The organism is Shewanella sp. 10N.286.48.B5, from assembly GCF_002874355.2.
In the GTDB taxonomy this organism is placed as follows: Bacteria; Pseudomonadota; Gammaproteobacteria; order Enterobacterales; family Shewanellaceae; genus Shewanella.
The window spans coordinates 402,673-460,343 of record NZ_MCVG02000002.1 but is presented as its reverse complement, the minus strand read 5'-3'; the positions used below and the strand labels follow the sequence as shown (position 1 = coordinate 460,343).

At 42.5% G+C, this 57,671-nt stretch carries 47 protein-coding genes and 1 pseudogene (1 of these 48 running past the window's edge); 23 read left to right on the top strand and 25 right to left on the bottom strand.

Annotated features, from left to right (window positions below; genetic code table 11):
* Window positions 1-37: 37 nt before the first annotated feature.
* Both xerC and BCU57_RS16895 read left to right on the top strand, forming a co-directional pair.
* Entirely contained in the window at window positions 38-958 is a 921-nt protein-coding gene (gene xerC / locus BCU57_RS16900; RefSeq protein WP_102440232.1) for a tyrosine recombinase XerC, read from the top strand.
* Complete coding sequence (locus BCU57_RS16895) at window positions 958-1,671, top strand: HAD-IA family hydrolase (protein ID WP_102440231.1); 714 nt, start codon at window positions 958-960, stop codon at window positions 1,669-1,671. The genes xerC and BCU57_RS16895 overlap by 1 nt, the downstream gene beginning before the upstream one ends.
* Before the next feature lie 224 nt (window positions 1,672-1,895).
* On the opposite strand, the pseudogene BCU57_RS16890 reads toward BCU57_RS16895, so the two are convergent.
* Window positions 1,896-2,384: pseudogene (locus tag BCU57_RS16890) on the bottom strand (hemerythrin domain-containing protein); the annotation flags it as partial.
* A gap of 151 nt (window positions 2,385-2,535) precedes the next feature.
* The gene (locus BCU57_RS16885; protein WP_102440229.1) at window positions 2,536-3,696 is read right to left on the bottom strand and encodes a Kelch repeat-containing protein; all 1,161 of its coding nucleotides are present in this window, start codon (window positions 3,694-3,696) and stop codon (window positions 2,536-2,538) included.
* 322 nt (window positions 3,697-4,018) lie between these two features.
* Here BCU57_RS16885 and BCU57_RS16880 point away from each other — a divergent pair, with 322 nt between their 5' ends.
* Together BCU57_RS16880 and BCU57_RS16875 are read left to right on the top strand one after the other, a co-directional pair.
* Window positions 4,019-4,672 (top strand): peptidase, encoded by a 654-nt coding sequence (locus tag BCU57_RS16880; protein ID WP_102440228.1) that lies wholly within the window; start codon window positions 4,019-4,021, stop codon window positions 4,670-4,672.
* Window positions 4,669-5,466, top strand: coding sequence for a PepSY domain-containing protein (locus BCU57_RS16875; RefSeq protein ID WP_102440227.1), 798 nt, complete (start codon window positions 4,669-4,671; stop codon window positions 5,464-5,466). Before BCU57_RS16880 ends, BCU57_RS16875 begins: the two co-directional genes overlap by 4 nt.
* Window positions 5,467-5,587: 121 nt before the next feature.
* Here the strand turns inward: BCU57_RS16875 and BCU57_RS16870 are convergent, their stop codons facing one another.
* Entirely contained in the window at window positions 5,588-10,564 is a 4,977-nt protein-coding gene (locus BCU57_RS16870; RefSeq protein WP_102440226.1) for a S8 family serine peptidase, read from the bottom strand.
* Window positions 10,565-11,100: 536 nt separating this feature from the next.
* On the opposite strand from BCU57_RS16870, the gene BCU57_RS16865 reads away from it, so the two are divergent.
* From BCU57_RS16865 to BCU57_RS16850, 4 genes are all read left to right on the top strand, one after another.
* Window positions 11,101-12,054: a LysR family transcriptional regulator gene (locus BCU57_RS16865; protein ID WP_102437025.1), complete on the top strand. Its 954-nt coding sequence runs from the start codon at window positions 11,101-11,103 to the stop codon at window positions 12,052-12,054.
* A gap of 164 nt (window positions 12,055-12,218) precedes the next feature.
* Window positions 12,219-13,421: an ABC transporter substrate-binding protein gene (locus BCU57_RS16860; protein WP_102437023.1), complete on the top strand. Its 1,203-nt coding sequence runs from the start codon at window positions 12,219-12,221 to the stop codon at window positions 13,419-13,421.
* A 21-nt stretch (window positions 13,422-13,442) separates the two neighbouring features.
* On the top strand, window positions 13,443-15,842 hold the full coding sequence (locus BCU57_RS16855) for an ATP-binding protein (protein ID WP_102437021.1): 2,400 nt from the start codon (window positions 13,443-13,445) through the stop codon (window positions 15,840-15,842).
* A gap of 198 nt (window positions 15,843-16,040) precedes the next feature.
* Entirely contained in the window at window positions 16,041-19,091 is a 3,051-nt protein-coding gene (locus tag BCU57_RS16850) for a UvrD-helicase domain-containing protein (protein ID WP_102437019.1), read from the top strand.
* Between the two features lie 49 nt (window positions 19,092-19,140).
* On the opposite strand, the gene ftsZ is transcribed toward BCU57_RS16850, so the two are convergent.
* The 5 genes from ftsZ to prmA all read right to left on the bottom strand — a co-directional run bounded on the left by ftsZ (window position 19,141) and on the right by prmA (window position 23,974).
* Window positions 19,141-20,298, bottom strand: coding sequence for a cell division protein FtsZ (gene ftsZ, locus BCU57_RS16845; RefSeq protein WP_102437017.1), 1,158 nt, complete (start codon window positions 20,296-20,298; stop codon window positions 19,141-19,143).
* A gap of 53 nt (window positions 20,299-20,351) precedes the next feature.
* A complete protein-coding gene (locus tag BCU57_RS16840; RefSeq protein WP_102437015.1) occupies window positions 20,352-21,359 on the bottom strand; it encodes a helix-turn-helix transcriptional regulator in 1,008 nt (335 codons plus the stop codon).
* A 267-nt stretch (window positions 21,360-21,626) separates the two neighbouring features.
* Window positions 21,627-21,932 (bottom strand): DNA-binding transcriptional regulator Fis, encoded by a 306-nt coding sequence (fis, locus tag BCU57_RS16835; protein WP_011494902.1) that lies wholly within the window; start codon window positions 21,930-21,932, stop codon window positions 21,627-21,629.
* Window positions 21,933-21,950: 18 nt separating this feature from the next.
* Window positions 21,951-22,919 (bottom strand): tRNA dihydrouridine synthase DusB, encoded by a 969-nt coding sequence (gene dusB / locus BCU57_RS16830; RefSeq protein ID WP_102437013.1) that lies wholly within the window; start codon window positions 22,917-22,919, stop codon window positions 21,951-21,953.
* 173 nt (window positions 22,920-23,092) lie between these two features.
* Window positions 23,093-23,974: a 50S ribosomal protein L11 methyltransferase gene (gene prmA, locus BCU57_RS16825; protein ID WP_102437011.1), complete on the bottom strand. Its 882-nt coding sequence runs from the start codon at window positions 23,972-23,974 to the stop codon at window positions 23,093-23,095.
* Window positions 23,975-24,291: 317 nt separating this feature from the next.
* Between prmA and BCU57_RS16820 the strand changes: the two genes are divergently transcribed.
* The 5 genes from BCU57_RS16820 (at window position 24,292) to rhlP (ending at window position 30,188) form a co-directional block, all read left to right on the top strand.
* The gene (locus BCU57_RS16820; RefSeq protein WP_102437009.1) at window positions 24,292-25,197 is read left to right on the top strand and encodes a LysR family transcriptional regulator; all 906 of its coding nucleotides are present in this window, start codon (window positions 24,292-24,294) and stop codon (window positions 25,195-25,197) included.
* A 212-nt stretch (window positions 25,198-25,409) separates the two neighbouring features.
* Window positions 25,410-26,150, top strand: a complete 741-nt coding sequence (locus BCU57_RS16815; RefSeq protein ID WP_102437007.1) for a fumarate reductase cytochrome b subunit — start codon at window positions 25,410-25,412, stop codon at window positions 26,148-26,150.
* An 84-nt stretch (window positions 26,151-26,234) separates the two neighbouring features.
* A complete protein-coding gene (locus BCU57_RS16810) occupies window positions 26,235-28,226 on the top strand; it encodes a fumarate reductase flavoprotein subunit (RefSeq protein WP_102437005.1) in 1,992 nt (663 codons plus the stop codon).
* Entirely contained in the window at window positions 28,226-28,963 is a 738-nt protein-coding gene (locus tag BCU57_RS16805) for a fumarate reductase iron-sulfur subunit (RefSeq protein WP_102437003.1), read from the top strand. Before BCU57_RS16810 ends, BCU57_RS16805 begins: the two co-directional genes overlap by 1 nt.
* A gap of 346 nt (window positions 28,964-29,309) precedes the next feature.
* Window positions 29,310-30,188, top strand: a complete 879-nt coding sequence (gene rhlP / locus BCU57_RS16800; RefSeq protein ID WP_102437001.1) for a rhombotarget lipoprotein — start codon at window positions 29,310-29,312, stop codon at window positions 30,186-30,188.
* 181 nt (window positions 30,189-30,369) lie between these two features.
* On the opposite strand, the gene BCU57_RS16795 is transcribed toward rhlP, so the two are convergent.
* Complete coding sequence (locus tag BCU57_RS16795; protein ID WP_102436999.1) at window positions 30,370-30,969, bottom strand: response regulator transcription factor; 600 nt, start codon at window positions 30,967-30,969, stop codon at window positions 30,370-30,372.
* A gap of 154 nt (window positions 30,970-31,123) precedes the next feature.
* Here BCU57_RS16795 and BCU57_RS16790 point away from each other — a divergent pair, with 154 nt between their 5' ends.
* The 4 genes from BCU57_RS16790 (at window position 31,124) to nrfD (ending at window position 37,034) form a co-directional block, all read left to right on the top strand.
* Window positions 31,124-32,968 (top strand): sensor histidine kinase, encoded by a 1,845-nt coding sequence (locus tag BCU57_RS16790; RefSeq protein ID WP_241903474.1) that lies wholly within the window; start codon window positions 31,124-31,126, stop codon window positions 32,966-32,968.
* Between the two features lie 260 nt (window positions 32,969-33,228).
* The gene (gene phsA / locus BCU57_RS16785; protein ID WP_102436997.1) at window positions 33,229-35,505 is read left to right on the top strand and encodes a thiosulfate reductase PhsA; all 2,277 of its coding nucleotides are present in this window, start codon (window positions 33,229-33,231) and stop codon (window positions 35,503-35,505) included.
* A gap of 12 nt (window positions 35,506-35,517) precedes the next feature.
* Complete coding sequence (locus tag BCU57_RS16780) at window positions 35,518-36,090, top strand: 4Fe-4S dicluster domain-containing protein (protein ID WP_102436995.1); 573 nt, start codon at window positions 35,518-35,520, stop codon at window positions 36,088-36,090.
* Window positions 36,087-37,034, top strand: a complete 948-nt coding sequence (gene nrfD, locus BCU57_RS16775; protein WP_102436993.1) for an NrfD/PsrC family molybdoenzyme membrane anchor subunit — start codon at window positions 36,087-36,089, stop codon at window positions 37,032-37,034. Before BCU57_RS16780 ends, nrfD begins: the two co-directional genes overlap by 4 nt.
* Before the next feature lie 128 nt (window positions 37,035-37,162).
* On the opposite strand, the gene rho is transcribed toward nrfD, so the two are convergent.
* Window positions 37,163-38,428 carry a transcription termination factor Rho gene (gene rho / locus BCU57_RS16770; protein WP_076539336.1) on the bottom strand — a complete coding sequence of 422 codons (1,266 nt, stop codon included), beginning with the start codon at window positions 38,426-38,428 and terminating at the stop codon, window positions 37,163-37,165.
* A 345-nt stretch (window positions 38,429-38,773) separates the two neighbouring features.
* Window positions 38,774-39,100 carry a thioredoxin TrxA gene (gene trxA / locus BCU57_RS16765; protein ID WP_055023577.1) on the bottom strand — a complete coding sequence of 109 codons (327 nt, stop codon included), beginning with the start codon at window positions 39,098-39,100 and terminating at the stop codon, window positions 38,774-38,776.
* Window positions 39,101-39,253: 153 nt separating this feature from the next.
* Here trxA and rhlB point away from each other — a divergent pair, with 153 nt between their 5' ends.
* A complete protein-coding gene (gene rhlB / locus BCU57_RS16760) occupies window positions 39,254-40,549 on the top strand; it encodes an ATP-dependent RNA helicase RhlB (protein ID WP_102436991.1) in 1,296 nt (431 codons plus the stop codon).
* A complete protein-coding gene (locus BCU57_RS16755) occupies window positions 40,550-41,476 on the top strand; it encodes an exopolyphosphatase (protein WP_241903473.1) in 927 nt (308 codons plus the stop codon).
* Window positions 41,477-41,575: 99 nt separating this feature from the next.
* Here the strand turns inward: BCU57_RS16755 and BCU57_RS16750 are convergent, their stop codons facing one another.
* From BCU57_RS16750 to rraA, 13 genes are all read right to left on the bottom strand, one after another.
* Window positions 41,576-42,127 carry a thioredoxin family protein gene (locus BCU57_RS16750; protein ID WP_102436989.1) on the bottom strand — a complete coding sequence of 184 codons (552 nt, stop codon included), beginning with the start codon at window positions 42,125-42,127 and terminating at the stop codon, window positions 41,576-41,578.
* 306 nt (window positions 42,128-42,433) lie between these two features.
* Complete coding sequence (gene hemB, locus BCU57_RS16745) at window positions 42,434-43,444, bottom strand: porphobilinogen synthase (protein ID WP_102436987.1); 1,011 nt, start codon at window positions 43,442-43,444, stop codon at window positions 42,434-42,436.
* A 26-nt stretch (window positions 43,445-43,470) separates the two neighbouring features.
* Entirely contained in the window at window positions 43,471-45,375 is a 1,905-nt protein-coding gene (locus BCU57_RS16740; RefSeq protein WP_102436985.1) for a diguanylate cyclase, read from the bottom strand.
* Window positions 45,375-46,172: a TatD family hydrolase gene (locus BCU57_RS16735; protein ID WP_102436983.1), complete on the bottom strand. Its 798-nt coding sequence runs from the start codon at window positions 46,170-46,172 to the stop codon at window positions 45,375-45,377. The genes BCU57_RS16740 and BCU57_RS16735 overlap by 1 nt, the downstream gene beginning before the upstream one ends.
* A gap of 3 nt (window positions 46,173-46,175) precedes the next feature.
* Entirely contained in the window at window positions 46,176-46,694 is a 519-nt protein-coding gene (locus BCU57_RS16730; RefSeq protein ID WP_102436981.1) for a hypothetical protein, read from the bottom strand.
* A gap of 52 nt (window positions 46,695-46,746) precedes the next feature.
* Window positions 46,747-47,505 carry a twin-arginine translocase subunit TatC gene (tatC, locus tag BCU57_RS16725; RefSeq protein ID WP_076539321.1) on the bottom strand — a complete coding sequence of 253 codons (759 nt, stop codon included), beginning with the start codon at window positions 47,503-47,505 and terminating at the stop codon, window positions 46,747-46,749.
* A gap of 12 nt (window positions 47,506-47,517) precedes the next feature.
* Window positions 47,518-47,916, bottom strand: a complete 399-nt coding sequence (gene tatB, locus BCU57_RS16720) for a Sec-independent protein translocase protein TatB (protein WP_102436979.1) — start codon at window positions 47,914-47,916, stop codon at window positions 47,518-47,520.
* Window positions 47,917-47,922: 6 nt separating this feature from the next.
* Window positions 47,923-48,156 carry a Sec-independent protein translocase subunit TatA gene (tatA, locus tag BCU57_RS16715; protein WP_076539319.1) on the bottom strand — a complete coding sequence of 78 codons (234 nt, stop codon included), beginning with the start codon at window positions 48,154-48,156 and terminating at the stop codon, window positions 47,923-47,925.
* A gap of 105 nt (window positions 48,157-48,261) precedes the next feature.
* Entirely contained in the window at window positions 48,262-49,911 is a 1,650-nt protein-coding gene (ubiB, locus tag BCU57_RS16710) for a ubiquinone biosynthesis regulatory protein kinase UbiB (protein WP_102436977.1), read from the bottom strand.
* On the bottom strand, window positions 49,908-50,528 hold the full coding sequence (locus tag BCU57_RS16705; RefSeq protein WP_102436975.1) for an SCP2 domain-containing protein: 621 nt from the start codon (window positions 50,526-50,528) through the stop codon (window positions 49,908-49,910). The genes ubiB and BCU57_RS16705 overlap by 4 nt, the downstream gene beginning before the upstream one ends.
* On the bottom strand, window positions 50,528-51,283 hold the full coding sequence (gene ubiE / locus BCU57_RS16700) for a bifunctional demethylmenaquinone methyltransferase/2-methoxy-6-polyprenyl-1,4-benzoquinol methylase UbiE (RefSeq protein WP_102436973.1): 756 nt from the start codon (window positions 51,281-51,283) through the stop codon (window positions 50,528-50,530). Before ubiE ends, BCU57_RS16705 begins: the two co-directional genes overlap by 1 nt.
* 279 nt (window positions 51,284-51,562) lie before the next feature.
* Complete coding sequence (locus BCU57_RS16695) at window positions 51,563-52,594, bottom strand: formimidoylglutamase (RefSeq protein ID WP_102436972.1); 1,032 nt, start codon at window positions 52,592-52,594, stop codon at window positions 51,563-51,565.
* Window positions 52,595-52,765: 171 nt separating this feature from the next.
* Window positions 52,766-53,251: a ribonuclease E activity regulator RraA gene (gene rraA, locus BCU57_RS16690; RefSeq protein WP_076539310.1), complete on the bottom strand. Its 486-nt coding sequence runs from the start codon at window positions 53,249-53,251 to the stop codon at window positions 52,766-52,768.
* 371 nt (window positions 53,252-53,622) lie between these two features.
* On the opposite strand from rraA, the gene BCU57_RS16685 reads away from it, so the two are divergent.
* Both BCU57_RS16685 and BCU57_RS16680 read left to right on the top strand, forming a co-directional pair.
* The gene (locus tag BCU57_RS16685) at window positions 53,623-54,135 is read left to right on the top strand and encodes a phosphatase PAP2 family protein (protein WP_102436970.1); all 513 of its coding nucleotides are present in this window, start codon (window positions 53,623-53,625) and stop codon (window positions 54,133-54,135) included.
* 41 nt (window positions 54,136-54,176) lie between these two features.
* Window positions 54,177-55,220, top strand: coding sequence for an MJ1255/VC2487 family glycosyltransferase (locus tag BCU57_RS16680; RefSeq protein WP_102436968.1), 1,044 nt, complete (start codon window positions 54,177-54,179; stop codon window positions 55,218-55,220).
* Between the two features lie 103 nt (window positions 55,221-55,323).
* On the opposite strand, the gene rsd is transcribed toward BCU57_RS16680, so the two are convergent.
* A complete protein-coding gene (rsd, locus tag BCU57_RS16675) occupies window positions 55,324-55,800 on the bottom strand; it encodes a sigma D regulator (protein ID WP_198589908.1) in 477 nt (158 codons plus the stop codon).
* A gap of 468 nt (window positions 55,801-56,268) precedes the next feature.
* On the opposite strand from rsd, the gene hemE reads away from it, so the two are divergent.
* Window positions 56,269-57,333 carry a uroporphyrinogen decarboxylase gene (hemE, locus tag BCU57_RS16670; protein ID WP_102436964.1) on the top strand — a complete coding sequence of 355 codons (1,065 nt, stop codon included), beginning with the start codon at window positions 56,269-56,271 and terminating at the stop codon, window positions 57,331-57,333.
* Window positions 57,334-57,623: 290 nt separating this feature from the next.
* On the top strand, window positions 57,624-57,671 hold the start of the coding sequence (locus BCU57_RS16665) for a hypothetical protein (RefSeq protein WP_102436962.1). It continues 162 nt past the right edge of the window; 48 of the gene's 210 nt are visible here — the first part of the coding sequence; the start codon lies at window positions 57,624-57,626; its stop codon lies off the right edge, out of view.

Sequence of the window (57,671 nt, the reverse complement as noted above, 5' to 3'; positions counted from 1 at the left end):
GTTTTAGCTTTATCATGATCTGCTTGGAGGTAGTGTTATGAGTCAGCTAAGTTGGTTAGCCTCATTTGAACGCTACCTTATTTCAGAGCGACAATTATCCCCCTATAGTGTGCGCAACTATTTGTATGAAATTAATCGTGCCAGCAAAATAATATTTACTCACAATGAGTTAACCGAGAATGATGATTCATGGTTAGCGGTAAGCCGTGAGCAATTACAAGCCGTTCTCGCCAAACTTCACCGTCAAGGCTTAAGCCCGCGTTCTTTATCACTGTGTTTATCTTCCCTTAAGCAATTTTTTGAATTTTTAGTGCGTGAGCAAGTGATTGATGCCAATCCAGCTAAAAACCTCAATGCCCCCAAGCAAGCTAAGCCTTTACCAAAAAATATGGACCTAGATGCGGTTACGCATTTATTGGATATTGATGCTAGCGACCCCTTAAGTAAACGAGATAAAGCCATTATGGAGCTGTTTTATTCCAGCGGCTTACGTTTAGCAGAGCTTGCGAGTTTAAATATTCACGATATTGATTTTCAGCAACAGGAAGTCAAAGTCATGGGTAAAGGCAGTAAACAGCGGATTGTGCCTGTGGGTAAAATCGCTCTTAGCGCATTACAAACTTGGCTTGATTCGCGGGCTGAAATGCCATCAGCTGACGCGGGTGATGCGCTATTTATCAGCCAACAGGGAAAACGTTTATCACACCGTAGTATTCAACTGCGGATGAATAAATGGGGTCAGGAGCAAGCATTATCTGCAAAAGTTCACCCGCATAAATTGCGCCATTCCTTTGCAACGCATATGCTTGAATCAAGTGCTGATTTAAGAGCGGTGCAAGAATTGCTGGGTCATGCCAATCTGTCAACGACCCAAATCTACACCAGCCTTGATTTTCAGCACTTAGCGAAAGTGTATGATGGCGCTCACCCTAGAGCGAAAAAAGCCAAGGGGAAATAATGAAACAATACCTAAGACTGAAACCGTTTAAAGCCATTAGTTTTGATTTGGATGACACCTTGTACGACAACGTGTCGCACATTATTAAAGCGGAAGCTGAAATATCGCATTTTATGCAAGATAACTTTAAAGCGCCGTTAAATTGGGGGATCTCCCAGTGGCGCTTGTTGAAATCTCAGGTGATTGCAGAGCACCAAGAGTTGGCCCATGACACCACCGCCGCCCGTTATGAAGTGTTACGCCAAGGCTTACTGCAATGGGGTTATAGTGAAGCACAAGCTAGCCAAGGTGCCCAACAAGGGATGCAATGTTTTAGCTTTCATCGTAGCGATTTTAAGGTAACGGAGGAGGTATTGAGTTGCCTTGCCAACTTAGGAAAGCACTTTCCGTTAGTGGGTATTACTAATGGTAATGTGGATGCAACGCGCATTGGTCTTGATGACGTATTGCAATTTGTGCTGCATCCTGGACACGGGGTTAGGATGAAGCCCTACAGTGACTTATTTGATCTCAGTTGCCGCCATTTAGCCATCAAGCCCAGTGAGTTACTGCATATTGGCGATCATACAATCAGTGATGTGTTAGGTGCCAGAAAAGCGGGTTGTCAAAGTGTGTGGTTAAATCATCAAGCGAGTGACAACAGGCAAGCTAAATATATTTTACCCCATATTGAAATCCATCAATTAGATGATCTTACAAGCTTGTTTGGCTAATATTTTTAGCAATATCTATTTGTAAAAGAGTTTATTTTAACTCCCTTACTTTGAACTGTGTTTTTCAAATTATAAGTGCCTTAACGGGCATTTTTTGGCTGCTTTTGGCGAAAAATAGCCAAAAAAAAATGGTTCTGCTGGGGAGCAAGAACCATTAAACATGATGAATGTTAAATTGGAGCGAAAACAATGATGAAACTGGGATAAAACAAATCTGGCTCTATTTACAGTGCTAATGCCGCTGGAAATAACAGGTTATTTTCAATATTAATATGGGTCTGTAAGTCTGCATCAAACTCAGCAAGTGTCTTGTAACACTTCTGCCAAGTACTACAAGCGCCTTCAGGAGCTTGATAGTTTTGGGTTAATTCTCGTAATTGTTGCAAGATGGTGCCAGCATGGTCATGCTCGTGTTCCATGGCATTGATTGGGTTACCGATATGACCAAAACAACCATTTACTTCCAAGCCATCACCTAAACGTCTCATGGCAGGAAACAAAATTTGTTCTTCCTTCATAAGATGTGGCATTAAGTCTGAAACCAAGGCCTGTACAAGGTTAGCTAAAGGCTGAATTTCTGCATGGTCGCTAGCATGTGCTTGCACCATTCTTTGGGTGTATTCCACCAGTAAAGGCGCCGTTTCACGTACATATTGATGATGAGTCACTTCAATATAATCAATGAGTGATGCGAGGGGCAGTGCCTGTAATTGCTCAAAGCTTGAAGCTGTGGTCATGAATATTCCAAAGATGCATATAATTTACATGCATATTATATGCATCTTTAAGTTGCTCAATACAAGCACTATAAAAGTGTTATCTGGATCACGTTTTATGGCGCAATATGTCTCTTTATGAGTACTGCTATTGAGTGCAACCTTGATCAGTTTTTAGCGGTGAGCTCAACACAAGATTACTGACTTTTTGCTCGCTCACCATGCCGCCAATTCTTAGCAGCTTATCTTGATGACAAATGAGGCCGCGATGATCCATTGAGGGTGTTGCAAGCCTTATTGGGGTAAGCCAGCTGTTGCTAGCAAAGTCGAAGCTATATTGATATTGCTGTGGGGTACTGGGAGCGCCGTTATAACCGATACCACTATAATTGTATGGGTTGTCACTGCCACCAATAAAGATGGCGTAGCCTGCTTTGTTATTGTCTCTATCACTGTCTTTATTGCTATTTTTATTAGAGCCTACACCTGTTGCCGCCATTCTATAATGCGCAATAGCAGGCTTGTTCATGTCACTTTTTGCCGTATTAGCAACAGAATAATGTGGCAGTAATTGCCAACTAATTCTTAAATGATTCTCTGGGTTCACTTCACCATATAAACACACGGGTGATGATGCATAGCTGCGACGTTTACCTATATTAGCCTGAACTTTCACACCATCGCACAAGACAATTTTATTGTTAACCATGGCCACCGCTTGACCAAACACCGCCGGGGCAGGTATCGGACTTGCCTGAGACCAAGTATCGGTTTGAGTGTCATACACTTGCACTAAATTAACATTGCCGTCGTTGTGCCAACCACCAAATAAATATACATAGCGTTGTTGGTAAACACTGGCAGCCGTGTCATCAACAGCGACGGGCATGTCGGCAATACGTTGGTACTCATTAGCGCTGATGTCGAAACGGTAATTATCGACAGTGCTAATTTCTTCATGATTTTTAGCCACAGTGTAGCCACCAAAAACATAAGCTTGATCATCAACACCCACAGCGATTGAGGCTAATCTGCCAGCCAAAGGCGCGACAAAAGGAACATCTTTAATGGGCTGCCATTGGTTATTGGGACTCGATAAATCAAGCGCCCACGCTTTATTATGCACCGCGAGATAATCTTTTGCTTCAGCAAGCCCGGTAAAACTCAGTAAATACTGGGCATTATCTGTAGTGACTTTGGCGATGGCATTATTTGAAACTGACTCAGGCAAGGGCGCATAGGTTGCAAAAGCAATCGGTGCAGAAATGATTAATAAGATAGCCGAGTTGAGTTTTAAAGGCAGTTTCATGTAAATCCTTTTGTGGGTTAGCACTGTATTTATTAGTGTAGCGAGCAGTGTAATTATTCGTATGGTAAGCAGTATTTTTTTCGGTATATGCAAGCATACTTTACACAAAATAAAGTATCGAGCGAAGCCTTGATAAGAAACTATCACAATTAAATTTCTATGAAAATTAAGGTGTTTCAGGTAATTTAGACGCTTATTATTTAGTGAAAATTAACTGTATTCGCACCATAAATTAAAATAATAACAAGGGTAACGACAAATTTTGATTATCCATAAATCATATAGAAAAATATTCTCAGCCCACTTTCTCCATCGGTGGCTAATGCTGGTGCTGGCGATTCCCATCATCATATGGAGCGTGACCGGTAGCTACTTTGTGTTGATGGATATTGGCTTTATTCGCAGTGATCATGTGGTTAGCAAAGTAGAAGTTATTGACCCTTCTCAAGTGCAATACTCGGTAGGTAACGTCTATCAAAATTACCCTAAAGCCCAGCAAATATCCCTTAAAAGCGTGCTTAGTAAAGCGGTTTATCAAGTCAATTTAACAGATGATAAGCTGCTCATCGATGCGCAAACGGGTCAGGTACTTGAACGCTTTAATGAGCAACAGGCACGTCAAATCGCAGCTTTATATTTACCATCGGTTTCAGCGACCCAATTAAGCTCCATTAGCCTTATCGAACACAATGCACCAGCTGAGTTATCTGCAAGGCATCTACCTGTGTGGCGAGCTGAGTTTGATGATATTGGCATGACAACCCTCTATATATCCGCTAAAAGTGGCGATGTGGTAACCCGCCGACATGAATACTGGCGCTTGTTTGACTTGTTTTGGAAGTGGCACATCATGGATTATAACGACGGTGAAGCCATTGATAATCAGTTACTCTTTTATACTTCAATAAGCGCATTTATCGCTGTTTTTTCTGGCCTGGTGTTAGTGTGGCAACGCCGAAAGAGGTATGTGAAATGAGTGCTAAATCGAGCGTGAGAACAAGTAAAATACCAGGCAAGAAAGCCAAGCGGTTACAGCATTTGATCCGAGTCTGGCATTACTGGGTAGGCGCGTTAGTTAGCCTACAATTTTTGATTTGGCTAGGGACTGGTATTTACTTTAATATCACCCCACACGAGGCGCTAAAAGGCATGGCATATAGTCATCATGCTGCCCATGAAGACTATAATTTCAATGCTGCAGAACTAATAACGGCAAAGCAAGTACTGACAAACCATCCGAATCAACAGCAATTAGCACTCATATCATTGGACAGCAATCCCGTGTATTTACTGACTGAAACCGCAATGCGTTATAAACATGAGTGTCAGCAGCAAACCTTAGTGAATGCCTATAGCGGTGAAGTGATTCATATTGACCTATCGTTAGCAACCACGCTGGCCATCGACAGTTATAGGGGGCCTGGCAGCGTTATCAGTGCTAATAAACTTAAGCCGCCGATTAGCGAGTGGCCTAAAGAATGCAATCCCTTATGGCAAATCAACATGGATGATGATCTTGAGACACGAATATACATCAATGCCATTAATGGCCAGTTAATTGGCCACAAAAATAGCGACACTGAACTGGCAGATTTGATGTTCAAATTACATTTTATGGATTACTTACATCAAGGCAGTTTCAATAATCCTTTCAGTTGGTTTTTTGGCTTAATGGGCTTGTTTTTATCACTGTCAGGTTTGTATTGGGTGGGAGAGAACTTAGTGAATAAGCGTTATAAATTAACGCGGTTCTTAAAGGTTAAAAGCTGAGTTTAAGTGTAGTTATTTTCATGGTTTAATAAAATCAAACTAAAAAGAAGGCCCTCATCAGAGGGCCTTTCTCATAGGTATTGTTTGCTTAACATGCCTATATAATCGTGAAGCTTAATATTTAGTGAAGCTTACGGCGACGACCAGCGAATAAACCTAGTACACCTAATGCTAAGAAGCCTAAGCTACCACCGCTTGATTTTTTCTCTTCAACAACAGGAACTTCAGGTGCTGGCGCTACAGGCTCTACGCCATCAGAGTTAACCGTTAGCTTAAAGCTGGTGGTTGCTTGATCAGACGGGTAAGCCATATCATGCACAGTTACAGATACCATGGTTTCACCAAACCAGTCAGCATCAGGGGTAATCGTGATGCTATCACCTTCAACTTTAGCAGTGATGTTATCACCTGCCACCATAATGCCATTGACTGTGCCTTTAAGGTCAGCATAGACAACATTCATTGTAAGAGAGCTATTCTCTTCAATTACTTGGTCTGTAAAACCTGCAACTTGAATATTACTTGCTGATGAAACCGTATGGGATACCGTCACTAACTCTGAATCAGCGTATTGACTGCTAACCTTTACTGCATTATCCATTCCAACAGCTGCAGCTGATACACGGGCAGAGAAGCTAACCGTTAATGCTGAGCTTTCAGGGCCTTGATAATCAGCACAAACTAGCATGCCTTCAGCCACTTTTTCATCAACGTTATTGTAGGCAAAACCGTCATTGTACCAACCACCGACAGGCTGGTAGGTGCCACGCTCACCGTAATAACCATGTAGACCAATTGAACCAAAATGATCGTTAGCCGTTTGCAGCGCTTGATAACCAAACATGATTTCATGGGCACCAGGGGCAAAATCTAACTTAGTTGAGATAATGGTTTCAACATCAAAGTAAGCTGATGCATCTGGGTTACGGTTACCGGTAAAGCGGTTATCAATTTCTGCACCACCTTTCCACTGGAACACATAATAATCATCAACCACAGCACCATATACTAGGTTAGTGACTGCGCCGATATCTTCACGGAATGCCACTTCTGGCATCATCACATCACCACGCCACAATGGGGCAACCATAGTGTCAGGGAAGCTTTGGAACACATCATTAAACTCATAATGGTAATTATAGAAATCTGGCATTTCGTCAAATTTCACATAACCAAATGGTGAGATTTCAAGTAAGTCATGCAGCATGTCTTGCTCTGCACCGTATAAAGGTACGTGAGGTAAATCATTCGCTGACATTGGAATACTCAAATATTGGTTAGAGTAGCCAGTAATGCCTAAATCAGAGAAACCAAACTCACTTGGTACATCCACAAAGGTGTCACTAGCGCCCTGCATTTGCGCAGGAATACGACACGTCGCATCCTCTAGACTCGTGGTAAACACATAGTGACGTGGGGTATCTAATGACGAAGGTTGCACAGTATTAAAGGCAATGGTATTACCATCAATTGTCATGTCTTCAGTGTATTGTGGTAAGCCAGAAACCTGAACGCTGTCTTCAATTAACTGGAAGCCTGAAGCGAGTTCAGTACTTAAGGTTAACTGACGCTCACCACCTAACAAGTTAGGCGCTAGGCTGACTTCAAACTCAACAATATCACCGGCCTTGGCACTAGTATGGCTTGCTTCAATTTCGGTGTCGCTACCGTCATGAATAAGCTGTACTGGGATATAACCTAAGTTATCATCGTTATAGCTGTCGCTACCAATTCCCACAAAACCATAATAAACATCGCCCTCTACAGCATCAGCTAAATCATAGTTTAACTGTACGCGGTAAGGGTCCATGCCATTTGATGAATCTGGGCCAACGGCAGTCAGATTAGCGTCATCTTGATCACCGATGATAGCTAAAGCGAAGGTCATATTATCAGCAAGGTTAGCTGCATCTTCATAATCATACTTATAGTTAGAGCCATAAGCCCAGTAAGTTCCTGGAGTTGGATTATTGATCGCGCAGTAATCGTTGTTATCAATACGAGAGTAACAAATGGCTTCTTCATTCCACTGGATCTCACCGTCGTTATTGACATCCATACCAATATCGATTGATGCATAAGCATTATAGTCAGCTTTAACCACTTCCCACACGATACGCTTAGTGCCTTCTGGTACGTCAAAGAAGTTAACCACTTGACCATCATCAATACGTGATTGCGCGGTATTGTCTAAGTCGCGCACATCACTGCGCTGCATTTGCACATCAAAAAGTTCCGCTTTAACTAAGCCATTAACGCGGCTATTAAAGGTTTGAATTTCTTCAGTGGTGATTTCAGGGGTTAAAATATGCCCTTGTTGGCGGTGGATATTACCGACCACATTTTCAGGCATACTGGTACCACTGTAGCGAATGCTAACCGGTAAATGTTGCATTGGCATATCCGTGCTTGCAGGGGTAATAGTCACATCACCTAGTAAGCGTAGAGATGATGAATCTGCACCCGGTGCTTGAACTTCTAACACTGTTGCTGTGAGCATGATGGCTTGAGTTTCGCCTTTGCTAAGGCTAAATGTCTTAGGCGACACTTCAAGCGACAGCATATCTGCGCCATCCATTGCCAGCGACTCAGCATCCACAGTCCAACTGCCATCAGCTGTCGCGGTAAATGTCCGCATCATGGTACAAGTGCCACTGCAGCTTTCATTGTAAAAATATGGCACGTTTAGGGTGTTAACTGTGCCGCCATTTTTAGGGTTAGCCGCGCGGTAGTTATCACCGGTTTCATCCATGATTAAACCCGCTTTAAATGCGTGAGCAACGTTAATCACGCCACTACCTGCATCACTAAAGCCTGCTGGCTCTAAATCAACAAAGGGGTAAGTTTCAACCGTGCGAGTCACTTCAGCTAAATTCGCAGTCATCATTAATGCTGACTGAATTTGTGCTGGTGTCCAACTTGGTTGTGCTTGCTTTAATAATGCCATTGCACCTGCAACATGGGGCGCTGCCATTGAAGTACCACTAATGGTGTTGTAGTCACCAGGTACACCTACACCAGAAAACGGCATTTCATCAGCCCATGCCGCATAAATATCAACACCAGGAGCGGCAAGGTTTGGTGACATGACTTCAGGGTTATCAAAGTTATGTCCACGAGATGAGAAGTCAGCTAACGCATTAGGCACACGTTCAGTCGTCACCACATTTGAAGCCGTGATGGTTAACTGATGATCACTGCCTTTAGATAACCAGCTTGATAAACCAAACCAGTTAGTTGAAGCATCACCATAATAACCACTATAAGGCAAGTGAATACCGGGGATCACATAAGGGTCGTTATTAACCGACTCTGTAGAGCTGGCATTACGTAAAATAAAACCACCTGCACCGCCTTCGGCTACGTTAATGGCTTTTTGTACACGAGCGATATCACCACGCTTACAAACTACAATTGGCGCAGTGTCATATGGAATGCCTTCAGGAGAGTTATCAAAAAAGCCTGCTGGGAAGGCTTCATTACATTTTTCATATTCCCAGCCGTAGGCTTTTGCTTCAACCACAGGGCCTGTATAACCTTCGGTAATCCCGCCGCCAACAAGTTCTGGTAGCTCTTGCTCGCCGCCAGTTGCGCCAGTAAGCATTTTACCTTCAACACTAAACTCACGTGTATGAGTGGTTGCTGCAACAGAGGTCACCCAAGGGGATAAGTGATCAATTGCGCCGCGGCGTACATTTGCTTCAGAAGGGTCAAAAGAGTTACCCGCTGAGGCTGATACCGAAATACCGGCTTCTCGTGCTGCTAAAAAGGCCATCTCCATTGGGTCTTCCCATGGGAATGCGCCATAAGCAGTACCAATTGAGTAGTTAATCACATCTACGCCATCGGCGACTGCATCTTCAATACCCGCAAGTAATGCAGAACCAGGGCAGCCGGTATAATTATTAAAGCTGCCGTCACCTGGGTGACACACTTGGTACATAATGACGTTAGCGTGCGGCGCGACACCTGAAATACGCGGTAACATTAAGTCCGTTGGTTTGCCGTCACTGGTTACGCCAACATCAGGCACCATATAGGTACTATCTAATATGATATTACCGGCAGCGGTAGAGGCGGTGTGTGAACCATGGCCGTTGTAATCTTCGCCATTTGCAGGTCTTAATGGACCTTCGATTTCCCACCAGCCTTTATCAGGTTGAAAACTTTCATCGCTATAAGTGTCGGTAATCACAGGGTAAGAGCGCACACCAATAAGCTTGTCATTACACATGCTGGCAAACTCTTCTAGCTCACAATCACCAATGTAGCCAGCATAACGTGACGGTAATTGATGTACATAGCCATCATCACCTTGTGCTGCAAACGATTCATGGTCGGTGTTAATCCCGGTATCGAGCACACCTACAACAATACCTTTACCGGTGAACGCTTCACCAGTAACTTCACCGGTCCAAAACTTGTCAGCGCCGATATGCTGTGGACCCACATCAGTTTGTAATTGGTAGATGATTTCACGGGTCACACTGACAACACCAGATAAGCCGGCAACGCTTGCTGCTTGATCTTGAGTCATACGCATCGACATACCGTTAAAGGCAAGCTGATAGTTAGCGATAGTTTTAGTGTTACCTACCAAGCTGGTAATTTGCGAGCTTACGCTAGCTTGTTTTTCACTAAGGTAACTACGATATGATTGTACATCGGTACTATTGATATCAACTTTATCATGCAGCTGTGGGCTTAATGCCGCCGGGATTTTACTGGTTCGAGGAGTCGTAGCATTTAATCCAGCAACACCGCCTTGATATAATGAAACTGGCTTGTCAGATAACTGAATAATATAAGTTTGCTCACCTTCAACATCATCTTCATAAACAAAGGGAACTTTTTGATCAACACTTGAAATAGCACGATGAACATTACGTCCATTACTATTTCGAGTTTGTGTCACTACCTCTCCAGATAAACGATCTTTATTTTTATTGTCGTTATATTGCTTAATTGCATCGGTAATAACTATAGGCTTAATATTGGCCGAGTATGCACCATCAGCATTAGCGCTATCAGCACTCGCTCCGGCAGCTCCCGCATAAATGGCCGCTAGGGTCATTATATGAACTTTGTTCAGTTTCATTGTCGTTTCTTCCGTTATTATTTGTGAATGCAAATTTTTAACAAATTTGTCACATGAATATTTAACGTGTATTTGCGTTAGCGGCCAATGCATTTTATGAATCAACTGATAGTTTTTGTGAAAAACAATAAAGGCTAGCGATCAAATCATAAAATAAATAAGCTTAAAAACCAACGGTTTGACTTTTTTTAGATAAAAATATCAGCTATATAAGAGATTAAATGGAGTGAATTGAGTTTACTTGGCGCCTATGGTGATACAAAGTGAAACAGTCACTACAGGGTGATTGTTGTGATTATTAGGCTAATTGAACTATCGCCATTAGCTTTACTAATAAAATAATAACAATGGTACATTTTTACTGCTAAATAGCGTTAAGTATCTTTATAGCTAGAGATAATAATTTATTTAATAGTTGGCTTAATAGTTAGTGTTTTATGTTATTTGATAAAGATTAGTTGGTGAACATTATTTTATAAATTTTAGCACGGAAATATTAATTTAAATAATTCAGTTTAAATATAAGTAGGATTGATATGGAATTACGTCACATTAAATACTTTGTTGTATTGGCTGAATTAAAACACTTTCATAAAGCTGCCGCAGAGTTAAATATTACTCAGCCGTCACTATCCAAAAGCTTGCAAAAACTCGAATTATTAGTTGGTGGTAAGCTATTTCAGCGCGACTCTAAAAATATGACGCTAACCCCTTTGGGGGAAATGGTATTAGCTCATTGCCAAAACATTGTAAAGCAGCACGATAAACTAAAACGCGATATCGCCAGCTTTCATGGTGAAAATGAGCATGAAATTAGCATTGGCGCCAGCCCTATTCCATCAAACTGTTTAGTGGGCCCTATATTGGGGCAGTTTATTCAGGCTTGTCCCAAAATGACCATTGATTTTAAAGTGGATCATTGGCAATCATTAACAGAGCTGTTACTTCAAGGAAAGTTGGATTTGTTTGTTGCGGAAGCCAAAGTGACTGAGCTTGAAGATAACCCATTACTTCACTTACAAGCGCTGCCACCATTTCCGGTGATATTTTGTTGTCGTCCTGATCACCCGCTTACTAAGCTGCCGAGATTATATTTAGCGACATTTAGAGATTATCCTTTGGCGATCCCATTGAAATTGCCCATTACCATCGCCAATCAATTTGAAGACTTATTTCAATTACAAAGAGATGATTTTGCCGGTTTAATTCGTTTTGATCAGCTTCACTCAATTAAAGACGCTATTTTTCATTCAGATTTAGTAGTGCTAACTCCAGAAATAGCAGTACGTGATGAATTATTAGCGGGCACCTTGGTGCAGCTTAGCCCGCAATTGATGCCGAAACTGAATGCTAAGTTCAGTATTGTTAGCCTAGCAGAAAACCAACAAAGCCAATCGATTAAGGTGTTTAGCGAGTTTATTGTGCAGCGAGCTAACTCAGTTAAGGACTCAGTTAATGAGCTTGAAAACTTAGATATACAAATTGCGTAAGGCTGAAAAGTAGGGCAAACCTAACGAGTATCAAACTAACTTAGCTTGGCATGACTGCGTTACTGGCACAAATAGCATCACAATTTATATGGTTATTTTCAGAGGGTAGGCTATAACTAAGATGCTTGACTAAAATTGCCGCATGCCAACCAAGGATTGTCAGTATGCTTAAAATTGTATTTTTGCTTCTATTATTTAGTTATTCCCTCGAGATACTCGCCTCTCCTAAGTTTTTTAAAGTTTACTTTGATGCCGATAGAACGGGTCATATTGAATCGTCATTAGCAATTGAACAGGGTTTTAAAGTCGCATTTGAACAGGCAGATAATAAACTTGGTGGCCTTGGTGTGGAATTTGTCACCTTAGATCATCGAGGTAATGTCGGCAGAAGCAAAAAGAATATGGACCGTTTTTTGAAAGATCCTAATGGGATAGTGTTTATAGGCGGTCTGCATTCCCCGCCATTAATAAAATATCGAGATTTTATTAATGAGTCACAATTGCTCACCCTTGTCCCTTGGGCTGCTGGTGGACCAATTACTCGATACCCCTCAAAAGATAATTTTGTTTTTCGGCTTTCGGTAGATGATCAAAAAGTTGGCAAGCACTTAGTTGATTTTGCGATGCAAAAACAATGTAAAAAACCACACATGATGCTCGAAAATACCGCTTGGGGTAAATCTAATTATCGCAGTATGACTTCTGCCCTTGAGGCTTATGGCATGACTGAAGTGGGGGAAACTTGGTTTGCTTGGGGGATAAACCCAGCGCAAGCAAGATTATTATTAGCAACCGCCCAAAAAGAACAAGTTGACTGCTTATTTATGGTCGCAGGGGCCACAGAAGGGGCGTTAATCGTAGCCGCTGTGGCTGAGCTGGGTTTGGATATTTCAATATACAGTCACTGGGGGATTACCGGTGGGGATTTTGCCACTGTGGTGCCATTTGAGATCCGCAATAAAGCAAATTTACACTTCATACAATCATGCTTTAATTTTTATAGCTCAGAGGTAACTGATTTTAATCAGCAGGTTTTTAATGATGCTAAAGCTATGTTTCCAGAGCAGTTTGTTGATAAAAACATCAAATCGCCGGCAGGCTTTGTTCATGGTTATGATCTCGGTAAAATTTTTATCGCAGCCGCCAATAATGTCAGTTTTACTGACAATATAGTCACTAATCGCATCGCAATGAAGCTGGCACTGGAGTCGATGACAGCGCCGGTTGACGGATTAATAAAACAATATCAGGCACCATTTAGTGTATTTAGCCATAGCGCCCCAGATGCCCATGAGGCGCTAGATGAAAACGATTTATGTATGGCGATATACGATGATATTAATGCGGTTAAATTGATTGAGCAGTAAGCCTAAGGCGTCGAATTTATTATGTGGTTTGATAAAAAAAATGGAATGCATTTATTTTCGCTGTTTATTTTGTTGGGGGCCATTACCTTTATGGCGTCCAGTTATATTTTTGTGTCCAATCAGGCCGCTGAAACTGCAAAACTCATCAATGAAGAGAATTTAAAAGGTAAATTTTCTGCAATTGAACAATACGTTGCCGAGTTCATCGGCGCCCATGAAAGGGATGTTAATAAAATATCCACTTACCCTGATGTTATCAGCGCGACGCTAGAAGGTGTTGATGATAAACATACCTTACATGACCAACTATCACTGATAAAACCACATGATGTAGATACTTTTGTGAACCTGTATGACTTTGCTGGCGAGGGCATTTATCTTGAATTTGAGCTTGGGGAGCAACTAAGACATTACCTGGTTGAGGGGATTAATGATGAGTCAATTCTTAATGATAACAACTATATCTTTTTTAACGAGCGTGGCCAAGATTACTTATTAATCACTGAGCCGATACGATATCACGCATTAGCTGAGGGCTTGACTGCTTATATTATCCAGTTAAATGACTCGCAATTAATAGGTCGATTAATTGCAGATAAAAATCATTGGTTTGGGATCAGACAAGACAGGTTTAACTGGGCTATGTCTCCCCAGGGTGGCTGGCAGACTCAAGCGAAAATGATCCCCCAATTTGATATTTATCTTCTGTATGCATCATCGCCACAATTTGTTGAAAAAATAGAGTCAGACTTCTTACGAAGCTTATTTCTTAGAATGCTGCTTGCTACCAGTATGACCATTTTACTCTTGTATTTTTTGGGTAGAAAAATCTTAGTATCCCCCTTTCAGTCATTAGCTCGCTCACAGCAATTACTTGAGCAACAGGCGGAAAATTTAAAAAATAAAGAGGCTGAATCAACTCGACTTGCGCGGGTTGTCAAATATATGCGAGATGCGGTGGTATTTACCGATCCTGATATCAAAATAATTTGGGTCAATGGTGCATTTGAGAAGATGACAGGCTATAAAAAACATGAAGTGTTGGGCATGAAACCCGCAGATTTACTGCAAGGGCCAAAGACTAGCAAAGTAACGGCTCGTAAAATTGGTGAGCTAATAAAAAATAGAGGCTTTGGTACTTTTGAGATAATTAACTACACCAAGAGTAACGAAGCCTATTGGTTAGAGGTGCAAATTGGGCCGCTGTATGATGATTCAGGTGAGCTAGAAGGTTTTATGGCGGTTGAGCGTGATATTACTGAGCGCAAAGAATTGGAAGACTCGTTAAAACTCACTGCCAAAAAAGCCGATGCCGCAAATATCTCAAAATCGCAGTTTTTAGCATCAATGAGTCATGAGCTTCGCACTCCAATGAATGGCGTGTTAGGTATGACAGAACTGATTAAAGACACTTCTCTTAATGTTGAACAAGAAGAGATGGTCAATACCTTATTGAGATCAGGAAAGCACATGCTATCTGTGCTCAATGATATTTTGGATTTTTCAAAAATTGAAGCGGGGAAATTAACCTTAAATTTAACCCGTTTTACCATCAACGAACTCAAGTCGGAAGTTGAACCGATTTATAAAGCCTTGTGCGATGAAAAAGGCTTGGCATTTAGCTTTGAGTCGGCAGGCGAGCAAGATAAAGTTTGTGTCGCTGATAAGATCCGAATTCAACAAATACTACAAAACTTGCTCAATAATGCGTGGAAGTTTACCCCTCAAGGCCATATTGCCGCGTCAATTAACGTCATCAATAATGAGGCTGAGCCGTTATTAGAAATTATTGTGTCTGATAGCGGTATTGGTATTAATAAAGATAAACAAGATTATGTTTTTCAGGCATTCTCTCAAGCTGAAGCGGATACCACCCGTCGGTTTGGCGGCACTGGGCTGGGGCTGGCGATTATCTCTGAGCTGGTGAATGTTATGGGAGGTAGCATAGAACTCAATAGTGAGCTGGGGGTAGGTAGCCAGTTTAGAGTGAGTATACCGATTAAATTAGATGCCAAACCGCAACAGGTCACAGGTCATCATAGCTCTATGTTTGATGGCTCAGGTTTAAAAGTGCTTATTGTTGAAGATAATAAAATCAATGTAAAAGTGATGAAGATGTTCCTCAACAAACGCGGCTTTGATTGTGAGGTCGCTGAAAACGGTCAAATTGGTGTCGATAAAGTGCAAGCAACACACTTTGACTTGGTGATCATGGATAATCATATGCCGGTGATGGACGGCATTGCCGCGACCAAGGCAATTAAAGCGTTAAACTTGGCTAATGAGCCGTTAATTATTGGCTGTACCGCAGATGCTTTTGAGCAAACCCGTATCGATATGATCAGCATGGGGTGTACTGAGGTTGTCACTAAGCCTATTCATAGCTCTAAATTAGACGAGATCTTAATCGCTATCTTTTGAGCTTACTCATAGCGATAGCCCGCAAGCCTGCTTACATAAAACGCCTGTCTATCTCATTAACCCCAGTTGCGGTTAACTCAATTGCCCATCGCTAAATCATTAGCAGATAAAGATCATGCTTAGGTGCTTAAGATTAAGCTATAGTGACGCCTAAATATCAATAGTTTGCTGTTCAGCCATTAAGTCGTAGGTTGTAAATTGTTACCAGAAAAATTTAAAAAATCAGAAAAAACGATCAAGCATAGTTGGTTTGGGCGCCTGTATTTAGGCGCTGCAGATGCCATTAAATTATCGGCTAATGGCATTGAGTTTCGTGCTCAGCAAGGTCGTTTATTTAGGCATTGGTTTACAGTAAAACCTGTACCTCAGCTGCAACAATTTACTTGGCAGCAACTGGTTGCGCCAGCCGAGTTTACCCCAAGCTTTTTAGGCAGTTTGCTTCGATTTCAAGCCCAAGGCCAGTTTTATCAGGTGCCATTTCTGGGATATTTTTCTAACCCCAAATTTAAACAAGACATTGAACAATATTGGGCGCAAGCTCATGAGCAGCAGCTGTGTGAGTTAGTTGCCCGCATTGAGCATACCTTAGCGAATAAGTATTTACGTCAGTCGTTACTTGGGCAAATGCAGCCTCGCATTAAACGTGAATATCGCCGCTGGTTTCCATGGTGTAAATCGGCGGGGTTATCGGTAACGCTTAACGCTGCGTTAGTGAAATTATCTGGCTTTTATCATTGGAATAACGCCAAGATAGCGCAAATTCGTTCGGCTTATGTTGACAGGCAATTAGTCAAATATGCAGACTTTTTTGATAATGTTGAATCAAAGCCATTAACCGATAAACAGCGCCGCGCTTGCGTTATAGATGATGATAACAATTTATTACTGGCAGGGGCTGGCACCGGTAAAACCAGTGTAATGGTGGGGCGTGCAGGCTATTTAGTTGCCAGCGGTCAAGCGCAAGCAGCGGATATTTTATTGTTAGCTTACGGCCGCAAAGCCGCTGATGAAATGGATGACCGCATCAAACAAAAACTGGCCACAGATGCAATAAAAGCCAGCACCTTTCACAGCCTTGGTTTAAGGATTATTGCAGCAGTGGAAGGCAAGCAGCCCAGTTTGTCACCATTGGCAGAAGATGACCAAGCTAAAGAGAAATGGTTACAACTCCAGCTTGATTACTTGCTTAAAGATGAGGTTTTCCGCAAACGGCTGTGTGAGTTTTTTAGCCAATATTATTATGTGGAAAAAAGCCCATTTGATTTTGAATCCGAAGGCGAGTACTTCCAATACTTAACTGACAATGATATTCGCACGCTTAAAGGCGAGCGGGTTAAGAGTTTCGGCGAACTGTATATTGCTAACTGGCTATTTAAAAACGGCATTGAATATCGCTATGAAGCCAAGTATGAGCATGATGTTAGTAGTGTTGATTTTCGCCAGTACCAGCCTGATTTTTACCTGCCAGAATATGATGTTTATATTGAATATTACGGCATTGATGAGGCTAATAATACCGCCAGTTATATCGATAATCAGGCTTATCTTGAGTCGATACAGTGGAAACGCGAGTTACATCAACAGCATGATACTGCCTGTATTGAGCTATTTTACTATCAGCATAAAAAGGGCCAGTTAACGGCAGAATTGCAACAGGCATTAACGGCATTTGAACTGCAATATGCGCCGCTGCCCGATGACGCGATACTGGCAACCCTTAATGAGCTTGGGCGGGTGACTGAATTAGCCAAATTATTTAGTCAGCTTATTGGTTTATACAAAGCGGCTTGCCTTGATAATAAAGGCCTAGACAAGCTATTTAATCAAGCTACTGATCCCAAGCAAAGCCGTAAGGCATTTGAATTGCTCCAGCCCATATTAACCGCTTACCAACAGCAGTTAGCTGCAAATGGCGATATCGATTTTGAAGACATGATTGCCAAGGCGCTTAACTATATACAAACAGGGCAATTCATTAGCCCGTGGCGTTATATTATGGTGGATGAATTTCAAGATATCTCCGAGCCTAGAGCGCGTTTAGTTAAAGCATTAACACAGGCTTACTCAGCACAGAGTAAAACCACAGCCTCATTATTTTGTGTTGGCGATGACTGGCAGGCTATTTATCGTTTTAGTGGCGCAGATGTCAGCCTAACGACCCATTTTAGTGACTATTTTGGCGCAGCTGCGACAAGCTATCTTGACCAAACATTTAGATTTAATAGCAGCATTGGCGATGTTGCTACCCAGTTTGTCACTCAAAATCCGGCGCAGCTTAAAAAACAGATTCGCTCCAACGTGACAGTGACCCAAGCGGCGGTATCAGTGATTAAGCGCGGCGAAAATGAAGCCGCCACAGCTGACAACCCAAGCCCTAATGCGGTAGCACAAGCATTGTCGGCGATTAGTGCTAGGGTCAATAAGCTTAAAGCTGGTACAAAACAACCGACAGTGTACTTACTGGCTCGGTTTTGGTTTCAGCTGCCAGATAGTAACGCCCTAAGACTACTGAATCAGCAATACTCCAATATAACCATTGAGTGTCAGTCCTTTCATGGCGCTAAAGGTAAAGAGGCTGACTATGTGGTGATCATCGGGATGAAAACCGGCCTGCATGGCTTTCCATCAAATAAAATCATCCCGCCTTTGTTAGATGCCTTTTTAGCAAAAGAAGAAGACTTTAAGTACGCTGAAGAGCGACGGTTATTTTATGTGGCGTTAACCCGTGCTAAGCATCGCGCCTATGTGCTGGCCGATATGACCGACGTCAGCCCGTTTGTCACAGAGCTTATTCAAGATGGTTATGCCATTGAGCAAGCAGAATTTACGACCTCTATAATGCAAAGGCTGTTTGAAGATATTAACTGTGTTCGCTGCACCACAGGAGTATTAAAGCAAAGAACCGGTAACTTTAAATCATTCTATTCCTGTTGCCACTTTCCTTTGTGCGACCACAAAGAAGCAGGCTGCGAGCTTTGTGCAAGCCCCATGACCCGTAAACGCTTTGCAGGCTTTAAAGTCTGTCTTAATGATCAATGCGCCCATACCACACCGTTATGCAGCGTTTGCGGCGCTGATATGGTGCTAAGAAAAAGCGCTCGGGGGGAATTCTGGGGCTGTAAAAATTATCGTGGTAGTCATCGTCAAAGTAGCAAGGCTAACAGCAGGCAAAGTTGCACCCATGCAGTTGATAAAGCCAAGCTAGTACTGCCGAAGTCGATCGACTTGAAAGGAGTGAGCCTTCTCTGATGCTATCAAAGATATAGCAGCAGCTAGCGGCTCACCCTAGGGGCCGATATTATTGCCCTGCTGTTTTTTGATTTAAGTTACGGGTATAAGTCGGGACATCGAGCTCAGCTAAGCAATGATTATCATCGTTACTGCCTACAGACTTTTCTTTTAGAAAATCGTGAAGATTAAGCAGCTCTACTGATGCAAAGCGGTCTGTTGAAGGCGGTACTTTAACATCATCCATAATGATTACTGATTGGTCGGTTGCGGCTTGAATACCGGTGGCAATCACCATCAATTCCAGCTCGCAATCCAGCTCAGGCACTATGGTTAATCCAATTATCACCAATGCACTAGGGTCGAGTTGCTGCTGCAGGGTTTCGCCAATCATATTATATTGGCTGAGCTCAATATTTTCAGATGCCATCACACTGACAATCGCTCCTTTGGCATGAGTCAGCTCAACGTCTTCCAGTAATGGATTTTTAAGGGCGCTATTAATCGTCACTTGGATATCTGCACCTGGCATTTGCTTCGCCACTCCCATAGCGGCTCGTCCATGGTGATTTACCACCGCAATGAAATCATTGAGATCGATATTAATCAAACCTGATTGGCTAATGGTGGTGGTTAACCCCAGCAATACATCTTGCAAAATACGGTTACTTTCAAAAAAGGCGTTAACTAGGCTGACTTTCTTATCCAGAGTTTTAGCCAGTTTGTCATTAGGTAACACGATTACAGCATTGGCGTGCTGCATTAATTTATCGACGCCTTTATTGGCCAGAAGATTCCTTTGCTGGCCTTCAAAACTAAAAGGGGTGGTAACCACGGCAATTAATGGTTTATTTAGCGCTGCGGCGACTGAAGCCATGAACGGGATGGCGCCAGTGCCAGTGCCGCCGCCCATACCGCCAGTAATAAAAATGATGTCGGCGAGTTCAATAAGCTCTTTTATTTGTGCTTCAGACTCCTGCGCAGCAGCTTGACCTTTTTCGGGCTTAGCGCCCGCACCTAATCCTTTAGTGGCTTCAATGCCAATTTGTAATCGAGTGCTAGATTGAGAGGCCTGCAGTGATTGTGCATCAGTATTGACGGCAATCAGCAGGACGTTGTCATTGAATGGCGATTGGCTAAGTTGATTTATGGTATTGCAGCCGCAGCCTCCCACACCGAAAACGGCAATGCGAGGTGATGGGCTGTTTTGCGTCAGTAAGTCAAACATCGATTCATCTCCTTGAAGTTACGCTAAACAGCGTAACTTAAGGGTGCGACAGCCTAAGACGCAGCAATTTGATAGCGCGCATTGACCTTGCTAATTAATCGAGTGAAATGGGCTCTTAATTTGGCTGGTGCCAGCACTTCGACATTGTCAGCCATGCTCCACAACAATGTTCTTAATCCTGAGGTGTCTTCAACGGTTGCTTCAACCAGATAGCGTTTATCTTCTAACTGCTTAACAGTTTGATTGTCACTGAGCTTGGCATTGCGCATGATAAAGTTTGCTGATGCAGAAAAAAGCAATTCAATATCAATCAACTCCGCTTGGTTTTCCATTTTTCTACGGGCAATATTAGCTTCACTTCGAGTAATGGAAGGGGTGTCCAGCACTCGCACATTACGTAGTAAGTCGATGGATTTGGCAAAAAGTTTTGGCTCAACCGTGCCAATGGTAAAGGTCAGTAGTGCGACACCATCTGATATTTGTATACCTTCAGGATTAATGGGCGTGTAATCAAGCCAATAGCTTTTCCCTTGGATCACTCGCTTTATTTGGCAGGCAATCTGGCGCTTGTTAAGCAGTGCCGATTGCACAGCTTCAAATATTTGTGGATCTTGCTGCTCAATTATAAAAGGAAAAGGTTTAGGTAACTGCGCCACGCGGCAGGCCCAGTAAAGCCAAGGGTTATCAGGATCATTTCCTAATATTTGATCTGCACGGTCAAAATAAGGGGTCAACTGCTTAAGGCTTTGGGGAGGCAGCAGTTGGCTAGCACTGTGCTTTAGGGTGTAAAATGCCAATGCCATGTGATTATCCATCAAGGTCAAGTTAAGACCACGCCAACAGGCGGCAATCGACCAGCCAAAAGGCTTGCTTCTGTCATCGAGCACTATGCCAAACAGCCCCATGTCGTACATGGCTTTTAATTCCCGCTGCACGGTTCTTAATCCAATATCAAAATCACGACTTTGCAGTCTTGCAGTGATGTCATTAGCGGTAATGCGCCTTGGATGAGCAGGTATTTGTTCCAGCATGGCAATTTGGCGTTGGATATTGATTTGCATCGATGTTCTCCCGATTATCTATGCCATGAGCATAATACTACCCTGCGACAGAATCTGACGCACTAAGCATTTTTTGTATCATTATCTGATATTTAACCATGAGTAAAAGTTAAAGTTTTAGCTTGGGAATTACGTTGAAGGAAAGCGGAATCGAATACAGGAAGGGGCAACAAAACAACGGGGGGACATATGGGGGGACATATCAACAAAAACGGGCTTTCCATTGCTGGAAAGCCCGTTTCAATACAACAGCTTAAGAATTGCTTCTTAGTTCATGCCGTATTTTTTTAATTTTTTGCGTAAAGTGCCACGGTTAATACCTAGCATGTTCGCTGCACGTGTTTGGTTGCCACGTGTGTGTTGCATGATGATGTCTAGTAAAGGTGCTTCAACTTCACTTAATACCATTTCATATACTTCAGACGCTTCTTGACCGTCTAACTGAGAGAAGAAGTTTGTTACTGCGCGCTTAACTGCGTCACGTAATAATTGTGGCTTGATTGTACCGTTAGCGGTTTCAATCTTACCTACGGTTAGCTGGTGAACTTCTGTGTTAGTTGTCTGATCAAACATTCTATTCTGCTCTTTATATTAAAAATTAACTAATTCATCAAAGTAACATTCCACAAGGGAATATTGCTGTTCAGCGGTTTCAAGCCTATTGAAGTCAGCACGAAATTGACGCTGCTCTTCTTGGTTTAGGTACCATCCCATGTGCTTTCTAGCAAATCGGACACCTTTGTACTCGCCGTACAATTCGTACAAAGCGTTAAGGTGTTCGAGCATGATTTCTCGTTGCTCGCTTGCCTCAACTGGCGGTAATTTGTTACCTGTTTCCAAGTAGTGGTGAATTTCTCTAAAAATCCACGGTCTGCCTTGGGCTCCTCGTCCTACCATTACAGCATCGGCGCCAGTGTAGTCTAAGACGAACTTAGCTTTTTCTGGACTGTCGATATCTCCATTGGCAACAACAGGGATTGAGACATTTTGTTTTATTGCTTTAATCGTGTCGTATTCGGCAAAGCCTTTATACATACACTGCCTAGTGCGGCCGTGAACGGCTAAGGAGGCAATGCCACAATCTTCGGCAATATGAGCAATTTCAACACCATTACGGTGTTCAGGTTGCCAGCCTGTGCGAATCTTTAGCGTTACCGGTACATCAACTGCACTAACAACAGCCTGTAAAATCGCTTTTACTAGCTGAGGATCTTGCATTAATGCTGATCCAGCAAGCTTCTTATTCACTTTTTTGGCAGGGCAGCCCATATTGATGTCAATGATGTGAGCGCCTTGTTCAACGTTGAACTGGGCGGCCGCAGCCATTAAATCAGGATCTGCACCTGCAATTTGTACTGAACGAATACCTTCTTCACCAGAATGCATCATGCGCTGGCGGCTTTTATCGGTATCCCAAACTTCGGGATTAGATGAAAGCATCTCTGAAACCGCTAGGCCTGCGCCATAACGTAAACAAAGATTTCGAAAAGCGCGATCGGTGACACCTGCCATTGGTGCCACGATCAGCTGATTTTTCAGTTGATAGGGGCCAATTTGCATTGAGTTATTCACCATGCTCGTCAAAGGGGCGCTATATTAGCCCTTTTTTACCGTCCTGAAAAGGTCAATAAATGAACTAAAGATAACTTTTTTGCTTGACTTTTAGTTGTGGAGTCGTCAGCGCCCCTTTTGGCGTAAAACTAGCTGTCATAAGGGGTGTGCTGCCTTTACCGTTATTTGCGGGTGCCTGTCAAGCGGCTCCAGTCTTCTTTGTGAGCCGCTTCATCCATGATGAACCATTGGCTGTAGAATTGTGATACTTCTTCTGCTTGCTCTTGTAGTAAGCCTGAAAGGGCTAACTTACCACCTGTTTTGACTTTCTCTGCAATCAATGGGGCAAGCTCGCGCAGTGGGCCGGCTAAGATGTTAGCGACTAAGATATCAGCCTGTAAATTTTCTGGTTGGTTTTCGGGTAAATACAGTGACAACTGCTCGACAACACCGTTGCGCTCGGCATTGGCTGTCGATGCATCAATGGCTTGATAGTCAATATCAACCCCGGTGACCTTCTTCGCGCCAAGCTTTAATGCAGCAATGGCTAAGATGCCTGAGCCACAACCAAAGTCGATAACTTCTTTATCTGACAAATCTAAGCTGTCTAACCACTCTAAACATAATGCGGTGGTTGGGTGAGTACCAGTACCGAAGGCTAAACCTGGATCAAGAATAACATTTACTGCGTCTGGTTCAGGGATGTCACGCCAGCTTGGGCAAATCCATAAACGCTGACCAAATTTGATGGGGTGGAAGCTGTCCATCCATTCACGAACCCAGTCTTTATCTTCTACTTGTTCAATTTTATGGTTAAAGCCTTTACCTAAGCAGGGAACTGACTCTAATAACTCTATGGTCGGTGCTAAATCAGTGCCAGCATCAAATAAGGCCATTAATATGGTGTCTTGCCATAAAGGTGTTTCACCTAGTTTAGGCTCGAAAATTGGCTCATCTTGGCCGTCTTCGTAGGTGATAGACACAGAACCTTGATCCATCAATAAGTCGCCTAGCATGTCTGCATGATCGCGATGAGTGTGAATTCGTAATTGGATCCAAGGCATGGGATTTTCCTAACTGATAATAAAATTAAACATGAATTGGCGGCTATTATAGCTGATGCCATAACGAGGTGGCAGATATTCCTTTGGGTTTATCGGCCAAAAAGCAAAAACGCGCCAAATGATAACTATTTAACGGCTGATATTTGTTGTGAAACATTGGCTTTTACACTTCAGAAGTGGACAGGTTGTGGGACTATTTCACCGCGATGAGTGTATTTGAGTCAAATTGACTATGATGATTTAGAGGGTAATATTTGTATCGTTATCAAAATTATTTTAGTAATGAATGATTAAGATGTGAGATTAAGGTCCAGACAATGCAGATAAATGATTTACACCTGTTTGTGCGAGTGGCTGATTGCGGCAGTATTGGCGCTGCTGCAGTTGAGCTAGATATTTCAGCTGCTGCGGCAAGTGCAGCATTAAAACGATTAGAGAAACAGTTAAATAGCGTACTGTTTATTCGCACCACTCGTAGCTTGCGTCTGACCGCCGAAGGTGAGCATTATCTGATCCATTGTCGCGAGGCGCTGGCGCAATTGCAATTAGGCCAGCAAGCCTTGTTAACCGAAAAAGGTCAAATCTCAGGTCAGCTCAATATCTCAGTCTCTTCTGACTTTGGCCGGAATGTATTCTTACCTTGGTTAGATAGTTTTCTACTGCAGTATCCAGATTTAACCATTCAACTGCATATAGGCGATAGCCTTAGCCATTTTCAGCACGATAAAATTGATATGGCGTTACGTTATGGCATACCGCCTGATTCAAGCCAAGTGGCGTTTAATATTTGTCATACTCAACGGGTGTTATGTGCCTCTTCTGCTTATATTCAGCATCATGGCGAACCTAAAAGCCCAGCTGAATTAGCGCAGCACAATTGTTTAATTTATAAGGTTGATGAACGTAATTATGATTTGTGGACGTTAATTAACGAGCAGCAGAGCTTTAAAATACGGGTGAGTGGTGATCGAAGTAGCAATGATGCTGATGTCACTCGTCGGTGGGCAGTATCAGGCCAAGGCATTGTATTTAAATCGGCTTTAGATGTTGTAGATGATTTAAATAGCGGTCGACTGCAACAGATATTGCCTGGATTTACCAGTGAGGCGATGCCGTTGAATCTCATTTGTGCAGGGCGACAGCATGTCAGCCCTGCCATGTTGTTAATGCGTGATAAACTGCGGCAACATTGCCTGCAATTACAACAAGCTGTGGCTATTTAGTCTTATGTTTAGAGGGTTTGATATCAAGTTCAAATCTTTATCTCAAAGCGCAGTGGCTTGCTAACATCTCACGATTTGCGTTGGTGTGATCTGCGTCTGACTCTTGCCTTGCGGTGGGTGATCTGGGTCACTTGCTGGTTTTTGGTTATTGCTACCGTTTGTGAACTTGATATGGTCATAAGTCATATTGAATTTACAGGACGTGCAAATTTATGGCTGATCAACCCGCTCTTGAAGCGCTAACCTCTGCAGCAAAAAAGACCAGCGGATTCTCTCATCCTGTATGGGCCGCTCGGGCCGATATGCTTCAAAGTGCAACTGGCCTGTTACTTGGCATATTCATCATTATGCATCTGCATTTTGAGTCGAGTATTTTGATCAGTAAAGAAGCCTTTTATCATGTAGGCCACTTCTTAGAAGGGGGCATGTTCAGTGAAACTGGCCATGGCTTTCCTGTTCTGACTAAATTCATTTCGGCATTTATGCTGATAGTCTTATTAATCCACGCTGTATTTGCCTTACGTCGCTTTCCTGCACAAATAAAGCAATGGCGGGCACTTAGAAGTCAAATGACCATTATGCCTCACCAAGATACTAAAATTTGGTTTTGGCAGTTAATTACGGGTTTTTTACTGTTCTTTCTCGCCCCCGTTCACTTGTTTGACATGATCACCAATCCTGAAATCGGCCCGCATTTATCGGCTGAGCGTGTTTACCACCAAGATGTGTGGATGCTGTATGTCTTGCTATTACCTGCTGTGGTATTGCATGCCATGTTTGGTCTCTATCGCCTAGCGGTAAAGTGGGGCGTGACCACAAAGCGTATGGCGGCGCTTAAGCTTGCCAAAATAATGGTGGTTTACTTAATGATTATTGGTATCGCAAGTTTATTGACCTACATCTTTATTGGGCAATCGTTGGAGTTACCCGTAACGCCTTTTGTACCGAGTTAAAGACACAGTGACTGTGCACAGTCATGCACCATTGAGTTTATCGCTTAGAAATACAAAGCCTAATACCGTATTAAAGGAATGCCAGTGAAAATTATTTATACAGATTCATTAGTTGTCGGCGCCGGTCTTGCTGGTTTACGTGTGGCAATCGCCTCCAAAGAGCGTGGTTTAGATACCGTGGTGCTGTCATTAATACCTGCCAAACGTTCCCATTCTGCTGCAGCCCAAGGCGGTATGCAAGCCAGCCTTGGTAATACAGTTAAAGGCATGGGTGACGATGAAGACGTCCACTTTCAAGACACAGTAAAAGGCTCTGACTGGGGCTGCGATCAAGATGTGGCGCGCATGTTTGCCCATTGCGCACCTAAAGCGGTGCGAGAACTTGCTAATTGGGGCGTGCCTTGGTCACGTATTAGTGCTGGCGATCGTGAAGTGGTGGTGAACGCCGAAAAGGTCACCATTACTGAAGCCGAGCAAGCCCACGGATTAATTAATGCCCGTGACTTTGGCGGGACTAAAAAATGGCGTACTTGCTATACCGCCGACGGCACCGGCCACTCACTACTGTATGCCGTTGACAACAAAGCCATTGAAATGGATATTCCTGTCCATGAACGCATTGAAGCATTATCGCTTATTCATGATGGCAAACGTTGTCACGGCGTCATTGCCCGTTGTCTCATTACGGGTGAATTACGTGCCTATATTGGTAAATCAACGACGATTGCAACAGGCGGCTATGGCCGTATTTATGAAGTCTCTACCAATGCCATTATCTGTGAAGGCATTGGCCAAGCATTGGCGTTAGATACTGGCGTTGCCACATTAGGCAATATGGAAGCGGTGCAATTTCACCCAACAGCGATTGTACCAGTGGGGATCTTAACCACGGAAGGTTGCCGAGGTGATGGCGGCTTACTGCGAGATAAAGACGGTCATCGTTTCATGCCAGATTATGAGCCTGAAAAGAAAGAGCTCGCCTCTCGAGATGTGGTCTCACGGCGCATGACTGAACATATGCGTAAAGATAAAGGCGTTGATAGCCCTTATGGGCCGCATTTATGGCTTGATATCACTTTGCTTGGGCGCAAACACGTTGAAACCAACCTTAGAGAAGTGAAAGAGATTTGTGAAAATTTCTTGGGCATAGATCCTGCCAAAGACTGGATCCCAGTGCGTCCGACTCAGCATTACTCAATGGGCGGTATTCGTACTAATGCGACCGGTGAAAGCCCGCAATTAGCAGGCTTATTTAGCGTGGGTGAGGCTGCGTGTTGGGATATGCATGGCTTTAACCGTTTAGGTGGAAATTCTCTGGCTGAAACTGTAGTTGGCGGTATGATCATCGGTAAGTACGTGGCTGATTTTTGTGAAAAGAACACCCTTGAAATCAATACAGCCGAAATTGAAGCCAGCATGGCTAAGATGCAGCAAGAAATCAACGGCTTGTTAGTCGGTAAGGGCACTGAAAATGTGTTTGATATCAAACTGGAAATGCAGCGCATCATGATGGATTACGTAGGTATTTTCCGCAATGGTCCTGAGCTTGAAAAAGCCATTGCTGAGTTAAAAGAATTACTGGTTCGCAGTAAAAGTATTGGCCTTAAATGTAAAAAACGTCATGGGAACCCTGAGCTGGTGGAAGCGTTACGTGTGCCGCGTATGCTGCGGGTTGCCTTAACGGTTGCGTGCGGCGCCAATGCCCGTACAGAAAGCCGCGGTGCCCATGCTCGTGAAGATTACCCGCAACGTAATGATAAAGAATGGCTCAACCGCACTTTATCAACTTGGCCAGACGAAAACGCCCTTGAGCCCAAGCTAACTTACGAGCAACTTGATGTGATGAAGATGGAGTTGCCGCCAGGTTATCGTGGTTATGGTAACGACAATGCCATTGCGCATCCTGATACAGCTGCCCGTGAAGTTGAAATTGAAAAAATCCTCGCTGAGCTGGGTGACGATGCAGACCGCGTTGAAAAACAAGCAGCCGTTATGCCATTTGATTTACCAGAAAGCTTGCGTCCGCGTAATGAAAGATTAAGTGACACCTTTTTGGCGTCAGGAGAAAAGAGCTAATGACCAGCCCACGAACTATCAGTTTTAATATCTTTCGTTACGATCCACAAGATCCAAGCGATAAACCTAAAATGGTCACATATGAGCTCACTGAAGCGCCTGGAATGACAGTATTTATTGCGCTTAATATGCTGCGTGAGCAACAAGATCCTTCACTGCAGTTTGATTTTGTCTGCCGCGCAGGGATCTGTGGCAGTTGCGCTATGGTGATTAATGGCAAACCTACATTGGCTTGTAGAACCTTAACCGCTAATTTCCCTGACGGTAACATTACCCTAATGCCGTTACCGGGTTTTGAGTTAATTGGTGACTTGTCAGTGAACACGGGTAAATTCATGCGCGAGCTAGCTGAGCGACTGCAGTTATGGTTGCAACCTGATGCCAACGATATTGATATTCATCGCTTAGAAACGCCAATGGACCCTGCTGAGGCGGCTAAGTTATATGAGCTTGAACGCTGCGTTGAATGTGGTGTTTGTGTGTCTGCATGTGCCACTAAGCAAATGAAAGACAGTTTTGTTGGCGCTGTGGGGATGATGAAAATCGCCCGCTTTGAAATGGATAGCCGTGATATTCGCAGCGCAGAAGATTTCTATCATGTGATAGGTAATCAAGATGGCGTATTTGGCTGTATGACATTACTGGGTTGCCAAGATGCCTGTCCTAAAGATCTGCCGCATATGCAACAAATTGCTTATTTACGCCGTAAAATGGCACAAACGATTGTGAGCTGTTAATTTAGTCAGCTTTATATTAAAAGCCGCTTATCAGTTTAGGTAAGCGGCTTTTTTGTGCCAAAATATTTTCAGCGTTGCACGCTTTATAGCATTAGCTGCGGAAATAGAGTCCAGTCGAAAAGTAACTTTATCCAGTATTATTACTACTGTCAGTTTCACATCTCAAGATGACTACATCTTAATAGAACATGTTTATTTGGGTTTAAATTTATACGATGCAATCATGTGTAGTAATGATATAGTCATTTTAATTCAGTTGTTTGAAGAGTATTAGTTATGAGTATTTGTGGCTGCTACTAATCAATGACTCGCAATAGGTAAAACACCAAAAAACGTAGAGGGATTTATGATTCATTGGCCGTTGAATAAGAACATTGGGTTGGTTGGCATAGTGGCTATGCTGTTGTTATCTGGGTGTGCCTCACAGCAAGTGAACACAAAAAGCAGTGTGATGGATTACCTTTATCCGAAGTCCAGTGACGCAGTTATTACCCCAGCCATCCCCCAGTTAACGCTTCCATTGCGGGTTGGAGTTGCGTTTGTACCAGCAAGTCAGCATGACAGCTCATCTCGAAACTCTTGGACCGGAAATAGTTATTCTGCAGGGTTATCAGAATCGAAGAAAAGCGAAATTTTAGAAAGTGTTGCTAGTAATTTTAGGGCATTGGATTTTGTGAGCAGCATCGAAGTGATCCCCACTGCGTATTTAACTGCTGGTGGCAGTTTTGCTAATTTATCTCAAATACAAACTATGTATGGTATAGACGTGATTGCTTTGGTTTCTTATGACCAAGTGCAGTTTACTGATGAAGGCATACTATCATTGAGCTATTGGACTATTGTCGGTGCTTATGTGGTATCAGGTGAGAAAAATGACACCAATACGCTAATGGATACTGTGGTTTACGATATCGACAGTAAAATGATGCTATTTAGGGCGCCCGGAACCAGCCAGATATCGGGCAGTTCAACTCCGATTAATTTAAGCGAGGAGTTAAGGGCTGACAGTATTCAGGGTTTTGAGCAGTCGGCTGATAATATGGTGGTGAATTTAAAAACGCAATTGGATAGCTTTAAAAAGCGCGTCAAAGAAAACCCTGAGCAGGTGAAAATAACGCATAGTGAAGGTTATAGCGGTAAAGGTGGCGCACTTGGTCTGTTAGATATGGCAATGTTTAGCATGCTGATAGTATTTGGATTTAGACGTAGAGCATGTCGCGGTTAATCAATATTAATACACAAAAAACCACCGTTAATGGTGGTTTTTTAATGCCAAATAAACGTTAGCTTTAGCGCGTTTTATTGTAGTGAAGAACTCATCGTTAGCTTATCTTTCTGCGAGTACTTGAACAGTTAAAATCGATTACTGGAGATATGTGTTTATCAACAGTTTTACGAGAAATTAGTTAGTGAACCAAAGGCGCGAGTTTCATTAGTTCAGCAATATTTTGTACCCCAAGCTTATCCATTAGTTTTGAGCGGTGCACTTCGATAGTTCTCACCGCGACGCACAATTCATTCGACATTTGCTTGTTAGTATTGCCTGCGATAACGAGCTCGAAAATTTGCTTTTCACGTGCAGACAACCCTTCAATAAGGCGAATATTAGAAAGCTTCCAATGCTGATTGGCGCTGTAACTCAAACCATTCTCAATAGATTTCGATAACACATTGCCTTGGACTGGTTTTTGGAAAAAGTCGAAAGCGCCTTTTTTAAAGGCATCTACCGCCATGGGAACATCGCCGTGGCCGGTGAGAAATATTACCGATAATGGACTGTGAGCTTCGCTTAATAATTGTTGAATTTCAGGACCTGTGAGTCCCGGCATTCTGGCATCTAAAATGACACAGCCGGGCAGGGTCAGATCGATTGATTCAAGGAATGTACTGCCTGAATTGAAGCTAATGATTTTGTAGTGGTAGCTATCCATCAAGTATGTGATGGAATCAATAATGGCCTCATCATCATCGACAAGATATACCGGGCCAGAAGTTATATTTTGCACGCTAATTCCTTTAACTCTCCATATCGATAATTGATAAATATCTCAGTTTGAAACCTTTAGCTAACTTTATTTACACAAAGCATGAATCACATCACGTTGATTAGGGACGACTCTAACGTAAGCTTATTAAAGTTCATTTATTAAGGATGCTAACTTGCTGCGTTTTATATTGGGTTTACTGGTTATATGTTCAATGTATCCAGCGTTTTCAGCCTCTTCTGAGCCTATTAATCAAGAAATGCGCATTCAAGCGTTGAGTACTCACGGGCATAAGCCTCATGAGTTCAATGTTGGTGTATTAGCTAATTGGGGGCACCAACAAGCAGCTGAGCGCTGGGCTCCGATGATGGCATATTTAAATAAACATATTGATGATGTGAATTTTAATGTCTATCCAGGAGATTTTGAGGCGCTTAATGAGGCTATGGAACTCGGTAGCATTCAATTCATTATTACCAACCCTGGACAATATCTTTATCTCTCCAATCAATATCCATTATCTTGGCTAGCGACGATGCGATCGCGCCGCCACAATGGGGCAACATCGGCTATTGGATCAGCCATTATAGTGAAGGCCAATAGTGATTATCGCACCCTATTTGATTTAAAACACAAAGTGATTGCAGCAAGTGACCCAAATGCTTTGGGAGGGTATCAAGCCACAATCGGTTTAATGCACAAGCTAGGTATGAAATCCAAAGATTACTTTAGTGAGGTCAAGTTTTTAGGTTTTCCGCTTGATCCATTGTTATATCAAGTACGCGACGGCAATGTCGATGCTGCGATTACGCCGTTATGTACCTTTGAAGACATGATTGCTAGAGGGTTAATTAATGCTGCTGATTACCGAGTTTTAAATCCAAGTAAGCCCGAAGGCTTTGATTGCCAATGCAGTACCAAACTCTATCCTAACTGGTCTTTTGCTGCGAACGAAAGTGTGAGTAATGTGCTCAGCAAAGAAATTACCCAAGCATTAATGGATTTACCTTCAGACCACCCCGCAGCCATTAAAGCGCAATTGATGGGATGGACATCGCCAATCAGTCAGCTTGCTGTTATTCAACTCTTTAGTGATTTAAGGGTTAAGGTGACTGACGTCAACCGCTGGGAAACCTTACGAAATTGGTTGAATGATAATCGCCACTGGGGCATTTTTGCAGTACTTCTTTTTGTGGTCGCAACGGTTTATCACTTGTGGATTGAATACCGTTTTCATCAAAAAAGTGAGTCATTAATTGCATCGGAGCGCCAATTAAAGCAGCAAGAAATCGCGCTAGAACGGCTGCAAAGTGCAGCTATTATTGGTGAAATTGGTGCAGGACTCGCACATGAGATAAACCAACCCATAGCGGCTATTACCAGCTACAGTGAAGGCGGTATTATGCGCCTACAAAGTCATCAATTACCAGATAATCAAACAGCCATAGAACTGCTAGAAAAAATCCACAAACAATCCACTAGGGCGGGTGAGGTTGTGCACCGTATTAGAGGTTTATTGAAGCGCCGAGAAGCGGTAATGGATGATGTAAATATTCTAACGCTAGTGGATGAGAGTATTTCCTTGCTGCGGCTGGAGCTTGCTCGGCGTGATATTAAAGTGGCTAAAGATATTAAAGGTGAGCCGTTTTTTATTACCGCTGACAGAGTTGGGCTGTTACAAGTACTGATCAATCTGATTAAAAACAGTATTGATGCGATTGATGAACATCTGTATGAAACTACTGGGGAAATTAGTATATCTATCCACTTTAAGGATCAGCAAGTCAATATCGTGATCATCGATAACGGCCCTGGTTTAGCGCAAGATTCTGACGCGGTAATGGCGACCTTTTTTACCACTAAAGAAGAAGGCTTAGGTCTTGGGTTAGCCATCTGTAATGACGTGATTAAAGAGCATGAGGGAATCTTTAAACTTAAAAATCGCGAAGATGAATCCCATGGTTGTAGTGCGCTGATAGCATTAAAAAAGCGCGGTAGTAAGCAAAAAATACAGGCATAAACCTCTGAGTTTGTTCAATATGTGGTTTACCACAATAGTAAAACTTACTTGTTTGTGATGGTGATTTTTTGAACTGTGAATAGCGTCACAAAGCATGCTATAGACTTGTAGATATGTGGTTTACCACAATATTCAATCTCTCAAACCTAGTTAACAATGGTGCAAACCTTGGAACACGACAATCACATTAGCAGACCTTAGTTTAGGTTGATGACCGTCGATTTCGTTCTTGGGCAACATTGTCAGTTGGGAGATAAACCATGAAATTAAATCGACGAACCTTTATCAAGGGCGTTGGAGCTGGAACCGCAGGGTGTGCATTTGCAACCTTACCTGGTTCTATTGCTGCCCTTGGTAAGACTGAGCTACACGGAAGTGAAGAATCAGTCGCTAGTATCTGTGAAATGTGTTCTACGCGCTGTCCTATTTCGGCCCGTGTTGTTAATGGTAAAAACGTCTCTATCTTAGGCAACAAAAATGCCAAGTCATATGGCGGTGCGGTTTGTGCCCGTGGTGGAGCAGGCCATAGTCAGCTTTATGATAAGCAGCGTATTGTTAAACCGCTAAAGCGTGTTGGTGAGCGTGGCGAAGGTAAATGGGCTGAAATTGAATGGGATGAAGCCTATTCTATCATCGCTGAAAATCTTAATAAGATTAAAGCTAAACATGGCGCAGAATCGGTCGCTTTCTCTTCTAAATCTGGCTCCTTGTCAGGTCATCTATTTCATCTTGCTAAAGCTTTTGGCAGCCCTAATACGTTCACCCATGCATCAACTTGTCCTGCGGGTTATGTTGTCGCAGCTAAAGCGATGTTTGGCACTAAAGCCAAGCGTGATTTAAGCAATTCAAAATACATTATTAACTTTGGTCATAACTTGTATGAAGGCATCAACATGTCTGAAACACGAGGTATGATGAATGCGCAAATGGAAAAGGGCGCCAAGTTAGTGGTATTCGAACCTCGTTTTTCAATTGTGGCTGACAAAGCGGATGAGTGGTATGCCATTAAACCTGGTACCGATCTCGCCATAGCATTGGCAATTTGCCATACCTTAATAAAGGACGATTTATACGATAAAGATTTTGTCGCGCAATATGTGTCTGGCTTTGAAGATTTTGCTAAAGAAGTGCAAGCCTATACGCCGGAATGGGCGGAATCGATTACTGATGTGCCTGCTGAAGATATCCGCCGTATTACTCACGAATATGCCGCAGCTGCACCGCATGCACTTGTTGATTTTGGCCATCGTTCTTCGTTCACCACTGAAGAATTTGAAATGCGCCGCGCCATCTATGCAGCCAACGTCTTGGTTGGCAATATTGAGCGTAAAGGCGGTTTGTACTTTGGTAAGAAAGCGTCGACATACAACAAATTTGCTGGTGAAAAGGCTGCACCTACGTTAGCCAAGCCGGGCGTAAAAAATATGCCTAAGATTGATGCTAAGCGTATCGATATGGTTGATGAACAGTATTCTTTATTGTGGTCATCTGGTGGTATATATCAAACGATTCTGGATGCCAGTTTAGACGCCGTACCTTACCAGCTTCATGGTTGGGTTATGAGCCGAACTAACCCAATGCAAACCATGACAGACAGAGCGCGTATTGTTAAGACGATGCAGAAACTCGACTTCATTGTGGCTTGTGATATCTACATCAGTGAAAGTGCTGCCTACGCCGATATCTTCTTGCCTGAATCAACTTACCTCGAGCGTGACGAAGAAATTGTCGATAAGTCAGGTAAAAATCCTGCTTACTACGTGCGTCAAAAAGTGGTTGATACCATTGGTGATACCAAACCAAGCTGGTTAATTTGGAAAGAATTAGCCAGCAAGTTAGGTCAAGGCGACTTTTTTCCTTGGGATTCAATGGAAACATTGCAACTGTTCCAAGTTGATAAAGATGTTGCCCTGTTGAACAAAATCAAACGTGACGGTTGGGTGAGCTATGGTAAACCTCTTATGTTACGTGAGCCGAGTATGGTGCAAGATTTTGTCGCTGATTACCCCAATGCTAAAACCCCTGATGAGGATCAAACTTACGCTAGCCACATGAGCTTTAAAACACCTACTGGCAAGATTGAACTGAGCTCCGACAAAGTGGAACAAATGGCACCGGGTCGCGGAATTATTAAGTTCCGAGAAGTGACTATGAAAAAAGCGGATGAGCTATTTTTTATCCAAGGTAAAGTCGCTGTTCATACCAACGCCGCCACTCAAAATGTGCCGATGTTAGCCAATCTCATGTCTGACAATGCCTTGTGGATCCACCCCGTGACTGCTGAGTTATTGAATATATCCACTGGGGATGCTATTCGGATTTATAACGACACCGGCAGTGAAGAAGGCCATGCATTGGTGACACCGGGTATTCGACCTGACACCGTGTTTGCTTATATGGGCTGTGGTTCTAAAAACAAAGAGCTTGCTCGTGCCACAGGTAAAGGTATTCATTGTGGCAACCTTCTTCCCGATATTACTGCTCCGGTTACAGGTATGAATCTACATACCACCGGCGTCAAAATAGCTAAGATTTAAGCGGAGTTCATTATGACTAAACGTTATGTTCTTGTGCACGATGAAAACAAGTGCATTGGCTGCCAAGCTTGCAACGTAGCTTGCCGCAGTGAAAATAATGTCCCTGAGTCGGTTACTCGTATTCAGGTTCGAGTAGAAGGGCCTTATGGCAACTTCCCAAACTTACATTTTAAGTACAATCGTGTTTCGTGTGAGCAATGTGAAGATGCACCTTGTGTGAAGGTTTGCCCGACAGGTGCAGCTTACGTAAATGATGACGGCATTGTCTCTATCAGCGAAGGTAAATGTGTTGGTTGTTTGTATTGTGTGGCAGCTTGCCCTTACAAAGTACGCTTCATTAATCCTGAAACCAAAGCGCCTGATAAGTGTGATTTCTGTAAAGAATCGCGTTTAGCGCGAGGTGAAGATCCTGCTTGTGTGAGTGTATGCCCAACCCAAGCGTTAACCTTTGGTGATGCCAATGATCTGACTTCTGAAGTCAGTAAGTTACTTGATACTAAACAGCACTATCAGCACAAGGCGAATCTTGGCACTAAGCCAAGGGTCTATCGTATTCCTAGCCGTAGAGGGGGGATTAAAGCATGAATAATATCTGGGGCTCAATGGAGCAATATGATCCGGTTGTCTGGAATTGGATAATCGCAGTGTATTTATTTATGGCAGGATTATCAGCAGGTTCAATGCTGGTGGCTATAGGACTAAAATGGTACAAGCAAAGCCGAGGTCTGCCTACTGAAGGCTTACCTGTTATCAAAGCTGCTGCGGTACTGGGTCCAGCTGCGATTTGTTTAGGCATGGCGTTGTTGGTACTTGATTTAACTAAGCCGTTTGAGTTTTATCATATCCTGCTCAACTATAATTTTACCTCTGTGATGGCATGGGGAGTATTAGCGCTAATGGTTTACATTCCATTGGTGTTTGTGTTCGCGATATTAGTTTTTGATAAGCAAGTTATACGCTTTGCACCTTGGTTAGCGGGAGTGATAAACGTCTGCCGTAAAGTTGAAGGTAGTTTAAATAAACTGATATTTGCGTTAGCGTTGGGTGTGGGAGTGTATACCGGTTTTTTATTATCGGCGTTAATTAGTTATCCGATATTAAATACTGCGGTGTTACCGGCGTTATTCTTAGCATCGTCATTGTCAGTGGGCTCAGCGGGTAATATTTTGGTGGCAACCTTGTTCTTTAGTAAGAAAGAATCAGATTGCATCGAGCAAGTTCACCGTATTGAATACCCTGTGGCATTTAATGAAGCGCTTTGTTTAGTATTGTTATTTGTCGGGCTCAACTTTTCAGGACCTGCAGCGCAAGCAGCAACCTCTGCAATAACGACGGGTGCTTGGGCGAGTGTATTCTGGATTGGTGTTGTGGGATTAGGGCTAGTGGTTCCTGTACTTGCCAGCACTTTATCACCCAAAAGCTGGAAGCATACTAAAGGCTTTTTGATTACGGTGTCGTGTAGCACCATATTAGGGGTATTAGCACTAAGACACTTCGTGGTTTATGCCGGACAAAGTTATATTAGCTAGTGACGGTATTAAAGAAACTAACAATACATTTAGTTAAGCAAACAAAGTAACCCAATAAAAATGCCGCTAACTCAGTTAGCGGCATTTTTGTATTCAGTTTCGTTACTGTATTAAAACGATAAAGAGAATTAACTCTTAGCGCGTTTCATTGCAGTGAAGAACTCATCGTTAGTTTTGGTCATTGCCAATTTATCGATAAGGAATTCCATGCCGGTAACTTCATCCATAGGATTAAGGATTTTACGTAAAATCCACATCTTCTGTAGCTCATCAGGCGTGGTTAGTTTCTCTTCACGACGAGTACCAGAGCGGTTAAAGTCGATTGCAGGGAAAACGCGTTTTTCAGCTGCTTTACGAGAAAGGTGTAACTCTTGGTTACCAGTACCTTTAAATTCTTCGTAAATAACTTCATCCATTTTAGAGCCAGTATCCACAAGCGCTGTTGCGATAATGGTTAAGCTGCCGCCATGTTCGATGTTACGTGCAGCACCGAAGAAACGTTTTGGACGATGTAATGCGTTTGCATCAACACCACCAGTAAGCACTTTACCTGATGATGGGATTACTGTGTTGTATGCACGGGCAAGACGAGTGATTGAATCTAATAAGATAACCACGTCTTTTTTGTGTTCAACTAAGCGCTTGGCTTTTTCAATAACCATTTCAGCAACTTGAACGTGACGACTTGCTGGCTCATCAAAGGTAGAAGCAATAACTTCACCTTTTACCATGCGCTGCATTTCGGTTACTTCTTCAGGACGTTCATCGATAAGTAATACCATTAACACCACTTCTGGGTTGTTATAGGTAATGCTTTGCGCCATGTTTTGTAGCAATAAGGTTTTACCCGCTTTAGGCGGAGCCACAATCAAACCACGCTGACCTTTACCAATTGGAGAACATAGATCCAAAATACGTGAGGTGATGTCTTCTGTTGAACCATTACCACGTTCCATACGCATACGTTCTTCTGCATGCAGTGGGGTAAGGTTTTCAAAGAGGATTTTTGTGCGAGAATTTTCAGGCTTATCGAAGTTAACTTCGTTAACTTTTAAGAGTGCAAAATAGCGTTCACCATCTTTCGGTGGGCGGATTTTACCAAAGATGGTATCACCGGTACGCATATTGAAGCGTCTGATTTGGCTAGGAGAGACATAAATGTCATCAGGGCCTGCTAAATATGAACCATCTGAGCTTCTTAAAAAGCCGAAACCATCTTGGAGGATTTCAAGCACACCGCCACCAAAAATGTCTTCACCGCTTTTGGCGTGGGATTTCAGAATAGAGAAGATGATGTCCTGTTTACGGGCACGGGCCATGTTCTCTAATTTCATGCTATCTGCTAGTGAAACCAGATCTGATATAGACGTGTCTTTTAATTCAGTTAAATTCATGTTGGGGGTCTTGTATTACGCGACGATGCTTACTGCAATCAATCTTTCTTTGGGTCTTACGAAATTGAAATAGTCGATTGATAAGCGAGTAGGGGTTTGGTTGAAAAATCTGATGAATAAATTAGCACTATATGGGCAGTGCGTCCAGAATTTTAGCGAAAAAACGGCACAAATTGTTCATATATTGTGCCGATTGTCACTTTTCAAACGTAAAACACGCAACATTATTAAAATTGATTGTTGTTCATTACACTAAAATAGCGTTTTTTTTAGCAATAACCTGCTAACGGGGTTAGCAGGTTATGTCATTAATCAATAGTGCCGCGATTTTATAAATAGACTTGATTAAGCTTGTGCGTCAATAAACTCTTTAAGTTGAGTTTTTGATAAAGCACCCACTTTAGTAGCAACTAACTCGCCGCCTTTAAACATTAATAATGTTGGAATGCCACGTACACCGTACTTAGCAGGTGAAACATTATTTTGGTCAACGTTTAATTTAGCTACAGTTAGCTTACCCGCGTACTCTTCAGCCACGTCGTCTAGGATTGGGGCAATCATTTTACAAGGACCACACCACTCTGCCCAGAAGTCTACCAGTACTGGTAATTCTGAGTTAATGACGTCGTTTTCGAAGCTGTCATCGCTTAGGTATACAATTTTATCGCTCATGTAGATCTCCAGATTTGGCACCATTGCTAGTTTATTAATGGCTTACCATGTATATTGGGACGGTTAAATAGCTTTTCAAGTGACCGTTCTATTAATGTAGCTATTTGAAACGATCGAGTCTTTTTTTGCAACACTAACGGGTATGCTTGCGCTATGAGCGAAACACATTTATCAACACAAAGATTCGCCGACTTCCCTCTGAAGTCAGAGGTTATACAGGCTTTGAACGAAAATGGCTTTGAATTTTGTACGCCAATTCAGGCGTTATCTCTTCCCATTTTATTACAACAAAAAGATATTGCTGGCCAGGCACAAACAGGAACTGGCAAGACAATGGCCTTTTTAGTGGCCACTTTTCACCACCTTCTCTCAGTTGCTGAGCCAGAAGGTCGTCAAATTAATCAGCCTAGAGCTATCATCATGGCACCGACTCGCGAACTTGCGATTCAGATTGCCAAAGATGCTAAATTGCTTGCACGACATACGGGTTTAAAAGTCGGTATTGTTTATGGCGGTGAGAGTTATGATGTTCAACGCCAAGTGCTTGATGCTGGTGTTGATATTTTAATTGGTACTACGGGTCGTATTATCGATTACGTACGCCAAGGTGTGATCAGTTTAAATGCAATTCAAGCCGTTGTGCTTGATGAAGCTGATCGCATGTTCGATTTAGGTTTTATTAAAGATATTCGTTTCTTGTTTAGGCGTATGCCTGATGCTAAGTCACGCTTAAATATGTTGTTTTCAGCGACGTTATCAATGAAGGTTCAGGAATTAGCTTACGATCATATGAATGATCCAGAAAAAGTTGAAGTCTCACCTGGCGAAAAAACCTCAAAGAACATCAAAGAAGAAATTTTCTACCCTTCGACTGAAGATAAAATGCGTTTGCTTCTGACATTAATGGAAGAAGATTGGCCAGAAAAGGCTATCGTATTTTCAAACACCAAACACAGCTGTGAAAAGGTGTGGTCATGGTTAGAAGGCGACGGCCATCGAGTGGGGTTATTAACCGGTGATGTACCGCAGAAAAAACGTATTCGCATTTTAGAGCAATTTACTTCAGGCGCGCTTGATGTGTTAGTTGCAACTGATGTGGCGGCGCGTGGCTTACATATTTCTGATGTATCTCATGTTTATAACTATGATTTACCAGATGATTGTGAAGATTACGTTCACCGTATTGGTCGTACAGGTCGTGCGGGACAAAAAGGTGTGTCAGTGAGTTTTGCTTGTGAAGAGTACGCACTGAATTTACCGGCCATTGAGACGTATATTAAGCACTCAATACCAGTCACTAATTATGATCGTGAAGCTTTGCTAGACGATTTACCGCCACCGGTTCGTATCCATCGTAAGCACCCAACAACACGTACGCGTGATGGTGCGAGAAGTGGTGCGCATCGCAGTGGTGGACGTCCACCTCAAAGGGCACGTAGACATTCGTAAATGACAGTGACAGCTGCAATGCCTGCATATGCCGCGATAACACTCGGCTCAAATAGTTTTAATATGTTGGTCGCTCACACCCTGAACGGCCAACCCACTATTATTGCAAAATACAAACGTAAAGTACGTTTGGCTGAAGGTATTGGGGCTGATAACCGTCTTGATGAAGCCGTATTACAGCGCGGGCTAGATTGTTTGCAAATGTTTGCTGAGATGCTTGATAAACATCAAGTCGCAGCTGAGCATGTGGCGGTATTTGCCACCGCAACTTTACGTGTGATCGGCAATGCTGATGAGTTTCACCAACGGGCATTACCGATTTTAGGTCATCCGATTGAAGTCATTAGTGGTTTGCGAGAAGCTGAATTAATTTACCAAGGTATGGCGGCCACTACAGAAGGTGGCGGCCAACGCTTGGTGATTGATATTGGCGGCGCCAGTACTGAGTTTATTATCGGAAATGGTAATCAAGTGCTGTTTAAAACCAGTTTAGACTTTGGCTGTGTGCGCTTTAATCAACAGTTTTTTAAGCAAACGCCTTATCTAATGGCTGATTTTGAGCAAGCTAAAGCTGCGGTACTGATGGCGCTGAAGCCTTGCTTGCAACAACTGACACAATTGGGTTGGCAAGGCGTTGTGGGCGCATCAGGGGCTGTACAGTCTGTGGTGTCAGTACTTCATCATCGCGAGCTGTCTGAGATCATCACTTTGAAAGTGCTGCATCGTTTTAGAGACGAAGTGTTGGCACAGCAAAATGAGTCACTGCATCATATTCAAGGCTTATCTGCTGAAAAAGCACCGACATTTGCCTCAGGGATTGCGATTTTAATCGCCTTATTTGAGTTACTTGATATTGAGTCGCTTAATTTATCGGGTGGTGCGCTGCGTGAAGGAGTGCTAAGCATGTTGGCTGCAAGAATGGCTTAATGCTTTAATGACCTTGTAATAAAAATCGAATACAAAAAACGGGATCATTTGATCCCGTTTTTATTTGCCTGAAAAAACTCAAGAGGCTTTCAAAACAGACTATTTCAGAATGTTGACTAAATCTTGTTCCAGCGACACTGTTGGACGTTCAACGATTCGGCCAATTTCTTCATCTTGTTGCTGAATGATAAAGGTCGGGATTCGGGTGAATTCATATGCTGCCGCTAGGCCTTCTGGATCAACTTTGCTGCGATCAATACCTATGTAAGTCACGGTAATATTCGGATTGGCAACTTCTTCAATAAGGCGCATGAAACGTGGCGTTTCACGATGGCAATCAGGGCACCAAGTACCAATAATTACCACGATATTTGTTGGGGTAGTTACCGCTTTTAATTCAGTTAATGCGGCAGCATCAATTTTATACTGCTCATACTCTGCAGCGTAACCTGGTAAGTCTTTTTCAAGTGTTGAAATATCAACAAGTCCGGTAATAATCACTTCTTGTTTCTCCTCGCTGCATGTTGCCATGAAGCCTGTTTGCTCTTCATCGAATGAACAACCACTGCCAGCCATGGCTGAGCCTGCAACCAAATGGCTGCCAAAGAAAATTGCGGTTGTAGCTAATAATGTTTTAACAGTGTTATGCATGATAAGGCCTCAAGAAAGAACAATAAAACAATTCAATCATTTAACCTTAGGTTAGTGAAGTTGAATATTAGCTAGCTGTTAGCTAGATCACTAATATAAGTAAAATTCAAAGATAACTTTGCACTGGCTCATAGTGCATTAGCAAGAGTTAATGTTTATTGCTACGGCGATGAATGTCACTATTGGGGGGTGTTTTAGTCGCCTTTGTAATCAATTTGAATCATTTAGCCTGCAAAATGCGCTATAAAAAAGGAGACGAATAGGTCTCCTGTTTGTTATTCATCTTGTATAAATAAAATCTTTTATTTACTTATCTTCTTTTAGCCATTGAGCGGCACTTTTTGCAAAATAAGTTAATATGCCATCAGCGCCTGCGCGTTTAAAACAAAGTAATGATTCCATTACAATGGCTTTTTCGGCTAACCAGCCATTTTGAATTGCTGCCATGTGCATGGCATATTCGCCACTCACTTGGTATGCAAAAGTCGGCACTGCTAGTTCGGTTTTTACGCGGCGAACGATATCAAGGTATGGCATGCCAGGCTTTACCATTACCATGTCTGCACCTTCTTGAATATCTAATGCGACTTCATGTAAGGCTTCATCGCTATTGGCTGGATCCATTTGGTAGCTATGCTTGTTGCCACCTTTAAGGTTACCTGCTGAGCCGACAGCGTCACGGAAAGGGCCGTAGTAACTAGAAGAGTATTTGGCTGAATATGCCATAATTTGGGTGTTAACGTGGCCTGCAGCTTCTAATGCTTCACGAATAGCGCCAATTCGGCCATCCATCATGTCTGAAGGAGCGACAATGTCAGCGCCGGCTTCAGCGTGTGATAAGGCTTGTTTGACTAAGATCTCAGTGGTGATGTCGTTAAGGATGTAACCTGTGTCATCAATAATGCCGTCTTGACCATGGGTGGTGAAGGGGTCAAGTGCCACATCTGTCATAATCCCAAGCTCAGGAAAAGCTTGTTTTAACTCACGTACGGCGCGCTGTACTAAACCGTCACAATTGTAAGCTTCTTCAGCCATGAGGGTTTTCTTTTCCGCAGGTGTAACTGGGAACAGGGCAATCAAAGGAATGCCAAGTTCGACTAATTCAGCGGCTTCTTTGAGTAATAAGTCGATTGAATAGCGTTCAACACCCGGCATCGACGCCACTTTTTCGGTGCGATTGTTGCCTTCAAGAACAAACATTGGGTAGATAAGGTCATTCACCGACAGTTTGTTTTCTGACATTAAACGGCGGCTGAAATCATGTTTACGCATGCGGCGCATTCTGCGCTGTGGAAAAGCACTAGTAATTATATTCACATTCGACTCCTGAAATTAGACTGATCTTAATCAGACGAAAACAGACAAACCTGATTTCGTCCACTGCGCTTAGCTTGGTAAAGCGCTTTATCTGCTTGTTCAAGTAACTGAGTTGGCTGTTCATTGGTTTCGATAATGGCAGCGCTCACACCGATACTTACGAAAAGGGAAATAGGGTTATTATCCCAATCGATTGATAAATTGGAGATTGCTTGGCGAATTCTTTCAGCCAATAGCATCGCTCCTACACTATCAGTATTTGGTAATATAATAGCAAACTCTTCACCTCCAAAACGTGACACCAGATCGGTTGGTCGTTTTAAAAACTCAGAAATTGTTGTCGCAATCACTTTAATTGCAAGGTCGCCAGCAAGGTGACCAAATTGATCATTAATCTGTTTAAATTTATCAATATCAACCATTAGGATAGCAAGTGAGGTTTGCTGACGACGACTAATGCGTCCTTCTGCGGTTAGGCGTTTATCAAAGGCGTTTCTATTTTTTACCCCAGTTAAACTGTCAGTGGTGCTTTGTTGCTGCAGCTTTTGATTGGCATCATTTAGCTCACGTAAGGTGACTTCGAGCTCAAGAGTCCGCTCAGCGACCATTTGTTCGAGACGTTCATTGGTTCTCGCTTCTGCTTTTAAAGCTTCATCACGGTTTTGTTGTAGTTTTTGGGCTTGCTCTAGGGCCTTTTTTTGCATTTGAAGTTTGGCTTTTCGTTCATCGTTATAGCGCACTGCTAGCACTGCAGCCATGACAATGACTTCAAAGGTCAGTCCGATCATCATTGGAGTATGCGCTGGCATATACCACTGTAAATAGCCCAGATAAATGAGCCCGCTGAGAATGGCACCAATAAATAGCCCGATACGGGCAATAGCATATAAACGTGCATTTTTACTGCCTTTAATTACTTGTATTAAAGATACTGTAATCAGTACACAGCTAATGGCGATTACCGAGAAAGTGAGCAAATATAAGCTGAATTTAAAATCAATAAACGAGATAACCAGACTCAGTAAAACGCAGTAAACCGCAAGGTAACGACCGACTAATAGCATCGGTTTATTATGATATTTAAGTAGCATCACTTTTTCGGTAAACATCAGCGCAAAAGCTAAGGCTATCGGGATTAATATTGGAATGGCTAAGTTTTGCACCACCGGCAGTGTGGGCCATAAATATTGAAAGGCAATACCATGAATAGTGGCCACAAGTAGAGTTAAACTGAGTACATAGCCACTATAGTAACTATAACTAAAAGACCCTGATGCGAGGGCAATAAACAAACTAAATAGCCCAATGGCAATCAATATCCCAATTTGAAAGCCATTAGCAAGGCTTTGAGACTCAATGGCATGGCTGTAATCATTTTTACTCCATAGTACCAATGGAAAATTTAAGCTGCCGCGATTATCGATTTTTAAGTAAAAGGTATGTGTTTCGTTTGGCTGTAATTCAAAGGGGTAAAGAAATAAATTACTTTGCAGTGGGCGCTGTTTAAACGGATAGCTATCACCCATTAGCTCCACTTTTACTAATTTGTTATTGACTAAATGATATAGTTTCATGCTATCTAGCAGTGGGTTATTCAGCGCTATCATGCGTGATAGATGGTCATTAGGGCTAAAAATACTAAAACTCAACCAAGTATTTTTAGCGCCAATTTTACGCATATCGCCGCGGCTTAACTTGCGCCAATCTTGTTGGCTATTTTTTAGCAGTGTTAAGCTGGCAAGCTCTTCAATATCTTGAGACTGATTGATATACATCCAATCCGTTAATTTGATTTTTGTAATGGATGAGGCGGTTAATCTTAGCGGGGTATTGGCGTGCTCAACGGCAAGCGCGTGGGCTGCTTGTAATTGAGTTAGCAATATAATAAAAAACAAAGTAAATGCTTTAAACGCCCAATGCACTTGCTGCATTAATCCTGCCCTAGGTTAAAAAAACGCTGGCTGTTGGTGTAGCAATGGGCTGCCAGCTCTGCATAGGGTTGCTGACGAAGATTAGCAATATACTCGGCAATATAGGGCAAGTATTGTGGCAAATTTTTGCTAGATTTGGGTTTAGGGCGCATGCTGCGAGGTAATAAATAAGGGCTGTCAGTTTCAACCATTAAGCGGTTGTTTGGGATCAATGGCACTATGCTCGCCAGCTCAGCGCCGCGACGTTCATCGCATACCCAGCCAGTTATGCCGATATGTAAATCTAATTCAAGACAAGCAAGTAACTCATCTTTGCTGCCCGTAAAGCAATGCAGCAGCGCTGCAGGGAGCTTGTGGCGATATTGACTTACTATTGCAATAAAGTCCTCGTGAGCGTCACGACAGTGCATCAGTACCGGCATTTGTAATGCAACTGCCAATTCAAGTTGGGCGTGAAAGGCAAGGCGCTGGGCATTACGGGGAGAAAAGTCGCGATTATAATCTAAACCGCATTCACCAATAGCAACCACTTGCTTTAATGCTGCTAAGGTTTTTATCTCATCAGCACTGGCAGCATTCCAGCTACTGGCGTGGTGAGGGTGAACCCCTGCAGTGCTATAGAGTTGCTGAGGGTATTTTGCGCACAGCGAGGCGCTGTCGCTACTTTCAGTAATATCACTGCCAATAACAATTAACGGCGAAACATGATGTTGCGCCGCTTGAGTCACTATATTGTCAATATCAGCGATTAACCTGCTGCTAAGCAAATTAACGGCTATGTCGATATGCTGCGGCATGATTTATTTTAAACGCTTCACTCGAATAGTGGAGTTACGATCATCGCTGCCCAGTAGGAATGAACCGAGAGCGCCTTTTTCAACAAAGACGGTTTGATCTTTTTTCACTTTATAGCGGTCAGTACCTGATTGCTTCCAAGTTTGATTATTAGACAGGGTAATAATTAATGAGCCGTAAGGATCTTTTTTTACCGATACAACGTCAGCATAAAGGCGAGTGACATCCTCATCGACCTTCTTTTTAAGACCAAACTCTTGCTCTGCAGTAGGAGTGTTAGACGTTGCAACTGCAGCCGTTGTTACGGCAGATGCAGTTACTACTGCTGGCGTCGATACCGCAGTAGCAGTCTCTGTTGTCGCTGAAGTGAGGGAGGTGTTAACTGACGCGGCTAATGTGTCGTAACACATTAGCCGGTCAAGTTTGTCAGTTTGAGCTGCACAGCTCGCCAGTTGTTGCTCAACACTGGCCTGTGCTTGAGAAGAGATAGCCAAAGCAAAAGTGGCAATCAAAGTTAAACGCATTACAGAATCCTTCTTTTTATTGGTTAACTAGTCCATGAGTGCGATGCGCAATTTAACTATCAGCTTTCTCGTTCTCTGGCTCTTCGTTATCTGTATCTTCTTTTGGGGTATATAGCCTAGCTGCTAATAAACCACCTTCAAATAATATTAACATAGGAATCGCTAACATTGTTTGTGAAATAATATCAGGTGGCGTTAGCATCATGCCAACCACAAATGCACCTACAACAATGTAAGGGCGTTTTTGTTTAAGCTCATCTGGTGTTGTCACGCCAGCCCAGCACATTAATACTACGGCTACAGGGATTTCAAAGGCTAAACCAAAAGCAAAAAATAGCTTTAAGATAAAACTTAAATAGCTACTAATGTCGGTTGCTACTTGCACTCCTTCTGGTGCGACACTGGTGAAAAACGCAAATACCACCGGAAATACCACGTAATAGGCGAAAGCAATACCGAGGTAAAATAATACCGTACTGCTAAATAGCAGCGGCATAATCATGCGCTTTTCGTGTTTGTATAAACCGGGCGCCACAAATGACCATACTTGAAATAGTACGTAGGGGATCGCCACAAAAAATGATAACACTAAGGTTAATTTAAATGGCGCAAAAAAGGGCGCGGCTACATCCGTTGCAATCATACTGCCGGTCTCTGGCAGTGATTGCATTAATGGGATTGCCATATAATGGTAAATGTCATTTGCCCAATAAACTAAGCAGATAAATACCAGCAATACGCTGCCGATAGCTCTAAGTAACTTATTTCGTAACTCAAGCAAATGACTGATAAGAGGTAGCTGTTGTGACATTGGTTACCCGTGTTAGCTTTTGGTATTTGAACTGTCAGAGTCGTTTGCTTGTTCACTTTTGGCAGTAGAACTTTCAGCGGGTGTAGCTGCAGAGGTATCTTTGGCTACTTCGTCAACTTGATAGGGACGATTAACCGATTTTGCAGCATCTTTTAGCTGATCAATGGACTCTTGTAGTTCAGGTGATAGGTTCGACAAACCTTTGCTTTCTGCTTTTTTAAGGTCAGCATGAAGCTGATCAATTTTAAGCTCTTGCTCTAATTCATCTTTGACTGAGTTTGCCATCCGCTTTAATGAGCGGATCCACTCAGATATTGAACGTACTGCAACCGGAAGTCTTTCGGGGCCGAGAACCACAAGCCCCAAAATTCCAATCAGCAGTAGCTCCATAAAGCCAATACCGTCAAACATAATGAATTACGCCTGTTCTTTATCCTTTGACTCGGATTTCTGCTCAGTTGCCTGTTCAGACTTTTTCGCAGTGCTGTCTTCTAGAGACTTCTTTTCTTCATCTTCAGGATTCATTGCATTTTTGAAGCCCTTAACAGCCCCACCTAAATCGCCACCTAAAGAACGTAATTTTTTAGTTCCGAATAACAACACAACAATTAACGCAATAATTAGAAGCTGCCAAATACTGATGCCGCCCATGAACATTTCCTCTATAAGAATAAAAACATGATGTTGGAATTTTTACATTCACAATTGTAACCTTTATACATAGAGTATTATGAACCTCTAATGTATAAGTGCTAGTTAAAATTTACGGTTTTTTGGTCTGGATCGCCATCCTGTGAACCAAAGCACTATACCTGATGTGATACAAATGTAAGCAGGCCATAGTGTAGCGTATTGGTTTAATAATATTGTGCCACAGATCAACATTACAGCAGCTGTTATTAATAAGTAATTACTTTTATGGGCTTTATGTTGAAATTTTAGGTACTTATCAAGCATTTGTTGTTGGGTGCCCAGTAGTTTTCGACCCATTTTTAAATTGTCATAGATAAGTTCTGGAAATTCTGGCAGCTTTTCAGCCCAATAAGGGCTCTTCATTTTAACTTTATCAAAAATGGCTTTCGGGCCGACTTGTTCAGACATCCACTGCTCTAAAAACGGTTTAGCTGTTGACCATAAGTCTAGCTGTGGGTACAGCTGACGACCTAAGCCTTCAATGTAAAGTAATGTTTTTTCGAGTAAAACAAGTTGTGGTTGCACGACGATATCGAATCGGCGGGCAGTGCGAAATAACTCCAGTAACACATGGCCAAATGAGATTTCGTCTAATGGCTTATTAAACATGGGTTCGCAAACCACTTTAACCGCTTGCTCAAATGCCAGTACGTCAGTGTTTTCTGATACCCAACCCGATTCAATATAAAGCTGGGCAATACGCTGATAATCACGATTAAAAAAGGCTAAGAAATTTTCTGCTAAATAGCGTTTGTCGACATCATTAAGGGTGCCCATAATGCCGCAATCCATGCCGATATAAAATGGATTGTCAGGGTGTTCACGGCTTATAAAAATATTGCCAGGGTGCATGTCAGCATGGAAAAAATTATCACGAAATACTTGGGTGAAAAACAGCTCAACACCGCGTTCAGCCAAAAGCTTTAAATTAGTCCCTTGGGCTTTTAAGGCTTCAATATCTGAAACAGGAATGCCGTAAACACGCTCCATTACCATTAGGCGAGGGTAGCAATAATCTTCATAAACATAAGGCACATACAAGCTATCAGAGTCTAAAAAATTGTTACGTAGCTTGATGGCATTGAGCGCCTCTAGTTTAAGGTTTAGCTCGCCTAAAATGGTGGTGCGATAATCATCAATGACTTCAGCAGGGCGCAGACGATTGCCTTCACCTAATAGCTTTTCAAGTAAATTGGCCGCTTGGCACATCAGTTGTAAATCAGCATTAACTCGCGCTTCAACGTTGGGACGTAAAACTTTTAACACCACCTCTGCGCCATTTTCTTTCAAGTTAGCAGTGTGAACTTGAGATATGGATGCTGACGCTAAGGGAATGTCTTCAAAGTTGTCAAATAATGAGTCTATCGGCGCTTTTAGTTCTGCTTCAATAGCTTGGCGGGCAAGGGTTGAATCAAAAGGTGGTACGCGGTCTTGCAACATCGCCAGCTCACTGGCCCACTCATCATTGAGTAAGTCACGGCGAGTTGACAGCATTTGTCCCAGCTTGATGTAAACCGGTCCTAAATCTTGCATCGCCAGCTTTAAACGTTCAGCAGAAGATTTGTCTTTGTGTTGGTTGCGGATCCAAAAGAAACAATTTCGCAGAAGTGAAAAGTACCAGGGAGTTTTATTTTTGGGTAAAACATCATCTAAGCCGTAATGGAGTACAGTTTTTATGACTTGGTAACCACGCCTGATACTTGCAATTGTCATGGGGTAATTTTTTCTCTTAATTTTGCTATCTTGGACTCAATGCTTGTTGTTCTATCAACAAGCTGTTCCAGATTATCACGAAAATGAATGAAGTCGATTTGATGAGGGGCGAGTCGATATTCTTCAGTGGTTAATTGACCCACATGAGAGAGCGACTTTTCAAACACTTGCTTCATTGAACTGGCTAAGTGTTTGGTATTAGTCAGCAACATATGAGTCGGGGCATCACCAATATACTTTGATAATGGCTCGGCAAAATCTAACTCAATGTGCTTTAAGTAATGACTAAAGCTTTGCAATAAGTTGATATCGCCATCGAGGAACAGCTTATCTTGCTTAATGAGCTCGGTAAGGTTAGCCCCTTCAGTCACCTTATAAAGCGTAGTGACATCAGCAGTAATACTGACGTCAACAGTGGCTTCATAAGCGCTCATGACTTGAATTTGCGGTGCAAAAATAAGGTATATTGGCCAACTAACTTGGGTTAACTGAATTTTGAATACTTTACCGTGCAACGGCTTTAGTCGCGCATATTCACCCTGATCTTGTGCTTGTAACTGCCCGAGAGCAGTTTCCATTGCAGCACAAGCCAGTAATGAACAGTGGTTCGGCAGCATTAGAATTTATAACCGCGATGTAAGGCGACAACACCATCAGTCATATTGGTGTAGTCAACTTGTTCAAGACCGGCATCAAGCATCATTTGCTTTAAGGTTTCTTGATCTGGATGCATGCGAATTGATTCAGCTAGGTATTCATAGCTGTCAGCATCTTGGGTAATTAGTGCGCCCATTTTAGGCAACACTTTAAAGCTATAAAGATCATAAACTTTACGCATGACTTCGTGTTGAGGTTTTGAGAACTCAAGCACTAATAACTTTCCGCCAGGTTTTAGTACCCGGCGCATCGAGCGTAATGCTGCGTCTTTATCGGTCACATTACGTAAACCAAACGCAATGGTAATAATATCAAAATGATTGTCAGGAAACGGCAGTGCTTCAGCATTAGCTTGTACGTAACTGACATTGCTAACAATGCCTTTGTCGCGCAATTTAGTACGGCCAACTTTAAGCATTGAATCATTAATGTCAGCAAGAATAACCTGGCCGCGCTCACCCACAAGGTGTGAGAATTTAGCGGTTAAATCACCGGTGCCGCCAGCAAGGTCAAGTACTTTCATGCCCGGTCTTGCGCCTGCGGTCGCAATCGTGTGACGTTTCCAAAAACGGTGTACACCGAATGACATAACATCATTCATGATGTCGTATTTAGCAGCAACCGAATGAAATACGTCAGCAACTAAATCCGCTTTTTTCTCTGAATCAACGGTTTTGTAACCAAAATGGGTGTTCTTTGGGTCGCCCTCAGACATCTGTGTATTCCTATAATGTGCGGTAATTAACAGCGAGTGTATGTCATTGCTTGCTTTGCAGAAACTTCAATCAGCCAGAATGTGATCAAGTTTACTTGAAATAGCTAAGAATGCGTTAAGACAGCGTATTATTCTATCTCATCAAAATTGCCCTGCATTAGAGCATAAAATTCACAGTTATTGAATAGTGAAAGTATTAGGTAATAGCGTGCAATAAATTTAACAGCTTAAGTTTGTACGATCCTTAAGCGAGAGAAGTTCAAATATCCCTTGCTTAAGCTAGCTTACTTTTCTTGCCTGGATATAACTGTACATTAATTCACAGACACTTTGGCCTACATCACGCTTACCAGCCATATCACCCGCATCGTGACATTGAGGCGCGGCTTCAGCAATATGCAGATAAGCACAAGGGCAGTGTTTAGCGATGTGATGAATATAGTGGCAGGCATCTAACAAGGGCACACCGGCAAAAGTGGATGCGCTGCTGGGCATTTTGGCGATGGCATCTACATCAATTTCTAAGGCCACTGGCAGTTGAGTTTGATTAAGATTGCTGGCGATTTGTTGCAGCGCTTGGCTTAAGTCGATTTCTCGTCTGACCCAAATTTGCTGAAAGCTGTGCCAATGACCGCCAAATAAGCTTAATTGCTCTAAGGTGGCTTCAGTGTTTTTTAGCTCATGTAAACCTAGCACATGGTAATAAGCCAGTGCGCCATTGGCTGCAGCGTAGCTAAATCCGTTGCCACTGTGGCGCCCTTCCCGTGGGCGAAAATCGCTATGGGGATCAAGGTTTACTGCCGCAGCCGCCTGATTAAAGTGAGCCTTAGTCGCCATTAGCATGCCATATGCATTGTTATGACCGCCGCCGATCACTATGGGCTCAAGCTCTGCTGCCATAATTTGGCTGATCACACTAATGACTTGGTTATCAAGTTCTTTAGTCGCTTGCCTTAACTCTTCTAGGGATGCCGCTTCTGGCAGTGGGGCCTGAGATATTTCCCCTAAAATAAGACACTGTTTACCATCAAGGTAGCGGTTGGACTGCAAATTAAGCCATTGTTGCATAGTGGCACTAAAGGCTGCAGATGAGCCGCCGCGGCCTAAGTTAGCCCTTGGACCAGCATCTTCGGTAATTCCGACAATAACAAATTGCACCCCATTGGTTTTAGCCTCACAAAGTGCCTGTTTAAGATCCGCTAAAGAGGGGGCTGATTCGGAGATAAGCTTGACGGTTTGGCCCAGTTTGCTTTCGCCATCTCTGCTGGAGAGGTATTGATTAACTTCACTGCGGGTCATTATCTGCAACATTAAGAACCTATTTCATTCAATTGAGGTTAGCTTTAAGGCTAATATGTCGAGCCACATATCTAGAGTCAAATACTTAGAGCTTATGACTTAAAAATAGGCCATAAAAAAGCCAGCATAGCTGGCTTTAGTCGATATTTAAACTGGTAATATGTAACCAGCAATATCAATCGATTATTCGATATCTAATGGCTCTGGCGATAAGATAACGCCAGTATTGTCAGCATAGATATGGTCGCATGGCAGGAATGTTACCCCACCAAAGTTAACTGGGATTTCAACTTCACCAACGCCATTAGTGTCAGCGCCAATCGGGATTGAAGCTAATGCTTGAATACCAATATCCATTTCTTCAAGGGTGTCAACGTCACGTACTGAGCCGTAAACAATAATGCCTTCCCACTTGTTAGCCACTGCGATTTCAGCAATCGAGGCATCAATTAATGCACGGCGCATTGAACCGCCACCATCTACTAACAAGACTTTACCTTCGCCTTCTGCTTGCAGCGCATCAGCAATTAAGCCGTTATCTTCAAAACATTTGATGGTACTAATCGAACCACCAAAAGAGCTACAACCGCCGTAATTACTGAACATTGGTTCTACTACATCAACGACATCTAAATACATATCACACAATTCTGAGGTGTTGTATTCCATAGTGACACTCCTTGGGGTTAGCGATTCACAGAGGTTTTCGCCAGTTATCAAAGCAATAATATATGAATTATATGAGCTTTTTATGAAAATAACAGCGATATTCATCACTTGATAAAGATAATCAGTTAGTTGTTCAGTCTTTGGTCTTAAGGCGGGATGACTTAAACGGCTGTTGTTTATCGCTGTGATAAGCCCTTTATTAGCCTTAGTTCTTGTTTTTATATGATTAACTGCATTGTTGCCCTGTCTGTGGTGACTCCTTTGAGTAAGTTATGATTGTCATAAAAGTTTCGATAGCTTGTCATCTAAGCGTCATTAGCCCTATTTACAGTTCTTATTAAGGTTGAACAATTGAACTATAAGGATTTTGTATGGCTATGACGATTAGCGCACTGGATAAGTTTGTGTTTTGCCACATTATTACTTTTTGTCGAACTCATGAGTTAACCCCTTTAGCGAAAAGAATCTCAGCAAGTGGGGATGGCCATTATTACGTGTATATGGCGGTAGGTTTATTGTTTTTACATCCTCAAGGCAGTCAGTTTTTTAATTTGATGTTAGTGAGTTTTATCATTGAACTGCCGTTATATTTTGTCTTTAAAAATGCCATTCGCCGCACTAGGCCTTGCGCCGCTTTTGCAGGCTTTGATAGCAGCTTTCAGGCATCAGACAAATTTAGTTTGCCATCGGGGCATACTGCAGCGGCCTTTATTATGGCGATGGCTATCACTTCGACTTTTCCTGCATTGTGGCCAATCGCAATGACCTGGGCTGTGGCGATTGGATTATCTCGAATAGCGCTTGGGGTGCATTATCCATTGGATATTGTTGCTGGTATTGGGTTGGGGGTCGGTGTGGTTATCTTAGCCGAGCCGTTGATTTAGCTTGTCATAGCGCTGAAATTGGTCATTAAACAAGGTAAATCATGAAAATATTATACGGTGTTCAAGGGACGGGAAATGGCCATATTAGCCGTGCCAGAGTCATGGCAAAGGCGTTAAGTAAAACTGATATCGAGGTTGATTTTTTATTTAGTGGTCGCGCCAAAGATGAGTACTTTGATATGCAATGTTTTGGCGACTATCAAGTTAGAACGGGCATGTCTTTTATTACCGAAGACGGGCGAGTCAGCATTGGCAAAACCATTAAAAGAAATATCACTTCACCCATTGTGTCTGAAGTGAGACAACTTGATTTGAGCGGCTATGATTTAGTGTTAAACGACTTTGAGCCAGTGAGTGCTTGGGCTGCTAAAAAACAGGGCGTGACCGCAATTGCGATCAGTCATCAAGCGTCCTTACAATACTCAGTACCTAAACAGGGAATGAGCTGGTTTGATGAATTACTGTTAAACAACTTTGCACCTGCAGATATCAAATTAGGCTGTCATTGGCATCATTTCGGTTTTGCTATTTTACCTCCCTTTGTAGAAGTTGATCCAAGTTGTGGTGCTCACAGCCATCAAATTTTGGTGTATTTACCCTTTGAAAGTGCCGATGCGATAGCAGCTTTTTTAAGGCCTTTTTCTGACTATCAATTTTTTGTTTACCATGGCAATAAGCCAAAGCAGTCATTACCTGAGCATATTAATTGGTTCAGCTTTGATCGCTGTGGGTTTAAACAACACATGTCGCAATGTGGTGGGGTAATAGGTAATGCAGGTTTTGAGCTTGCCAGCGAGGCGATGACATTAGGTAAGAAGCTACTGGTTAAACCGCTTCAGGGGCAATTTGAGCAATCATCAAACGTAGCAGCATTAGAGCTGTTGGCTGCAGGACAAAGTATGGATAGCTTAGATAGTAAAATGTTAGCCCGATGGTTAAAGGCGGCGTCGCCCAAGCCTATTGCATATCCGCAAGTCGGTGATGCCTTGGTGGGGTGGTTACTACAAGGTAATTGGCATCAACATCAAGCGCTTTGCCATGATTTATGGTCCCAAGTCGATCTACCTGATAACTGGCGCAAGTAAATGGCATCAGTAAATCGAGTCTTTCTTTGTCTGTGACTCAAGATCAATCAGTTAGCCGCTAGCTTTGCTAATTACTTTGGTAAGTAATAAGTAATAAGTCACATTAGCTGACTTTTGAATGATGCTGATGAAGTTGCTCGAGTAACTCATCTTCCAAAGCAAAGCGCGCTTCCATTGCTTGAGCTAAATTAGAGAGATCGCTATCTAATTCTAGCAACATAGAATCGCTATCTGCTTCAGTATATTTGTCATTGAAGTCTAATGCGGCATCAGTTGATTCACTGATTTTTGGTAATAACAGTTGTGCTCGGGCTTTACTTTGTTCACCTGATTTTTCACACTCATTAACCAATTGATCGTATACCTCAAAATGACCTTCAGAGACATAATCAACTAATTGAGCGCAAAACTGCTTAACGGTATCTAGTTCAGGTAAGCTTTTTGCTGGGACTGAGTAAGGGGCGAGGCCAGCAATTTTGAAGTATTGGATCAGTAATGCTCTGCGGTGCTGCAGCCATTGATCAACCAGCTTATTGGAGCCACCCCATTTTTGTTCGGCTTTTTCTAGTTTTGTCAGCATTATCATTCTCAATTTAGTAACCAATACATAACACTTAATGTATGAGAGAAAGTAGTGATTAATCAACTCTTTTCTGCAAAAGAAGCAATGGATTGACCAGAGGAATGGGCTGAGTTACGAGGGAAATATTCTTTGTTATTGTAATCTAAAGAAAAATGCCCAGCGATAGCATGCTACCGCTGGGCAAATAGATTTTTAAGGGCTCGATTTATCGTGCTTCTTGATTGTTCTTGCTAGCGCAAACTTTTTATATCAAAGGTGCAGCGAGGGTGCAACTTTTTTGTTGAATTAGCTTCACACCTAGTCAAAAACAACCCTTTTTGTGAGCATATTAACGTTTATATTAGCAATTTTGATACTAGTAGGAGGGGCAGCTCACATAAATTTAGCAGAACTGGTTACATTAATACCTTAAGTCGCTAAACTACGGTTCAGCGGATATCAATATATGTTTAGGAATCAAGCCCAATGGCAGAATTAAAGAATGATCGTTATTTACGCGCTTTACTAAAACAGCCTGTTGACAGAACGCCAGTATGGATGATGCGTCAAGCTGGTCGTTACCTTCCAGAATACAAAGCAACCCGTGCTCAAGCCGGTGATTTCATGTCGCTTTGTAAAGACCAAGACTTGGCTTGTGAAGTGACTTTACAGCCATTACGTCGTTATGATTTAGATGCAGCTATTTTATTTTCAGACATTCTAACCATTCCAGATGCAATGGGCTTAGGCTTATACTTTGAAACTGGTGAGGGTCCACGTTTTGAACGTCGAGCTGATACCGTTGACTCGATTAAAAAGCTTTGCATTCCAGATCCAGAAGATGAACTTGGTTACGTGATGCGTGCAGTAAGCACGATTCGTCGCGAGCTAAAAGGTGAAGTACCGTTAATTGGTTTCTCTGGTTCTCCTTGGACGCTAGCCACTTATATGGTTGAAGGTGGTTCAAGCAAAACATTCGAAAAAATTAAGAAAATGGCTTACGAAGAGCCAGCAGCATTACACATGCTTTTAGACAAGTTAGCTGATTCAGTTATCTTGTACCTAAATGCACAAGTTGCTAACGGTGCTCAGTCGTTAATGATCTTTGATTCATGGGGCGGTGCGTTATCTCACCACGCTTACCGTGAGTTCTCATTACGTTACATGCAAAAAATCGTTGATGGCCTAACTCGCCATGCTGACGGTCGCCAAGTTCCTGTTACCTTGTTCACTAAAGGTGGCGGATTATGGTTAGAGTCTATGGCTGAAACTGGTTGTGATGCGCTCGGTTTAGATTGGACTGTTGATATCGGTGATGCACGTCGCCGTGTTGGTCATAAAGTTGCGCTGCAAGGCAACATGGACCCATCTGTACTTTATGCTTCACCAGAGCGTATTCATCAAGAAGTGGATCAAATCCTATCTTCTTACGGTGAAGGTACTGGCCATGTATTTAACTTGGGTCATGGTATCCATCAACATGTTAACCCAGAACATGCTGGTTCATTCATTAACTCAGTACATGAGCTATCAGCGAAATATCATAAGTAATTGATAATGATGCGCACAAAAAAAGACGAGCAATGCTCGTCTTTTTTTTAATTCGTTTTCGACCACTGAGCTTTACCATATTTTATTCATCATAGTTTTAATGGTAATGAGTGCTCTCTATCACAAAGTGACAATTGAATATTCTAAATTGTGATCTTAACAAAACTCTTAGTGGGGTTTATTTGATACTTTATCGTCATTCTGAGAATTAAGTATTATTTAGCTAACTAGCTTTGTTTCATGATGAAACAGAGGCAAAAACTAGTAGCCTTTGCCAAAAAGAGTTAATTATGAAAATTCAAATTATTGTTGCTTTAATGTTCTTTGCTGTATTTGCT

Excerpts from the sequence above, each read along its gene's own strand:
- xerC (WP_102440232.1), top strand. The coding sequence starts at position 38 with ATGAGTCAGCTAAGTTGGTTAGCCTCATTTGAACGCTACCTTATTTCA.
- BCU57_RS16895 (WP_102440231.1), top strand. The coding sequence starts at position 958 with ATGAAACAATACCTAAGACTGAAACCGTTTAAAGCCATTAGTTTTGAT.
- BCU57_RS16885 (WP_102440229.1), bottom strand. The coding sequence starts at position 3,696 with ATGAAACTGCCTTTAAAACTCAACTCGGCTATCTTATTAATCATTTCT.
- BCU57_RS16880 (WP_102440228.1), top strand. The coding sequence starts at position 4,019 with ATGCTGGTGCTGGCGATTCCCATCATCATATGGAGCGTGACCGGTAGC.
- BCU57_RS16875 (WP_102440227.1), top strand. The coding sequence starts at position 4,669 with ATGAGTGCTAAATCGAGCGTGAGAACAAGTAAAATACCAGGCAAGAAA.
- BCU57_RS16870 (WP_102440226.1), bottom strand. The coding sequence starts at position 10,564 with ATGAAACTGAACAAAGTTCATATAATGACCCTAGCGGCCATTTATGCG.
- BCU57_RS16865 (WP_102437025.1), top strand. The coding sequence starts at position 11,101 with ATGGAATTACGTCACATTAAATACTTTGTTGTATTGGCTGAATTAAAA.
- BCU57_RS16860 (WP_102437023.1), top strand. The coding sequence starts at position 12,219 with ATGCTTAAAATTGTATTTTTGCTTCTATTATTTAGTTATTCCCTCGAG.
- BCU57_RS16855 (WP_102437021.1), top strand. The coding sequence starts at position 13,443 with ATGTGGTTTGATAAAAAAAATGGAATGCATTTATTTTCGCTGTTTATT.
- ftsZ (WP_102437017.1), bottom strand. The coding sequence starts at position 20,298 with ATGTTTGACTTACTGACGCAAAACAGCCCATCACCTCGCATTGCCGTT.
- BCU57_RS16840 (WP_102437015.1), bottom strand. The coding sequence starts at position 21,359 with ATGCAAATCAATATCCAACGCCAAATTGCCATGCTGGAACAAATACCT.
- fis (WP_011494902.1), bottom strand. The coding sequence starts at position 21,932 with ATGTTTGATCAGACAACTAACACAGAAGTTCACCAGCTAACCGTAGGT.
- dusB (WP_102437013.1), bottom strand. The coding sequence starts at position 22,919 with ATGCAAATTGGCCCCTATCAACTGAAAAATCAGCTGATCGTGGCACCA.
- prmA (WP_102437011.1), bottom strand. The coding sequence starts at position 23,974 with ATGCCTTGGATCCAATTACGAATTCACACTCATCGCGATCATGCAGAC.
- BCU57_RS16820 (WP_102437009.1), top strand. The coding sequence starts at position 24,292 with ATGCAGATAAATGATTTACACCTGTTTGTGCGAGTGGCTGATTGCGGC.
- BCU57_RS16815 (WP_102437007.1), top strand. The coding sequence starts at position 25,410 with ATGGCTGATCAACCCGCTCTTGAAGCGCTAACCTCTGCAGCAAAAAAG.
- BCU57_RS16805 (WP_102437003.1), top strand. The coding sequence starts at position 28,226 with ATGACCAGCCCACGAACTATCAGTTTTAATATCTTTCGTTACGATCCA.
- rhlP (WP_102437001.1), top strand. The coding sequence starts at position 29,310 with ATGATTCATTGGCCGTTGAATAAGAACATTGGGTTGGTTGGCATAGTG.
- phsA (WP_102436997.1), top strand. The coding sequence starts at position 33,229 with ATGAAATTAAATCGACGAACCTTTATCAAGGGCGTTGGAGCTGGAACC.
- BCU57_RS16780 (WP_102436995.1), top strand. The coding sequence starts at position 35,518 with ATGACTAAACGTTATGTTCTTGTGCACGATGAAAACAAGTGCATTGGC.
- nrfD (WP_102436993.1), top strand. The coding sequence starts at position 36,087 with ATGAATAATATCTGGGGCTCAATGGAGCAATATGATCCGGTTGTCTGG.
- rho (WP_076539336.1), bottom strand. The coding sequence starts at position 38,428 with ATGAATTTAACTGAATTAAAAGACACGTCTATATCAGATCTGGTTTCA.
- trxA (WP_055023577.1), bottom strand. The coding sequence starts at position 39,100 with ATGAGCGATAAAATTGTATACCTAAGCGATGACAGCTTCGAAAACGAC.
- rhlB (WP_102436991.1), top strand. The coding sequence starts at position 39,254 with ATGAGCGAAACACATTTATCAACACAAAGATTCGCCGACTTCCCTCTG.
- BCU57_RS16755 (WP_241903473.1), top strand. The coding sequence starts at position 40,550 with ATGACAGTGACAGCTGCAATGCCTGCATATGCCGCGATAACACTCGGC.
- BCU57_RS16750 (WP_102436989.1), bottom strand. The coding sequence starts at position 42,127 with ATGCATAACACTGTTAAAACATTATTAGCTACAACCGCAATTTTCTTT.
- BCU57_RS16740 (WP_102436985.1), bottom strand. The coding sequence starts at position 45,375 with ATGCAGCAAGTGCATTGGGCGTTTAAAGCATTTACTTTGTTTTTTATT.
- BCU57_RS16735 (WP_102436983.1), bottom strand. The coding sequence starts at position 46,172 with ATGCCGCAGCATATCGACATAGCCGTTAATTTGCTTAGCAGCAGGTTA.
- BCU57_RS16730 (WP_102436981.1), bottom strand. The coding sequence starts at position 46,694 with ATGCGTTTAACTTTGATTGCCACTTTTGCTTTGGCTATCTCTTCTCAA.
- tatC (WP_076539321.1), bottom strand. The coding sequence starts at position 47,505 with ATGTCACAACAGCTACCTCTTATCAGTCATTTGCTTGAGTTACGAAAT.
- tatB (WP_102436979.1), bottom strand. The coding sequence starts at position 47,916 with ATGTTTGACGGTATTGGCTTTATGGAGCTACTGCTGATTGGAATTTTG.
- tatA (WP_076539319.1), bottom strand. The coding sequence starts at position 48,156 with ATGGGCGGCATCAGTATTTGGCAGCTTCTAATTATTGCGTTAATTGTT.
- ubiB (WP_102436977.1), bottom strand. The coding sequence starts at position 49,911 with ATGACAATTGCAAGTATCAGGCGTGGTTACCAAGTCATAAAAACTGTA.
- BCU57_RS16705 (WP_102436975.1), bottom strand. The coding sequence starts at position 50,528 with ATGCTGCCGAACCACTGTTCATTACTGGCTTGTGCTGCAATGGAAACT.
- ubiE (WP_102436973.1), bottom strand. The coding sequence starts at position 51,283 with ATGTCTGAGGGCGACCCAAAGAACACCCATTTTGGTTACAAAACCGTT.
- BCU57_RS16695 (WP_102436972.1), bottom strand. The coding sequence starts at position 52,594 with ATGTTGCAGATAATGACCCGCAGTGAAGTTAATCAATACCTCTCCAGC.
- rraA (WP_076539310.1), bottom strand. The coding sequence starts at position 53,251 with ATGGAATACAACACCTCAGAATTGTGTGATATGTATTTAGATGTCGTT.
- BCU57_RS16685 (WP_102436970.1), top strand. The coding sequence starts at position 53,623 with ATGGCTATGACGATTAGCGCACTGGATAAGTTTGTGTTTTGCCACATT.
- BCU57_RS16680 (WP_102436968.1), top strand. The coding sequence starts at position 54,177 with ATGAAAATATTATACGGTGTTCAAGGGACGGGAAATGGCCATATTAGC.
- rsd (WP_198589908.1), bottom strand. The coding sequence starts at position 55,800 with ATGCTGACAAAACTAGAAAAAGCCGAACAAAAATGGGGTGGCTCCAAT.
- hemE (WP_102436964.1), top strand. The coding sequence starts at position 56,269 with ATGGCAGAATTAAAGAATGATCGTTATTTACGCGCTTTACTAAAACAG.